The 57671-nt window shown below is 57.0% G+C and carries 52 protein-coding genes and 3 tRNA genes (1 of these 55 running past the window's edge); 12 read left to right on the top strand and 43 right to left on the bottom strand.

Annotation, left to right across the window (positions count from 1 at the left end):
- Nucleotides 1–1068: the 5' portion of a 30S ribosomal protein S1 gene (rpsA, locus tag Q0X47_RS00270; RefSeq protein WP_297721309.1), read on the bottom strand. 405 nt of this gene lie to the left of the window's left edge; 1068 of the gene's 1473 nt are visible here — the first part of the coding sequence; its start codon is at nt 1066–1068; the stop codon falls past the left edge of the window.
- A gap of 285 nt (nt 1069–1353) precedes the next feature.
- Between rpsA and Q0X47_RS00265 the strand changes: the two genes are divergently transcribed.
- Nucleotides 1354–2616 carry a dicarboxylate/amino acid:cation symporter gene (locus Q0X47_RS00265; RefSeq protein ID WP_297721550.1) on the top strand — a complete coding sequence of 421 codons (1263 nt, stop codon included), beginning with the start codon at nt 1354–1356 and terminating at the stop codon, nt 2614–2616.
- Nucleotides 2617–2672: 56 nt separating this feature from the next.
- On the opposite strand, the gene polA is transcribed toward Q0X47_RS00265, so the two are convergent.
- Complete coding sequence (gene polA / locus Q0X47_RS00260) at nt 2673–5468, bottom strand: DNA polymerase I (protein WP_297721306.1); 2796 nt, start codon at nt 5466–5468, stop codon at nt 2673–2675.
- A gap of 33 nt (nt 5469–5501) precedes the next feature.
- On the opposite strand from polA, the gene Q0X47_RS00255 reads away from it, so the two are divergent.
- Nucleotides 5502–5897 (top strand): PaaI family thioesterase, encoded by a 396-nt coding sequence (locus Q0X47_RS00255; RefSeq protein ID WP_297721303.1) that lies wholly within the window; start codon nt 5502–5504, stop codon nt 5895–5897.
- A gap of 39 nt (nt 5898–5936) precedes the next feature.
- Here the strand turns inward: Q0X47_RS00255 and Q0X47_RS00250 are convergent, their stop codons facing one another.
- The gene (locus Q0X47_RS00250) at nt 5937–6545 is read right to left on the bottom strand and encodes an ANTAR domain-containing response regulator (RefSeq protein WP_297721300.1); all 609 of its coding nucleotides are present in this window, start codon (nt 6543–6545) and stop codon (nt 5937–5939) included.
- Between the two features lie 107 nt (nt 6546–6652).
- On the opposite strand from Q0X47_RS00250, the gene Q0X47_RS00245 reads away from it, so the two are divergent.
- A tRNA-Leu gene (locus tag Q0X47_RS00245) sits at nt 6653–6726 on the top strand.
- 108 nt (nt 6727–6834) lie between these two features.
- Here the strand turns inward: Q0X47_RS00245 and Q0X47_RS00240 are convergent.
- Nucleotides 6835–8052 carry a DUF4032 domain-containing protein gene (locus Q0X47_RS00240; RefSeq protein ID WP_297721297.1) on the bottom strand — a complete coding sequence of 406 codons (1218 nt, stop codon included), beginning with the start codon at nt 8050–8052 and terminating at the stop codon, nt 6835–6837.
- 72 nt (nt 8053–8124) lie between these two features.
- Here Q0X47_RS00240 and Q0X47_RS00235 point away from each other — a divergent pair, with 72 nt between their 5' ends.
- Nucleotides 8125–9618 carry a DUF1846 domain-containing protein gene (locus Q0X47_RS00235; protein WP_297721294.1) on the top strand — a complete coding sequence of 498 codons (1494 nt, stop codon included), beginning with the start codon at nt 8125–8127 and terminating at the stop codon, nt 9616–9618.
- A 96-nt stretch (nt 9619–9714) separates the two neighbouring features.
- Here Q0X47_RS00235 and Q0X47_RS00230 read toward each other — a convergent pair whose 3' ends face one another.
- From Q0X47_RS00230 to Q0X47_RS00165, 14 genes are all read right to left on the bottom strand, one after another.
- Nucleotides 9715–10830: a Zn-dependent alcohol dehydrogenase gene (locus tag Q0X47_RS00230; protein ID WP_297721291.1), complete on the bottom strand. Its 1116-nt coding sequence runs from the start codon at nt 10828–10830 to the stop codon at nt 9715–9717.
- 179 nt (nt 10831–11009) lie between these two features.
- Nucleotides 11010–12380 carry a Y-family DNA polymerase gene (locus Q0X47_RS00225; protein WP_297721289.1) on the bottom strand — a complete coding sequence of 457 codons (1371 nt, stop codon included), beginning with the start codon at nt 12378–12380 and terminating at the stop codon, nt 11010–11012.
- Entirely contained in the window at nt 12362–12802 is a 441-nt protein-coding gene (locus Q0X47_RS00220; RefSeq protein ID WP_297721286.1) for a LexA family transcriptional regulator, read from the bottom strand. Before Q0X47_RS00220 ends, Q0X47_RS00225 begins: the two co-directional genes overlap by 19 nt.
- A 99-nt stretch (nt 12803–12901) precedes the next feature.
- Nucleotides 12902–13141, bottom strand: coding sequence for a hypothetical protein (locus Q0X47_RS00215; protein ID WP_297721283.1), 240 nt, complete (start codon nt 13139–13141; stop codon nt 12902–12904).
- A gap of 162 nt (nt 13142–13303) precedes the next feature.
- The gene (gene lgt, locus Q0X47_RS00210; RefSeq protein WP_297721280.1) at nt 13304–14386 is read right to left on the bottom strand and encodes a prolipoprotein diacylglyceryl transferase; all 1083 of its coding nucleotides are present in this window, start codon (nt 14384–14386) and stop codon (nt 13304–13306) included.
- Nucleotides 14386–15234 carry an indole-3-glycerol-phosphate synthase gene (locus tag Q0X47_RS00205; protein WP_297721277.1) on the bottom strand — a complete coding sequence of 283 codons (849 nt, stop codon included), beginning with the start codon at nt 15232–15234 and terminating at the stop codon, nt 14386–14388. The genes lgt and Q0X47_RS00205 overlap by 1 nt, the downstream gene beginning before the upstream one ends.
- Entirely contained in the window at nt 15234–15656 is a 423-nt protein-coding gene (gene hisI / locus Q0X47_RS00200; RefSeq protein ID WP_297721274.1) for a phosphoribosyl-AMP cyclohydrolase, read from the bottom strand. Before hisI ends, Q0X47_RS00205 begins: the two co-directional genes overlap by 1 nt.
- 129 nt (nt 15657–15785) lie before the next feature.
- A complete protein-coding gene (hisF, locus tag Q0X47_RS00195; protein WP_297721271.1) occupies nt 15786–16577 on the bottom strand; it encodes an imidazole glycerol phosphate synthase subunit HisF in 792 nt (263 codons plus the stop codon).
- A 9-nt stretch (nt 16578–16586) separates the two neighbouring features.
- Nucleotides 16587–18245, bottom strand: coding sequence for a hypothetical protein (locus Q0X47_RS00190; RefSeq protein WP_297721267.1), 1659 nt, complete (start codon nt 18243–18245; stop codon nt 16587–16589).
- Nucleotides 18242–19645 carry a proteasome accessory factor PafA2 family protein gene (locus Q0X47_RS00185; protein WP_297721264.1) on the bottom strand — a complete coding sequence of 468 codons (1404 nt, stop codon included), beginning with the start codon at nt 19643–19645 and terminating at the stop codon, nt 18242–18244. The genes Q0X47_RS00190 and Q0X47_RS00185 overlap by 4 nt, the downstream gene beginning before the upstream one ends.
- A gap of 3 nt (nt 19646–19648) precedes the next feature.
- On the bottom strand, nt 19649–19846 hold the full coding sequence (locus Q0X47_RS00180; protein ID WP_297721262.1) for a ubiquitin-like protein Pup: 198 nt from the start codon (nt 19844–19846) through the stop codon (nt 19649–19651).
- Between the two features lie 45 nt (nt 19847–19891).
- On the bottom strand, nt 19892–21472 hold the full coding sequence (locus Q0X47_RS00175; RefSeq protein ID WP_297721259.1) for a proteasome accessory factor PafA2 family protein: 1581 nt from the start codon (nt 21470–21472) through the stop codon (nt 19892–19894).
- Between the two features lie 15 nt (nt 21473–21487).
- Complete coding sequence (gene arc, locus Q0X47_RS00170; RefSeq protein WP_297721256.1) at nt 21488–23071, bottom strand: proteasome ATPase; 1584 nt, start codon at nt 23069–23071, stop codon at nt 21488–21490.
- Nucleotides 23064–24119 (bottom strand): tRNA (adenine-N1)-methyltransferase, encoded by a 1056-nt coding sequence (locus Q0X47_RS00165; protein WP_297721254.1) that lies wholly within the window; start codon nt 24117–24119, stop codon nt 23064–23066. Before Q0X47_RS00165 ends, arc begins: the two co-directional genes overlap by 8 nt.
- A 90-nt stretch (nt 24120–24209) precedes the next feature.
- Between Q0X47_RS00165 and Q0X47_RS00160 the strand changes: the two genes are divergently transcribed.
- Nucleotides 24210–25067 carry a PD-(D/E)XK nuclease family protein gene (locus Q0X47_RS00160; RefSeq protein ID WP_297721251.1) on the top strand — a complete coding sequence of 286 codons (858 nt, stop codon included), beginning with the start codon at nt 24210–24212 and terminating at the stop codon, nt 25065–25067.
- A 36-nt stretch (nt 25068–25103) separates the two neighbouring features.
- Complete coding sequence (locus Q0X47_RS00155; RefSeq protein WP_297721249.1) at nt 25104–26111, top strand: aldo/keto reductase; 1008 nt, start codon at nt 25104–25106, stop codon at nt 26109–26111.
- Between the two features lie 62 nt (nt 26112–26173).
- Here Q0X47_RS00155 and Q0X47_RS00150 read toward each other — a convergent pair whose 3' ends face one another.
- The 7 genes from Q0X47_RS00150 to Q0X47_RS00125 all read right to left on the bottom strand — a co-directional run bounded on the left by Q0X47_RS00150 (nt 26174) and on the right by Q0X47_RS00125 (nt 32759).
- Nucleotides 26174–26512, bottom strand: a complete 339-nt coding sequence (locus Q0X47_RS00150) for a DNA primase (RefSeq protein WP_297721246.1) — start codon at nt 26510–26512, stop codon at nt 26174–26176.
- 157 nt (nt 26513–26669) lie between these two features.
- Nucleotides 26670–27764 (bottom strand): FAD-dependent oxidoreductase, encoded by a 1095-nt coding sequence (locus Q0X47_RS00145; protein WP_297721243.1) that lies wholly within the window; start codon nt 27762–27764, stop codon nt 26670–26672.
- A 126-nt stretch (nt 27765–27890) separates the two neighbouring features.
- On the bottom strand, nt 27891–28379 hold the full coding sequence (locus Q0X47_RS08660; protein ID WP_367178262.1) for a phosphoribosyl-ATP diphosphatase: 489 nt from the start codon (nt 28377–28379) through the stop codon (nt 27891–27893).
- A 16-nt stretch (nt 28380–28395) separates the two neighbouring features.
- Nucleotides 28396–29079, bottom strand: coding sequence for a GNAT family N-acetyltransferase (locus Q0X47_RS08655; RefSeq protein WP_367178261.1), 684 nt, complete (start codon nt 29077–29079; stop codon nt 28396–28398).
- A 49-nt stretch (nt 29080–29128) separates the two neighbouring features.
- Nucleotides 29129–29213 (bottom strand) — tRNA-Leu (locus Q0X47_RS00135).
- 130 nt (nt 29214–29343) lie between these two features.
- A complete protein-coding gene (locus tag Q0X47_RS00130; protein WP_297721240.1) occupies nt 29344–29706 on the bottom strand; it encodes a hypothetical protein in 363 nt (120 codons plus the stop codon).
- A gap of 86 nt (nt 29707–29792) precedes the next feature.
- Entirely contained in the window at nt 29793–32759 is a 2967-nt protein-coding gene (locus Q0X47_RS00125; protein ID WP_297721237.1) for a DEAD/DEAH box helicase, read from the bottom strand.
- A gap of 71 nt (nt 32760–32830) precedes the next feature.
- On the opposite strand from Q0X47_RS00125, the gene Q0X47_RS00120 reads away from it, so the two are divergent.
- From Q0X47_RS00120 to Q0X47_RS00105, 4 genes are all read left to right on the top strand, one after another.
- Complete coding sequence (locus tag Q0X47_RS00120; RefSeq protein ID WP_282921534.1) at nt 32831–33295, top strand: tRNA (cytidine(34)-2'-O)-methyltransferase; 465 nt, start codon at nt 32831–32833, stop codon at nt 33293–33295.
- A gap of 103 nt (nt 33296–33398) precedes the next feature.
- The gene (locus tag Q0X47_RS00115) at nt 33399–34505 is read left to right on the top strand and encodes a DNA adenine methylase (RefSeq protein WP_297721233.1); all 1107 of its coding nucleotides are present in this window, start codon (nt 33399–33401) and stop codon (nt 34503–34505) included.
- Nucleotides 34506–34635: 130 nt separating this feature from the next.
- The gene (locus Q0X47_RS00110; protein WP_297721231.1) at nt 34636–35811 is read left to right on the top strand and encodes an ImmA/IrrE family metallo-endopeptidase; all 1176 of its coding nucleotides are present in this window, start codon (nt 34636–34638) and stop codon (nt 35809–35811) included.
- Nucleotides 35808–36293 (top strand): DUF4411 family protein, encoded by a 486-nt coding sequence (locus tag Q0X47_RS00105; protein ID WP_297721227.1) that lies wholly within the window; start codon nt 35808–35810, stop codon nt 36291–36293. The genes Q0X47_RS00110 and Q0X47_RS00105 overlap by 4 nt, the downstream gene beginning before the upstream one ends.
- A gap of 124 nt (nt 36294–36417) precedes the next feature.
- On the opposite strand, the gene Q0X47_RS00100 is transcribed toward Q0X47_RS00105, so the two are convergent.
- From Q0X47_RS00100 to Q0X47_RS00060, 9 genes are all read right to left on the bottom strand, one after another.
- Nucleotides 36418–37512, bottom strand: coding sequence for a hypothetical protein (locus tag Q0X47_RS00100; protein ID WP_297721224.1), 1095 nt, complete (start codon nt 37510–37512; stop codon nt 36418–36420).
- Complete coding sequence (locus tag Q0X47_RS00095; RefSeq protein WP_297721221.1) at nt 37509–38114, bottom strand: ATP-binding cassette domain-containing protein; 606 nt, start codon at nt 38112–38114, stop codon at nt 37509–37511. The genes Q0X47_RS00100 and Q0X47_RS00095 overlap by 4 nt, the downstream gene beginning before the upstream one ends.
- The gene (locus tag Q0X47_RS00090) at nt 38102–39154 is read right to left on the bottom strand and encodes a hypothetical protein (RefSeq protein ID WP_297721218.1); all 1053 of its coding nucleotides are present in this window, start codon (nt 39152–39154) and stop codon (nt 38102–38104) included. The genes Q0X47_RS00095 and Q0X47_RS00090 overlap by 13 nt, the downstream gene beginning before the upstream one ends.
- Before the next feature lie 63 nt (nt 39155–39217).
- On the bottom strand, nt 39218–39889 hold the full coding sequence (locus tag Q0X47_RS00085; protein WP_297721215.1) for a hypothetical protein: 672 nt from the start codon (nt 39887–39889) through the stop codon (nt 39218–39220).
- A 23-nt stretch (nt 39890–39912) separates the two neighbouring features.
- Nucleotides 39913–40275 carry a hypothetical protein gene (locus Q0X47_RS00080; RefSeq protein ID WP_297721212.1) on the bottom strand — a complete coding sequence of 121 codons (363 nt, stop codon included), beginning with the start codon at nt 40273–40275 and terminating at the stop codon, nt 39913–39915.
- 125 nt (nt 40276–40400) lie between these two features.
- Nucleotides 40401–40892 (bottom strand): ribonuclease E activity regulator RraA, encoded by a 492-nt coding sequence (rraA, locus tag Q0X47_RS00075; RefSeq protein WP_297721209.1) that lies wholly within the window; start codon nt 40890–40892, stop codon nt 40401–40403.
- A 99-nt stretch (nt 40893–40991) separates the two neighbouring features.
- Nucleotides 40992–41759: an ABC transporter ATP-binding protein gene (locus Q0X47_RS00070; RefSeq protein WP_297721206.1), complete on the bottom strand. Its 768-nt coding sequence runs from the start codon at nt 41757–41759 to the stop codon at nt 40992–40994.
- Nucleotides 41760–41763: 4 nt separating this feature from the next.
- Nucleotides 41764–43467: an iron ABC transporter permease gene (locus Q0X47_RS00065; RefSeq protein WP_297721203.1), complete on the bottom strand. Its 1704-nt coding sequence runs from the start codon at nt 43465–43467 to the stop codon at nt 41764–41766.
- 27 nt (nt 43468–43494) lie between these two features.
- Complete coding sequence (locus Q0X47_RS00060; protein WP_297721200.1) at nt 43495–44601, bottom strand: thiamine ABC transporter substrate binding subunit; 1107 nt, start codon at nt 44599–44601, stop codon at nt 43495–43497.
- Nucleotides 44602–44893: 292 nt separating this feature from the next.
- Between Q0X47_RS00060 and glnA the strand changes: the two genes are divergently transcribed.
- Complete coding sequence (gene glnA, locus Q0X47_RS00055; protein WP_297721198.1) at nt 44894–46315, top strand: type I glutamate--ammonia ligase; 1422 nt, start codon at nt 44894–44896, stop codon at nt 46313–46315.
- Nucleotides 46316–46369: 54 nt separating this feature from the next.
- Here glnA and Q0X47_RS00050 read toward each other — a convergent pair whose 3' ends face one another.
- Nucleotides 46370–47785, bottom strand: coding sequence for a hypothetical protein (locus tag Q0X47_RS00050; RefSeq protein WP_297721195.1), 1416 nt, complete (start codon nt 47783–47785; stop codon nt 46370–46372).
- A gap of 198 nt (nt 47786–47983) precedes the next feature.
- Between Q0X47_RS00050 and Q0X47_RS00045 the strand changes: the two genes are divergently transcribed.
- Nucleotides 47984–49792 (top strand): long-chain fatty acid--CoA ligase, encoded by a 1809-nt coding sequence (locus tag Q0X47_RS00045; protein WP_297721192.1) that lies wholly within the window; start codon nt 47984–47986, stop codon nt 49790–49792.
- A gap of 97 nt (nt 49793–49889) precedes the next feature.
- On the opposite strand, the gene Q0X47_RS00040 is transcribed toward Q0X47_RS00045, so the two are convergent.
- The 8 genes from Q0X47_RS00040 to Q0X47_RS00005 all read right to left on the bottom strand — a co-directional run.
- Nucleotides 49890–50849 carry a hypothetical protein gene (locus Q0X47_RS00040; RefSeq protein WP_297721188.1) on the bottom strand — a complete coding sequence of 320 codons (960 nt, stop codon included), beginning with the start codon at nt 50847–50849 and terminating at the stop codon, nt 49890–49892.
- 764 nt (nt 50850–51613) lie between these two features.
- Nucleotides 51614–51687: transfer RNA gene (locus Q0X47_RS00035), tRNA-Pro, on the bottom strand.
- Nucleotides 51688–51798: 111 nt separating this feature from the next.
- Nucleotides 51799–53370 carry a ribosome biogenesis GTPase Der gene (gene der / locus Q0X47_RS00030; protein WP_297721186.1) on the bottom strand — a complete coding sequence of 524 codons (1572 nt, stop codon included), beginning with the start codon at nt 53368–53370 and terminating at the stop codon, nt 51799–51801.
- Nucleotides 53371–53414: 44 nt separating this feature from the next.
- The gene (gene cmk / locus Q0X47_RS00025) at nt 53415–54140 is read right to left on the bottom strand and encodes a (d)CMP kinase (RefSeq protein ID WP_297721183.1); all 726 of its coding nucleotides are present in this window, start codon (nt 54138–54140) and stop codon (nt 53415–53417) included.
- A 149-nt stretch (nt 54141–54289) separates the two neighbouring features.
- Nucleotides 54290–55519, bottom strand: coding sequence for a prephenate dehydrogenase (locus tag Q0X47_RS00020; RefSeq protein WP_297721180.1), 1230 nt, complete (start codon nt 55517–55519; stop codon nt 54290–54292).
- The gene (locus Q0X47_RS00015) at nt 55516–56352 is read right to left on the bottom strand and encodes a pseudouridine synthase (protein ID WP_297721177.1); all 837 of its coding nucleotides are present in this window, start codon (nt 56350–56352) and stop codon (nt 55516–55518) included. The genes Q0X47_RS00020 and Q0X47_RS00015 overlap by 4 nt, the downstream gene beginning before the upstream one ends.
- On the bottom strand, nt 56324–56986 hold the full coding sequence (gene scpB / locus Q0X47_RS00010) for an SMC-Scp complex subunit ScpB (RefSeq protein WP_297721174.1): 663 nt from the start codon (nt 56984–56986) through the stop codon (nt 56324–56326). The genes Q0X47_RS00015 and scpB overlap by 29 nt, the downstream gene beginning before the upstream one ends.
- On the bottom strand, nt 56983–57671 hold a 689-nt coding region (locus Q0X47_RS00005; RefSeq protein ID WP_297721171.1), incomplete at its 5' end, for a ScpA family protein. The genes scpB and Q0X47_RS00005, both read right to left, overlap by 4 nt.

Genomic DNA, 57671 nt, shown 5'->3' with positions numbered 1-57671 from the left:
GAGGTCAATATCGATAACCTTGACAAAGATTTCATCACCAATCTTGGCGACCTGTTCGGGAACCTCCACGTGACGAGTGGCCAACTCGGAGACGTGCACCAAGCCCTCGATACCATCTTCGACCCGGACAAACACACCGAAAGGCACCAACTTGGTGACCTTACCCGGAACGATTTGACCGATCTTGTGAGTACGAGCGAAAGTCTGCCACGGATCTTCCTGAGTAGCCTTCAAGGACAGGGACACGCGTTCACGATCAAAGTCAACGTCGAGAACTTCCACGGTGACTTCCTGGCCGACCTGAACTACCTCGGAGGGGTGATCAATGTGCTTCCAGGACAGCTCGGACACGTGCACCAGGCCGTCCACCCCGCCCAAATCGACGAACGCGCCGAAGTTGACGATGGAGGACACCACGCCCTTGCGAACCTGACCCTTTTGCAAGGTAGACAGGAACGTAGTGCGCACCTCGGACTGAGTCTGTTCCAAGAAAGCACGACGGGACAAAACCACGTTGTTGCGGTTCTTGTCCAGTTCGATAATCTTGGTTTCCAGCTGGCGGCCAATGTAAGGCTGCAGGTCGCGGACACGGCGCATCTCCACCAGGGAGGCCGGCAGGAATCCGCGCAGGCCGATGTCAATAATCAAACCGCCCTTGACAACCTCGATAACGGTGCCGTTGACGACCCCGTCTTCCTGCTTCACCTTTTCGATATCGCCCCAAGCGCGTTCGTACTGAGCGCGCTTCTTGGACAGCAGCAAGCGGCCTTCTTTGTCTTCCTTTTGGAGGACCAGAGCTTCGATTTCGTCACCAACTTTGACTTCCGCGTCGGGGTCCACATCATGCTTAATGGACAGTTCGCGGGAAAGAATAACGCCTTCGGTTTTGTAACCGATATCGAGCAAAACTTCGTCGCGATCAACTTTCACGACGGTTCCGGAGACAAGATCACCATCGTTGAAGTACTTGATGGTCTTGTCGATTTCTTTGATGAGGTCCTCGGTCGAGCCGATGTCGTTAATGGCAACCTGAGGAACAGTAGTAGGGACATTAGTAGTATTGGACATTTAGTTGGTGACTCCAAGGTCAGGTAGTAGGAATAATTACCGATGCTGTCTCGCTCTCAGACGGCTAAAAAGCCACCATAAAGCGATAAAACACCAAGCATCTATCTTACTGGATAGCGCTGGCCTATCCAAATTAAAACCGAAATAGACCCCAGAATTTACTTTCCGAGACTCCCCGGCATGCACTGCGGCTAAAAGCGGGTTTTTCGCGGGGCCAGCCACGGTTAGCAGGCGGGAGGTGATCAGATGAAAAGAGCGTGTAAAAAGTATGGTTTAATGCAGGGCATGGAGTCTATAGTGAATTTTTTCAAAAAGGGTGGCATCTTGCTCTGGGTTGTCATCGCGATTGTCCTGGGCATTATTTTTGGGCTTTTCGTTCCCAAGCCCGTCGTTGTGGGTTTCGCCACTTTCAATTCTTTGTTTGGCCAGTTCCTGAACTTCTGTATCCCACTGATTATTATCGGGCTGGTGACCCCCGCTATTGCTGACCTCGGTTCCGGTTCAGCGAAGTGGCTGGGATTGACCGCTTTGGTCGCCTACATCTCGACGATGTATTCCGGGTTCCTGACCTACGGCATTTCCGAGAGCGTGTTGCCGAACTTCTTGCGCAAGGGTTCCCTGGCTTCCGTTGCAGATCCGTCAGCGTCCAGTATTGCCCCAGCGGTGACTTTGGAGATTCCCGCCCCGATTTCCGTGCTGGGCGCGCTCATTTTGTCGTTCATCATGGGCATCGGCTTGTCCATGGTGTCCCGCGGCACATTGCGGCGTGCTTTCGTAGAGTTCCGCGCCATCATCATCAAGTTGATTGAAAAAGTTATCATTCCTCTGCTGCCGATTCACATCTTCGGCATCTTCCTCAACATGACCAAGACCGGTGAGGTTTACAACGTCATCGCCGTGCTGGCGGTCGTGGTCATCCTGGTCTTGGTGTTGGAGGTCATTATCCTAGTCACCCTGTACCTGGTCGGCGGTTTGGCTTTCGGAGTCAATCCTTTCAAGGCTCTGTTGACGATGCTGCCCGCCTACGCGACCGCTTTGGGGACGTCTTCGTCCGCGGCCACGATTCCGGTGACCTTGCGTCAAGTCAAGAAGATTGGGGTTCCCGACCCGGTCGCTTCGTTCACGGTACCGCTGTGCGCCACGATTCACTTGGCGGGGTCGACCTCGAAGATTACTGCATTCGCGTTGGCTATCATTATGACCTCCGATATTAAGGTCAGTGTCGCCCAGTTCGTCGGGTTCATCTTTATGTTGGGCGTCACCATGGTGGCAGCTCCTGGCGTTCCCGGCGGCGCTATTATGGCGGCGACTGGAATCTTGTCCTCCATGCTGGGATTCAACGATGCACAAGTTGCGTTGATGATTGCTTCTTACATCGCCCTCGATCCGTTTGGGACAGCTACGAACGTGACCGGCGATGGTGCTATCGCTATGCTAATGGCGCGGTTCTCGAGCGGCAAGATTGACGACAACGACAAAGAAATCGCCCAGAGCTTTGCCGGTGAAAACAACTTCGACACCGATAAGTACCTCGAAGATGTAAAGTAACCGATTCCAACTTACCGCGGACCGGTACCGGATCTCCCGGTGCCGGTTCCTGGTTTTTAGTGCGCAGCGGCTCTCCAATTAGGGCCAAGGCCCACCGAAACTTCCAGCGGAACCCGCAGTTTCGCGACACCCGTCATCGCTCCACGTACCAAGGTTTCCAAGCTCTCCTCTTCTCCGGGTGCGACCTCTAAGACGAGTTCGTCATGGACTTGCAGCAACACACGAGACTGCAAATGTTCGCGTTGCAAATCAGCATCAACCTGGAGCATCGCTTCTTTCATAAGGTCGGCCGCACTGCCCTGGATGGGAGCATTTAGTGCCGCGCGCCGGGCATTATCAGCCACGTTCCGATTCGTAGAGCGTAAATCCGGCAGGTACCGACGTCGTCCGCGCATGGTTTCCGTGTAACCAACCTTGGTGGCAGTGGTGACAATGGAATTCAAATAGTCCCGCACCTTTCCGAACCGCTCAAAATAGGTGTCCATCAGTTGCTTGGCGTCCCTCTGAGAGATATTCAGCTGACCGGCCAAACCAAAAGCGCTCAATCCGTACGCCAACCCGTAAGAAGTTGCCTTGACGTGGGAGCGTTGGGTGGCGGTCACTTCATCGGGTGTCACTCCGTAAACCAAAGCCGCCACTGAACGGTGCAGGTCCTCGCCGGAAGCAAACGCCGCCAGCAGCCCCTCGTCGCCGGAGAGATGCGCCATAATCCGCATCTCAATCTGTGAATAATCTGCTGTCATCAATGCGGTATAGGGTTTCTGAGGCACAAAGGCTTCTCGAATTTTTTGCCCGTCCGCAGTGCGTGCCGGAATGTTTTGCAGGTTCGGATCAATGGAGGACAACCGTCCGGTCGCGGCTACGGTTTGCCCAAAAGTGGTATGAATCCTGCCGTCATCGCCCACCCGGTCGCGCAGATTGCGCACAATCTGTAAAAGTTTTATCCGGTCACGATGGTATAAAAGTGCTTCGAGGAAAGGATGCGGATTGTATCGCGCGAGTTCCTCCAAAGCCTTTGCGTCGGTAGTATATCCAGTTTTGGTCTTTTTAGTTTTCGGTAGCTCTAACTGGGTAAACAGAACATCCTGCAGCTGCTTTGGGGAGGATAGATTGACCTCACGGCCAATGGATTCGAAAGCAGATTTCTGAGCCATCTCTACATCAGATTGCAGACTCTGAGCGTAATCATCCAGGCAAATCGTATCAATACCGATGCCGGTATATTCCATTTTTTCTAACATCAGGGAAAGTGGGTTCTCCAATTCCAGTAACCCGTCAACCCGCCGGAAACGCGCCAACTGCTGGAGCATGGGCTGCATCCGCAGCAAAGCGTAAGTATATATGCCTTGATTAATCAGGGTTTGTGGCCACGGTTGAGCCTGGGACTCTCCGTCCGGTTCCAGACCTAAGTCCAAAGTCATTTGTTCACTAATCTTGCTGACGTCGGAGGGTTTCTCATCAATTTCCCAACCCAGCAAGCGCTTCGTCACCCTGGCAAACTTGGTACGGTTCCCGTCGGGATTTACCAGGTAATCGAGCATATTCACGTCCGTGACCGCGCCGTGTAATTCCCAGCCGTGGGCGCGCAGCGCGTGACGCAGCGATTTCGCGTCATACACGGTTTTTTCGCGGTTCCCCATCAAAGCATCGCGCAGCATACGTTCCGTTTCCGGTGTCAGTTCGTCAGGGACAATCAACACAAACTGCCCCTGGGGAGTTTGGTCTGTAGCCAAAAACAGCCAGTCAATCCGCGGATTGGTGACCCCGATGTTGCCCACTGCCCAAATACCTAAACTGTTTTTCTCCGTACTTTGCAGCCATTGGGCAAACTGTGCCGGGGTGAAGTCACTCCCCAGACGGAACCGCTCAGGATTCGGTATCACCCCAAAACCGTCAGCATCCTGTGGTTCAGGTTCCTCTATCTCGCTGGACGCACCACCGGAGGCTACTGCATTGGCGGACGTCATCCCGAGAGTTTGACCGAGTTTCAGTATCTGGGTGCGCAGCTGATTGAACTCCAGCTCATCGCACACGGCTTTTACTGCCTCAGCATCGAAGCCGGTCCAGTGCAAGTCCTCTAAACCGACCCGAAGCTGCAGGTCGGTGCGTAGCCGATTGAGCTGGCGATTCCGCAAGACGTCTTCTATGTGTTGACGCAAATTTTCCCCACGTTTGCCTGTGAGCTCGTCGCGATGCTCCAGCAAAGCGTCCAGGGAACCGTATTCATTAATCCAAGCCGCAGCGACTTTTTCCCCGACCAAAGGAACGCCCGGCAAATTATCGGCGTGCTCGCCCACCAGGGCGGCGATTTCCGGGTACTGCTGGGGCCAGACATCGTATTTGTCTTTTACTGCTTGGGGAGTCATCCGTTTTGTGTCCGCAATACTGCGTCCCGGGTAAAGCACGGTGACGTTGTCGGAAATAAGCTGAAAAGTGTCGCGGTCCCCTGACGAAACCAATACCTCCATGCCGTTTTTAATCCCTTTTGCCGTCAAAGTCGCCAAAATGTCATCGGCCTCAACGTTGGGTTCTGTCAACCACTTAATCCCCATTGCGGTCAGCAGCTTTTGAATATTTTCGACCTGTCCAATGAATTCTTCGGGGGTGTCGCTGCGTCCTCCCTTGTATTCAGGATAAATATCAGTACGGAAAGAATGACGCGACAAATCGAAGGCCGCCCCGATATGGGTCGGCTTTTCGCTGCGAATCATTTTTAGTAACATAGAGCAAAATCCGTGTACTGCATTGGTATAGACACCCGTGGAGGTGCGGAAACTTTCCGGATCCCGCGAAAAGAAAGCGCGGAACGCGAGGGAGTGTCCGTCCAATACCAGTAAACGTTTTTCAGCCATGACTTAAGGCTACCAGTAACCCAGGAGGCGAAAATGGACGAGAACAACATTGGTGCAGCGATTGCGAAAATGGGCATAACTTTCCGTGAGATTACGCCCGAACACGCCGTTGGAATTATGCCGGTGGAAGGCAACACCCAGCCTTTTGGAATTTTGCACGGCGGCGCGGCCGCTTTGCTGGCTGAGACAGTGGCGTCATTTGCAGCCTATAAGTGGGCCCAAAAGTCCGGAAAATCCACTGTGGGGGCACACCTTGACATAACCCACATTAAACCGGGATTGGGCGGAAACATTGTTTGTACCGTAGACGCGGTACATTTGGGGCGACGCACTGCGGTTTACCGTTTTGAGAACGTCAGCGAAGACAGCGGCAAGGTCATTTCCACCGGGCTGATGAGCTGCGCAATCGTCGAACACCTGGAAAAGTGACCTTTTCCAAATGGTGAGGACGCAAACTATTGAACGGAACTAATCCCCCAGCTGGTCAATGACCGCGTCGGCAACCTCCCGCATGGACAAGCGGCGATCCATCGAAGTTTTTTGAATCCAGCGGAACGCTTCTGGCTCGGTCAGCTCCATTTTTTCCATCAAAAGGCCTTTGGCGCGGTCTACCTGTTTGCGGGTGCTGAGCCGGTCTTGCAGATCCGCGATGGAATCTTCCAAGGAGAGCAGCTCCTGGTGGCGCGACAGGGCTACTTCCACCGCGGGCAGTAAATCTTTGGGGTCAAAGGGTTTCACCAAGTACGCCATAGTGCCGGCATCTTTGGCGCGTTCGATGAGTTCCTTATCGGAAAAAGCGGTGAGCATCACGATGGCGCAGGGGGCTTCCTTCATGATTTTTTCGGCTGCCGCGATGCCATCTAGTTTCGGCATTTTTATGTCCATGACAATCAAGTCAGGTTCCAGTTCCAAAGCTAGGGTTACGGCTTCTTCGCCGTCGGCAGCTTCGCCAACCACTTCGAAGTCGTTTTCTTTCATGGTTTCGACAATGTCGAGCCGGATTAAGGCCTCGTCTTCCGCCACTATAACCCGTCTGTGAATTTTGGTGTCCTTTGCTGCAGATGTCGTCTTCGCCATCTCTTTCAGATCTCCCTTGTGAGTGGACTCGATTTGATTTTCTCGTTAGATACTTTAGTATATATGAAGTCTTTGCGACGGTGATTTACTGAACCTTCACAAAGAATGCCCTGGTAGCCCAACTGGTAGAGGCGGTCGGCTCAAACCCGGCTTGTTGTGAGTTCGAATCTCACCCGGGGTACTACACGTTTCGTTGCAGTACCAACAAAAAACAGACATTGTTTCTTTACTAATCGATTTTTGCTGAGGTGTGCTGATACCCAGCGGATAAGCAAAGAGAGCCAGTACCCTACTCACCCATAATGGTAATTTCGTCGGGTTTCTGAGGCAGGACTTTGCGCACGTAGGAGTCAATGGCCTCGTGTAAGCTGACCTGTTCCCCGCGGTTTTCCGAGAGGTACCAACGATGGTCTAGAATCTCGTGAAACACCTGAGCCGGCTCCAGTTTCGACAGTAGCTCCTCCGGGAGGGCCGCCAAAATCGGCTCATAAACTTTGGTCAGCCAGCGGTGCGCCACTACGTCAAGCGGCACGTTTTCGAGATGATTGAGCATTCGGAAAGTCTGCATATCGTTAATCATGCGCCGCCCCTGGTTTTCCTGAACATCGAGGCCGGTCAGGCGCATTACCTGGCGGTGATAATGCCCCGAATCCACGACCTTGGGCTGAATCAGCAGTTGGCGAGCTCCGTCCGCGGTGTCCGTCTTCATCTTTAGCTCCCCCACGTCAAAGCCCAGATTATTCAAACGCCGAATGCGGTCCTCGATACGCCAAGTTTCGTCCGCACTGAACGTTTCCACAGAGGTCAGTTCATCCCACAAGGCGTCGTAGCGGTCTTGGAGCAGATTACCGATTTCAACGGTGTCGGCGGCTTCGTCAAGAGTACCCCCGGCCTGGAGATCCATAAGCTCACCGATGATGTTCACGCGAGCGATTTCGACATCATAGGAACGTTGCCCGTAAGTCAGGCCTTCGGGATGTAGTTCCCCGGTTTCCGCGTCGACCAGGTAAGCGGCAAATGCCCCGGCGTCACGTCGAAATAACGTGTTCGAAAGCGAAACGTCGCCCCAATAAAAACCCAACAAATGCAGTCTGACCAGCAACACCGCTAGAGAATCGATGAGGCGAGTGGCGGTCTCGGGACTCATATTGGCGGTAAACAGAGTTCGGTAAGGCAGGGAAAACGGCAGATGATAGGTCACAAGGGCGCTGTTCAGTTCTTCCCCGGCAGCATCGGTACGGTGGGTGACGTAAGCCAGCGGCTGTACCACCGGCTGTTCCAAACGTACCAGGTCACGCAACAGGGCATACTCGTGACGAGCCTTTTCCTCGGAGATTTCCTTCACCGCTATGATTCGCGGTCCGAGGTTCACAAAACGCACGATGTGGCGTGAAATACCGTGCGGGAAAGACGCGATATAACGCTCCGGCCATTCCTCCAAAGGCAATTCCCAAGGCAAATCCAGTAAAGCGGGTTCCGCGGTGGCCGCGGTCACTGAGAACGTCACTCCCCTAGTGTAAGCTAAGACAATAATTAATTATTGATGCCTTGCTGAAACATTTGGAAAGTGAAGTAATTTATGAGCCGAAAAATTGGGTTTGACCATGACTTATACATTAAGATGCAGTCCGCACACATTGCGGAGCGCCGCCAAGAAATCGGAGGGCGGCTCTACCTGGAGATGGGCGGCAAACTCTACGACGATATGCACGCCTCCAGAGTGCTGCCTGGGTTTACCCCGGACAACAAAATTTCGATGTTGCGCCAGTTAAAGGACGAAATTGAGATTTTGGTTTGTGTCAGCGCTTTGGACTTGCAGCGGCAAAAACGGCGAGCCGATTTGGATATTACGTACGAGGACGACGTGCTGCGACTCATTGACGTGTTCCGCGAAGGCGGTTTCCTGGTGGAAAATGTGGTGATGACCCAGCTCGCGGACGACAATGCCCTGGCTTTTGCATTCAAGGAGCGCCTGGAACGACTGGGATTGAAGGTAGCCAGGCACCGCATTATCGAGGGTTATCCCTCGAACACGAAACTGGTGCTGTCCGAGGACGGTTTTGGCCGAAATGACTATGTAGAAGTGACTCGTGACCTCATCGTCGTGACCGCCCCCGGTCCGGGCTCCGGCAAACTGGCAACCTGCCTCTCTCAGGTCTATCACGATAATAAACGCGGTATCGAAGCTGGCTACGCCAAGTTCGAAACTTTCCCAATTTGGAACCTACCGTTGGAACATCCGGTGAACCTGGCTTACCAAGCTGCCACCGCGGACTTGGATGATATCAACCTCATCGACCCCTACCACTTGGCAGCACATGGAGTACAGGTCACCAGCTACAACCGCGACACCGAAACGTTCCCGCTGCTGAAAACCATGTTGGAAAAGCTCACCGGCAAATCCCCCTATCAAAGCCCTACTGACATGGGGGTAAACATGGCAGGCTACTGCATCAGCGACGACGAGGTTTGTCAGGAGGCCGCGCGTCAAGAAATTATCCGCCGCTACTATAAAGCCTTGGTTGAACAAGCCCGGGACGGCCGGGATTCCGAGGAATCCACTCGTATCTCGGTGTTGATGGCGAAAGCGGGCATCTCGACTTGGGAGCGTCACGTGGTGGGAGCCGCCCTGGAAGTCGAAGCTGCCACCAACCAGCCTGGCAGCGCTATTGAACTGCACGACGGTACGATTATCACCGGCAAGACCTCTGCCCTGCTGGGCTGTTCCGCCGCGATGCTGTTAAACGCGCTAAAATACCTGGCTGACATCGATCCGGAGCTGGACCTGCTGTCACGCGAGTCGATTGAGCCTATTCAAACCTTAAAGACCCAGCATTTGGGTTCGCGTAACCCCCGCCTGCACACCGATGAAGTGCTGATTGCCCTGTCCGTGTCGGCCGGGACTTCCCCCGAAGCACGCGCCGCCCTAGGGATGCTCAAGGAACTGGAGGGCACGAACGTCCACACCACCACCATCTTGGGGTCAGTGGACGAAGGGATTTTCAGAAACCTCGGAATCCAAGTCACTTCGGAACCAAAGTTCCAGCGTAAGCGCCTATACCGCAAACGCTAGATTTTCCCTAAGCACGGCACACGCTAGCACAAAACCGTTTTCCGGGTGAGTCCCCGCAGACCCACCCGGAAAACGGAACTTCACGATTATCTGGGTTTAGAACTCGGTGATCACCGAACGGATAACCTCGCCGCGCATGAGTTGTTCATAGGCTTCGGTAATCTGATCCAATCGGATGCGCTGGGTGACGATGTCGTGCATATTCAGCCGGCCGTCCACCGCCAGGTCCGCATAGTAGGGAATGTCGTGCTTCGGGTTTGTCGCCCCCATCCACACGCCCTTGAAGCCACGCTGCATAAACAGCAGGTTGATGGGGTCAATCTCCAAGGAAACCGTGGCGTCCGGTTTCGCCAAGCCGATGCAGTAGGCGGTGCCGCCCTGGGCCAACATATCCCAGCACTGTTTCATAGTTTCCGCAAATCCGATGGCTTCGAAGGACTTGTCCACCCCGCCGCCGGTGATGCGGCGCACAGCCTCGACCGGATCTTCTTTCTTGGCATTGACCACGTGGGTGGCACCGAACTTCTTGGCGAATTCGAGCTTGTTGTCGAACACGTCAATAGCGATGATGGTGCGCGCGCCGCACACCCGCGCTCCGAAGATTACGTTCAGTCCGATGCCGCCGGTGCCGATGACCGCAACTAAATCCCCTGGCTGCACTTTCGCCGAGTTCTTCGCTGCTCCGAATCCGGTGATGGTGGCGCAGCCGATGCAGGCGGCCTCAGCCATATCTACCTGATTATTCACGACCGCCAACTGATTTTGGTGAATCAAAGACTTGGACGCAAACCCGCCAATTCCCAGCGCTTGGGTAATCGGACGTCCGTCGGGGAACTTGAGACGCGGCGGTTCACCCGGCTGACGCACGCATTCTTCCTGGTGACGGCAGGAATGTGGCTTGCCAGCCATGCACTTGTCGCAATGTCCGCAAATTTGCTCCAGTGTGGCGACCACGTGGTCTCCTGGTTTAATCCCCACAACCTCCGGGCCGACGGCTTCTACCGTGCCGGCGACCTCGTGGCCTAAAACAGCCGGGAATTCAAACATCTTGTCGTCGTCTTCCACCAGGTGCAAATCCGAGTGGCACAGGCCGGAAGCCTCGATATTGACCAGCACTTCGGCTTTGATGGGATCATCGAGGATGAGTTCTTCGGGCTTAGAAAACCCTTTACCAACGCCATACGCGATGGAGGCGCGAATCTTTTGAGGCATGACTTTCTCCTTTGATAGTCCGTTGGGTACTTGATTGGAATCTCCAACCTCATAACTAATTCTTTCGTCTCCTTGTTTTTTCACAAGGGACCGGGGTCCCTTTTTTTGTAAACTATTTCACCTGTTCTTCCGCGAGTAAGGATTTCTTTGCTTAATATTTCCGCTTTTGCGCCGCTGTGTTAGCGCACCAGAGCCAGCTCGGACCAGTGCGTCGTGCCGCGGTTAGACAGCATCTCTCGTTTCATGGTCCAGTCCGGAGCGGCTTTCAGACCCGCCAGCCCCAGCCCTACAGAGCCCTCTCCCACCGCCGCGTTGACCCGGTCAATAATTTTTCCCCGCCGCCGCGTTGCTGGGTCCGGGGCAAACATGGGCAACGGCTCTTGCGGGTCAGGTTTGCCCAAGTCTGTCAGGCAGATGCCCGCCCGCACGTAATCTGCTCGCGGATTGACCTGTCCCAGCAGGACTTTCGCGGCTGCTCTCAGGACTGTCACCGGGTCGTCAGTGCGCGGGTGTAGCGGAGCCATCGCGCTGATACGTGAGAAAGGCTCCTTGTACCAGGCAGTAGATGCAAAAGCCCACAGCGCCCCGGCGGTCATCTGTTGGCGGCGCAGACGGTGCGTCACATTTTGGGAATAAATAGACAGGACCTGATAAACCTGCGTGACCCCGCGCACCGGCGTGGAAAATGAACGCGAATACATGACCTGGGAAGTGCGCACCGCATCCCGTTCAATTATCTCGATGCAGGGCACCCCGTTGAGTTCCAACACCGTTTGCTGCAGATTTACGTTGAAACGGCGGCGAATTTCGCTGGAATCAGCCCTCTGTAGTTGTAGCGCGTTCGTAATCTCCAGAGCTTCCAGGCGGTTTTTCAGGCGTCGCCCCACGCCCCACAAATCACCGATTTCGGTACCTCGTAAAATCCTGTCGTGCTGAGCCGGGGTATAAGCATCCCAGCTGGCCACTCCGCCCAGGGCTGGGGTATGTTTGGCGCCGTGGGAAGCGAGTTTTGCCAAAGTCCGGGTCGGGGCGATTCCGACCGAAACCGGCACCCCCAGGTCGTGCAGGATTCGGGACCGTAAGCCGCGGGCTATGCCTAGGAGCTCCGCGGGTCTGCCGTAGAGCCTCAGGAATGCCTCATCGATGGAATAGACCTCTACCGAGGCGGAAAACTGGCGCAAGATTTCCATGATTCGCGCCGAGATAGAGCCGTAAAGTTCGTAGTTGCTGGATCGGGCTACCACGCCGCAGGCCTCGGCCCACGCTCGGATTTGAAACCACGGCATGCCCATCTTAATGCCCAAAGCTTTCGCCTCCCGCGAGCGTGCCACCACGCAGCCGTCATTGTTAGACAGCACCACTACCGGACGCCCGGAAAGCTCCGGATGAAAAATTCGTTCGCAGCTGGCAAAGCAAGAATCCACGTCCACCAGGGCAAAGCGATGTACCAGCCCGTCCTGGTGGACGTATTCCTCACGAATTATTTCCCTACGGCGAGGGGTGTGCTCAAGTTCGCGGCAGACCCCCGAGCCTAGAGGCGATGCAGACATCGCGTCACCACCCCCCAAATTTCCAGTTCACAGGGGTGCAGTACGGGATAGGTTGGATTAGCGGGATGTAGTTCCGGCCCGCGAGTCCCAAAGTGCAAGCGTTTCACCGTCATTTCACCGTCAATAACGGCAATGACGACGCTGCCTTCCCCCGCTTCTAAGGAACGATCCACGATGAGTTCGTCCCCATCGCTGATGCCCGCGTTGATCATGGAATCCCCCGCGACCCGCACCAGGAAAGTCGCGGGCCGATTACGGATAAGGTGTTCGTTCAGATCAATGTCGCGGTCGAAATAATCCTGAGCGGGCGAAGGCCAGCCAGCCGGCACCAAATCCGGCGCAAAAGGAAGGCCGGAGTGCGGCGCTGGCGGCGTTAACGCATAGGGGCGCCACGATTTTACAGACCGCACAGTATCGAACATGTGTTCGATTTTAGCACGTTTTGTCCCATTTGGTCAGTAAGCCAAAAATTCGCGGCAAGCCTATGGCTTACCGCGAATTTACGTCAAAATGCCTAGCTGTTAGGCAGCTGCCGAAACCAAATCCAATCCCAAGAAATCCAGGGCTCGGACGCGGCGAGCGCCGTCCTCGTTCAAGTCCCGCAGAGCCGACTCAATCATCGGATCATGACGGTAAGCGTCAAACCAAGGACGCGCCACCTCGGACAAAATTGACCGCGGGGACAAGTTAAGAGCTTGACGATCAGAGTTACGGTCAAAAAGCGACCAAGTCAGATGATGTATAGAATCATTCATATTCATTATGTTTACCTTCTTCCTCTTCATCTTCTGAGGGGCTGACGCATAGGTTGCGCCGGTAACCCCCCGCAGTAAAACCCCCTAGGAATTACTGCTTCAATACAACCATTATACCGTAACATCCGTAAAATCGCTGTTTAAACGGGGTAAGAGTCAGGTACAAGTTTATTTTTCGGGGTTTTTTACAGTATCGGCGGTCGTTTTTGCCTCGGGTTCGGACTCGGGGTCACAAGGGGATTTTTCCTGGTTGGGTGCTGCGGGTTGCGTTTCCGAGGAATCCGGAGCTGGCTGGGGGACCTCGGTCAGAACGGCAGGCAGTTTCCGGTAGCGAGCCGCCGCAAACACGACTAACCCTACAACAGCGATGATGCCGGCGACGACTTGGAACCAGCGGACTCCCCCGGCCACCGTGTACTGGTAGTCGATACGCACGAACTCCAGGAAAAACCGTCCCAAACTGTACAGGAACAGGTACAGGCCGCCGATTTCCCAAGAACACAGGCGCCCCCAAGACTGGCCGGTCACGCGGCAAACATTGACTTGTGGGGCGGACTCGGAATCACGGGAACGTTTGCGAATCGTTTCATACAGCAGCAAGAGACTCATGGCCAAAAGGTTCCAGATGATTTCATAGAGAAAAGTCGGGTGGAACAGGGTGCCCGGTGTCGTGTTGGCCGGAGCCATCTGGGGGCTAATCTCTAGCCCCCAAGGCAGGGTCGTAGCTTTACCGTAGACTTCTTGGTTAAAGTAGTTGCCCAGGCGTCCTAAGGCTTGGGCGGCCAGGACCGTGGGGGCCAGCGCGTCGAAGAACACTCCCAGGGGCTGTTTCTTGAAACGCAGAAATCCCACGGCAGCGAGGAATCCGCCGATGAGACCACCGTAGATGGCCAAACCGCCTTGCCAGATGGCAAAAGGCTTCCACCACGGGATGCCCGGACCAAAGTAGTCGCCGGGATAGGAAAACACAGCCATGGCACGCGCCCCGACAATGCCCAGGAGGCAAATCCAGATTCCGATGTCACCCACCAAGCCGGGGTTTCCTCCACGGGCTTGGTAACGCTTGGAGGTCCAGAAAATCGCCAGTGCCATGCCCAAAATAATCCAAAAAGCGTACCAGCGAATCGTGAGCGGACCCAAGCTGAGCAAAATCGGTGAAGGCGGGGAGGGAATACTGGTGCGAACGGCAGAAAGAAGGCTGTGAGAGGAAAATGGCACCGAAAATACGGCGACAAAAGTCAGGGCGGACATCAATCGGTACCTTCGGTCTTGTGACGGTACCGAGAGGCACGGTCGGGACGCAAAGCGGGATGCTGCGCCGCGGAAGTCATCTTGCGCAACAGGTTCACGGGGTCCGAGGAACGCACCAGCGCCTCACCGACCAAGATAGCGTCAGCCCCGACCCGAGCATAGTCAAAAACCTCCTGCGGGCCGTGTACCCCCGATTCAGCCACCACGGTGATGTCGGGTGGAATGACGTCAATAGTTTGCTCGCACATGGACAGGTCCACCGCACCCGTTTCCCGGTCCCGAGCGTTGATCCCGATGAGGCGCGCCCCAGCAGAAATAGCTTGGCGCGCCTCCAAACGAGAATGGCATTCCACCAGGGCACACATTCCCAGCGAATGAGTCCGTTCCACCAACGCCTCCAGCACCATCGGCTCCAGCAAGGCCACCATCAGCAGTACCATATCCGCACCCATAGCCCGAGACTCGTGAATCTGGTAGGGGGTGACCACGTACTCTTTACGCAACATCGGCACGTCCAGCGCGCGGCGAACCTGCACGAAGTCTTCGCTAGTGCCCAAGTAGTTCGGGTAATCGGTCACCACGGACACCGCCACGGCGCCGCCTTCGACGTATTCCCTGGCTAACTCCACCGGATCTTCGATGGGATTGAGAAAACCAGCCGTCGGAGTTTGCCGTTTAATTTCCCCCATGATGGCCACAAAACCGGGTCGGGAGTGCAGCACCGCTAGACCGTCTTTCGGACTGGGAGTGTGGCGGGCGTGCTCTTTCACAAGTTCTAAAGGTACCGTGGCCTCGCGCAGGGCCACCTCGGCTGTGGCTTGGCGATAAAACTCTTCATACGTCAGCATCAGCGTCCCGCCGTCTCTGTCGGCCGGTCGGCGGTTCCGCACAAGGGAGCCGGGGTCGCCATATCGGCGTCCACCCGTGCCGACTCGATGACCCCTCCGGCGTCAAAGCAGGAAAGGGTGCCGGTGTGGCAAGCCGCGCCTATCTGCTTGACCTGCAGCAGCAGCGCGTCTCCATCGCAGTCAATCTCGATGCGGCGCAGGAATTGAAAATGGCCGGAAGTGTCGCCTTTACGCCAGTACTCCTCACGGCTGCGCGACCAAAAGGTCACTCGCCCCTCATGCAGAGTGCGAGCTAAAGCCTCATCGTTCATGTAGCCGACCATCAGCACGCGTTTCGTGTCAAAATCTTGGATGACCGCGGCAAATAGCCCCTGGGCGTCACGTTTCAGACGCCGGGACACATCATTGGGTAATTCGGTCACGGAATTATAATGCCAGCTGACGTGATATTTACCCAAATCGCTCAGAGCAAAATTATCCTCTGGAACTGCGGCGACTGACTGGGGTGTCAAATGGGTAAACCGAGGTTTATCGAAATCGTGCGAAGAAAGCTAACGAACTGGGAAGCCGGCGGCGTCTAAGGCTGCCTTAACTTCAGCTACTGTAATCTCACCGAAGTGAAAGACGGAAGCGCCCAAAACCGCATCCGCCCCGGCTTGTGCGGCCGCCACGAAATGTTCGACAGTCCCCGCCCCACCCGAAGCAATGAGAGGGACGGGACAGACCGGACGCACCGCCTGCAGCATCTCAATGTCGAATCCAGCCTTGGTACCGTCAGCATCCATCGAGTTCAACAGGACTTCCCCGGCTCCGTGTTCACAGGCCTGACCAATCCATTCCAACAGGTCAATCCCGGTCGATTGTTTGCCACCATGCGTGGTGACTTCATAGCCCGAGGGGGTGCGTACCTCTCCTTGAACCCGCCGGGCATCGGCCGACAGCACCAACACTTGTACTCCGAAGCGCGACGCAATCTCAGAAATAAGTTCTGGGCGGGCAATCGCGGCGGTATTAATACTGACCTTATCAGCACCAGATTTCAGCAAACGTTCCACGTCAGCAACGCTGCGCACGCCCCCGCCGACTGTCAGTGGCACAAAAATCTCACGAGCGCACTGCTGCACAACTTCGGCCATCGTCGCCCGGCCTTCCACGGAGGCGGACACGTCCAGGAACGTGATTTCGTCCGCCCCGGCCGCACAGTATCGCGCTGCCAGCTCGACCGGATCCCCCGCATCGCGTAAGTTTTCGAAGTTCACCCCTTTGACTACGCGGCCGGCGTTCACGTCCAAACAAGGAATCACGCGCACCGTCAAAGTGTCGTCGGCATAACGATTCGACATTTAGTCACCTCAAGATTCTTTCGTCATTTTAGGATTATCCCAAGCCGCCAAAATGTCTACCACCAGGATAGTTGCCTGATTGCCGGAGCCTTCGGCGGGCGGCACTTCCAGCAACATCCGTGAACCAATCTTGCGGTCCACAATGCCGCGCGCCACTCCCTGCTGCACTTTATCGTCCAGTTTTAGCTTCACCGGTTCGGACCAGTGGTCTTTCAGCACCGCGGGCGGATTTGAGTAAGAAAATTCCTGATATTTCACCAGTACGGTCTGGCCGGGAGCAACCGTCGCTCCAGAGCCGGTAATCAAGGGGTAGGAACGAAAAGCACCGCTAAAATCCGAGACAATAGCGAGGCGAACCTGGCCCTGGTCTTCACTCACGGTCAGACCAGCATCGGGGGGCAATGCCTCCATCTGAGCGTTCAGAGTGGTGGGGATGATATCGATAACCCCGATTTCCATGGTGGAAGTACCCTGCTGCTCGACAGGCTGTTTCAAGATATAGCGCGAGCCCTCGGTGGCGCCGCGCACCGCGTTGTACAGTTCTGTACCGAAGACTTTTGCCGAAAGGGGTCCGACCAGCACGGATTCATCGCCAGAGGTGGACTGCAGTTTTCCGGTCATTCCTGAAAAAACTGTGACTCGCAGCGCGACGATGGAGCCGTCCTGAATCTTTTGTCCGTCGCCTTTTATCAGACGTTCGGTGGAACTTTTTTCCAGGGGGATGGGTTCGGACAGGGTCAGCACAGGTTGGGCGCCAAGCGCTCCCAAGACTTCAATTTTTGATTTCGCGGGGTCGCTGACCGCCACGGCACTGCGATACCACATAATCAACAGCACCAGAGCCACGCTCAGTGCCAGCAAAATCCCCAAGGTCAGGGCAACGGGTACAACTTTCGTTTTCGCCAGCGGTTTCGGCCTTCGGGGTAAAGATGCGGCGAGACGGAGTTTTGCCGCCCGGCGGGGACTGTGAGTTTTCGGCTTTATCGGTTCCGTTACAGCGACGTTTTGTACGTCTTCACGCCGTAAACTGACCGTGGGCACCATTTCGGGAGGAAGATTCAAGACCGAGTCTGGCGCGGTGGCTTGTGGTGGCGCAGACACCTGAGCTGGGGCGTCAGCGGTATCTATAGACGAGGCTGCTGGCGCCGCCGGGAACGTGTGAGGTGATGCAACATTAGGCACTCCAAGCGCTGGACGCGTGGTGTAATCCGGTTGACTAGGGGCGGTGGGAGTTTGCGTCGTCTGGCGTGTCGCCGAACGAGTGGCTCGGCGTGGCAACACGGCTGGCTTTACCGGTAGTGACGAGGGCGCCGCAAGATTCGTTGCGGCATCAGAAGCGTTCTTGGGTGGTTCCGCAGAACGCGTCAGGGAGGGGGTGGTGCCGGACGGCGGAGTTGGCCGAAGTTGCGATTCGGCTCTCCGGGTCATTTCCTGGAAAGCCTCCAAATCCTCAAAACCGTTAGCTTTCAGCCAAGAGGTCAGCAAGTCTTTGGCACCATCCGTAATCGGCGGGGTGGTCGGGGCGGACTGTTGCTCGGCAACTTGCGCCAGCATTCTGGCGCGCCGACGCGGCGAAAGGTTCGGGTCGACCTCACGCCTAACGTAAGTTCCTCCATCAACCGGGCCCGCGGCCCGGTGTGAGGAGCGCCGAGGGGTTTCTTCGCTCAAACTGCCTCCATACTTTTCATAAGCATATCGACTTCCGTGCTATCAATCGCGAAGGGGTCGCTGAGTGTCACGGTTCCCAATCCCGATTCCGGCAGACGTAAATGGGTCCAGTCAGCTTGCAAATCCGCCCGGTGTTCCTGCGCCGCGGCAATCAACGCGCCGCGCACTTTGGCGCGAGTATTTTGCGGAGGCACAGTTTTCGCAGCCTCAACCGCATCCGGACAGGTCAGCCGCGTTGCCAGGCCGCGTTCATCCAAGCGAAGCCCTCCGGGGGTGATGTCGTGGTAAGCCAAATCTATACGTGCTACCTTCGGGTCAGATAACGCCAAATCATAGCGCTGGCGCAGACTATTGAGTAAAGACAGTTTTGTCGCCCAATCCAGCTGGCCAGTCAAAACCTGTAAATCTTGGGTCCGCAGAGCCTCCAGCCATTGCTCCCATTGGGACAACACCTCGCGGTAATCCGCACCGAGCTCGGCTCCGGAAAACACTGCTGACAAGCGGTCGCGAAAATCCTCTTGCATCTCCAAGGCACTGTAGCGACGACCGTCCGTCAGCTCCACCCGGACTTGCCCCCCGAAACTTGTGACATCGTCGGTAATGTCTCGTAACGCGGCAATGGGCGACACCAGAGACAAATCAGAAAAATCCACCCCGGCCTCCAAAGCAGCCAGCAACAGGTTCATCGTCGCGATTTTGAAACGAGTCGGAGGCTCCAAAACGTTGGAATCACCAACAATGACGTGCAGACGGCGATAACGTTTCGCGTCCGCGTGAGGTTCGTCACGAGTGTTCACCAAAGGTCGGGTGGAGGTGGTGGCCCCAGACACGGCGTCGTCTATCTGGAAAGCGCGCTGCGAAAAGCAAAAACGGGTTTCACCCTGGATCCGCAGCAGGGCGCCGGCCCCGGTAATGACTTGTCGCGTCACCAGGAACGAGACGAGGGAATCGACTAGGGAACGAAACTTCCCGTCCCGGTAGAGCAGATAGTTTTCGTGGCAGCCACACGAGTGACCCGCCGCGTCCAAGTTGTTCTTAAACAGGTGTACCTGGGTTTTTGTACCAGTTTGGGCGCTCAGGCGCTCGCTGGCACCACCTGCCATTTCCGCCAGGATTTCCACCCCCGCCCGGTCCTGGTTCAACACATCGTCCAAGCTCAAGCATTCCGCGGTAGCGTATTCGGGGTGTGACCCGACATCGAGATAGAGCCGCGCCCCGTTGGGGAGAAACGCCGAGGTGCTTTGGCTGCGAGCTAACACGTCATGGAACAACATCCGTCCGGCCGTGTCCGCGTCCGTCACCGGGGCACCGCCCGACACCGCGGCGGCTAAAATACCGTATTCCGTTTCGATGCCGAAAATGCGGCGCGGCAATTGGTCCAGGTGAGGGTTTCGCGCCAAGATTCACTCCCCGCCCTTTTGCACGAACCCTTGCACGAAAGTCCCGGCGTCCTCGGCAACTAGGTCCTCGATTTCGTCAAGCAGGTCGTCGAGTCCAGCCGGTTCTTGAATTTGCCCCTGTCCGACCGGTATCGCGCCCGGTTCAGGAACTTCGGGCGGAGCCGGATAGTTTGTCTGGTCTTGTTTCATAACAGTCTCCATTGTGCCACTTCGTCTAAAACTTTAGGGTATGCGTTATTTGCGCAATCACGAAGTTAACGCCTCATTAGAGAACGGATCGCGCAACTCAATTCGCTGCAGCCGGTCCCACCCGGCACGGACTACCAAAGACGTCCAACTGGCCGCTACCAGGTCTTTTCGGTGGGCTACTGCTTCCCCGCGAGTTTTTGCACGAGTGCCGGCAGGAGGCTGGGTGGCCGCCATAATAATTTCGGTGGCGGGCGCGATGTCCTCAACGTGGCCTTTAGCTCGCAACTTATCGACCGGTGACAAGCCGGGACGCAAATCTGCCCATTGAATGTCCAGTGCCGCGAGTTTGGCGCTGGACCAACCGCCGGGAATCCGTTCGCTCAAGGCCTGGAAAATCGTGCGTTTTGCCACCCATTCGACGCGCCGTGCCGCCGCTACGGGATCTTCGCGCAGTATTCGCACGGTATCTACCCAGGTCAAAACGTCGGTGAGCGCGTCCGCCAGCAAAACGTCCCGGTCTTGGGAATGCAAGAAATCCGCCACCGTATTCGCCGCCGTCCACTGCCATTCCAAAGCGCTGCGCTCTCTCCCATCGGCACACCGCAGTGTCGTCGTAAAGTCGATGTCGTGGGAGACCTGCCACCCGGCCTCCACCGGATCGCATTCCAGGAACAACCCCTCTACCGGCGGGGCGGTGCGACCGGTCTTCCAAGCTGCTTCCAAAGCCGCCAGCCAGGCCCGGCTCGAAGATACTTTAGCCAAAATAGAGCCGGGGAACCGGTTGGCATCACCGTTGATGACGTGTAGGCGGCGCCATTTTGAACCGGCGTGGGATTCGTCACGAGTATTGACGATGGGACGGTTGAAAGTCGTTTGCAAACCAACCAAATCTCCCACGAAATCCGCACGCTGCGACATCTGAAAACCGCAAGTTTCGCTGTTTTTTCCGATACCGACCCGGCCGGCGCCGCAGATAACCGGGCGTGTCACCAAAAACGGCACCAGGTAGTCGCGCAGCAGCGCAAACGGCACCTCGCGCGCCAACAGATAGTTCTCGTGCGAACCGTAGGCCAGCCCTTTGGAATCGGTATTGTTCTTGTACAGTGCAATCGGCGAACCGTAGCTGGCGGCGACTTTCATGGCGCGTCTAGCTACGTGTTCCCCAGCCACGTCCCACACCACCGCGTCGCGGGCAGTCAAAACTTCGGGGGTGGAGTATTCGGGGTGGGCATGGTCCACATAGAACCGGCCCCCATTCGTCATCACCACATTTGTGAGCATGGGAGAAGATTGGCCCACCAGTTCCTGTTCGGAAAACGTGTCGTCCGCGGCGTTGTGCGCCCCGGGTGTGGCCGGGGCAAAACGGTGGGGGTCATCGGTCAGCATGGTCGGGTCGGCACTGGCGCGCTCCAGCCGGGTGCCGCGCAGGTCGTTCAAGGGGTCCTCCCCCTCCCAGTCCCAGCCGATGGCCCGCCCGTCCGGACGCAAACTGGCCTGCCAGGAACGCACGGCTTGTGCCGTGACCACTGACAACCCCTCGGGACTGTGCCGCAGATTGGGATTTGTGCCAACTTCCGTATCCGGGTCAAGCGCTACGCCATACTCGGTTTCGATTCCTACCACACGTTGATTTGTCATCAGCCCGGCCCCTGACTAAGAATATGACGGGTCGCGGACTACCCCGCTGGCGATACAGTTGATTCCCAAATCTCGCGCCAGAGCCTCCGGGGGCAGCAGCGCCGTGAGCGCCGCGGTCTGCGCGATAGTGTCGGAAAGCGCGGCGTTGAGATCCTCCAGGCGAACCCCGCGGCCCTCGCCGTTCAGTTCGCGGCCGATGGCCAGATTTTTGGCTTGGTTCGCAATCGAAACCAGTAAAGCCCCGGAAATCATGTCGTTAAAGAACACTTTGCGCTCTTGCTCTTTGCCCCCCACCTCAACGTAGCGCAGGGTACACAGATACGTGGCTGGTTCCTGGACGAACAGGCGATTGACCGCGGCTTCCACCAGGTTTACGGCAAAAATTGTCGCTCCCCCGGCAGCGTTCATCTGCGCTTCATCGAAAGGGGTCGCCGGACTGAGATGGTGTGACAAAATGCCGCGTGCAGCTGACGCATCGGGACGTCCCACGCGAATTTTAACGTCGAAACGGCCGGGGCGCAGCAGCGCCGGGTCAATCATGTCCTCCCGGTTCGAAGCGCCGATGACAATGACATCGCGCAGTTCGTCCAAACCGTCCATCTCGGTTAACAGCTGAGGTACCAGCATATTTTCCACGTCGGAGGAAATACCGGAACCGCGGGTGCGGAACAGGGCTTCCATCTCATCAAAGAACACCACCACGGGGTGAGTACCTGCCGCCAGTTCCCGGGCGCGGTCAAAAATGGCGCGAATTTGCCGTTCGGTTTCCCCCACGAACTTGCTCAGCAGTTCGGGACCTTTCACGGAAAGGAACACGCTGGGTTGATCGTATTGCACTGCCAGAGACGTGGCTACGGCCTTAGCCAGCATGGTTTTGCCGCAGCCCGGAGGCCCGTACAGTAAAACACCTTTCGGTGCACACAGACCGTAGGAGGCGAACAAATCACGATGGGTGTAAGGCATCTCGACGGCGGCTCGGATATGGGCGATTTCCGTGTCCAGTCCCCCGATATCGTCATAGGTGACCTCCGGCACTTCAGGCTGCAGGGCCTGTTCCACGCCAGCGCTTTCCAGCAGTTCCAGTCCCCAGCCGGACCGGGGATCCATCAGCAGGGTGTCGCCGACTTTCAGGGTTTTCGCGAATCCGGGGCGCAGCCGCACCACAACTTCGGTGCCGCTGGACAGCCGCACGACCGCCCGGTCCATCTTCAGGTCACGAATGACCGCCACGCTGCCGGACAGGGCCCTGGTCGCGCTGCCCACCACCACCGGGGTGGCGTCTATCCACACGGCGTCCCCCGGCTGGAGCTGGTCCACCCCCGCGAATTCCTGTACCGCCAAGCGAACGTGTTTGCCGTCCCAAGCGACCTCGGCGAGCCGGGAGGGCTGGCTCGTGTCCCCGCCGGGGACAGTGTCGGTGGAAAACCCTTCAAAAATGGCTCGTGACAAGGGCGGTTGGCCGATTTGTCGCAGTTGGGAACGTAGGGACTCGAGTTGCGTTTTCGATTCTCGCAGGGCAGTTTTCAGGCGAGTGTTGTGTTCACCAACGGAGATGACCTCGTGTTTCAGCTCTTCGATATTCGTGTCGGAATCATTCATCGTTCTCCTCCTCAAGCCCGGCGCGGCGATTCGCCTGTTCCCGCTGGTAGGCAGACTTTTCGCGGGCGTCTCTGATAACGCGACGCAATTTTTGGTCCGAAATCGGCCGCGGAGCTTCGTAGTCAAGGTCCTCGTTTTCCCACAGGGCGTCGCGGGGGTCGAACTGACCAACCGCCTCTTCGCCGTGCCGAATGGAAGTTTCGCCGTCAGCCAGGCGGCGGGCCGTAAATATGAATCCGGTGTGGGCAATCATGCGGTGATCGGGTCGCACCGCCAAACCGTCAACGTGCCAGGGCCGGACCAGGGACTCCCAGGAGCGCAAAGCCGTAAAACCCCCGAAGTTTCGTAAGTCTTGCACCATTCGCGCCAGCTGCGTACTGGTAGTGAGATAGCAGGTCAGCACCCCGCCAGGCACCAGCACCCGATGAACCTGCTCCAGGTGTTCCCACGGTTTCAACATATCCAGCACCACGCGATCCACCGTCTGGTCCGCCACGCCCTCGTGCAGCCCCTCACTGAGATCGGCCAAGCGTAACTCCCAGTTGTCCACCTCCCCGCAGAACCACATTTCTACGTTGCAGCGCGCTACCTCAGCAAAATCTGGACGCAACTCAAAACTGGTGACGTGGCCGGAGGGCCCTACCGCCCCCAGCAAACTCATAGTCATCGCCCCGCTGCCCACCCCGGCTTCAACAACGTTCGCGCCGGGAAAAATATCGCCTTCCATCACGATTTGCGCGGCGTCTTTCGGATAGAGGATTTGTGCCCCGCGCGGCATGGACAGATGATAATCAACCAGCAGGGGACGCAGCGCGGTAAACCGGTGTTCGCCGCGCTCCGCGGGAACAATTGTGCCCTCCGGTTTCCCGATGATTTCCCGGTGATGCAGGGCTCCTTGATGGCATTGGAAATAGCCGTTTTCGCGCAGCAGGGTCGTATGCACCCGGCCTTTCTCATCGGTCAGTTGGACCCACTCTCCACTGCGAAAAGGGCCGCGGCGGCGCGCTGGACCGCCGGGAACGGATGGTTTTTCTTGAGATTGAGCCATAACCTTTATCTTAACCTATGGTTTTTCAACCCGACACAATCGGTTGGTAAACGGGAGGATTTTTGGAGACCAGGAGATTAGCCTGAAACTATGAGTGAATCGAATCCTGCCCCGACTTTTCGTCCCCCGGCGCTTTCGGCATCTTCGGCGAAACAATTTCAACAATGCCCCCTAAAGTGGCGTTTCAAGTATGTCGACAAACTCCCTGAGCCGCAAAGCCCCGCAGCCCTGCGCGGCAGTTTAGTACATAAGGTGCTGGAGGATATGTTTGATTTGCCGCCCGCCGACCGCCAAGCCCCCACGGTACGCGAAACCGTGGACAGCGCTTGGGAAAAGGTCACGGACGGAGCCTACAAACTTTCTGAAATCTTGGTCCAGACTTCCGAGGACGAATTGAAAGCTGCGGCCCGACAGCTTATTGATGCCTATTTTTCCCTGGAAGATCCGCGTCGCCTGCGTCCCAGCGGTCGGGAGCTGGGGGTGGAAACAGTATTATCCAGCGGTTTAAGGCTGCGCGGTTTCATTGACCGGGTGGAACAGGCAGACAACGGGGACGTGCGCATTATCGATTACAAAACCGGCAAGGCTCCCGATATGCGCTTTACCGGGGAATATGTCTTTCAGATGCGAATGTACGCCCTGCTGTACCGAGAACAATATCAGGTCACCCCCAAACGCACCCAGCTGCTGTTCTTGGGAGGTAACCCCCAGGTGTTAACGTTTGACCCCACCGACGCCGACGTGAGCGAATTTGAAATTGAACTCAACGATTTGTGGTCAAACATAGCCTCTCATCTGCGAGCGAAACGTTTTGAGACCCGGCAATCTCGACTCTGCGACTGGTGCTACTTTCAAAACCTGTGTCCCGCATTTGGCGGCACGCCACCCAACGTTGACCCGGCGATGCTAGAAAAAATTGCGGAAATCGGCCCTGCCGCCGCGGGCTAGTCAGTTCGGGACCCTTCCTCGGTTAGGCTGGAAACCATGGAAATGCGTCGTCTGGGAAATACCGGTATGCGGGTTTCAGCCTTGGGACTGGGAACTCTGACCTGGGGTCGAGATACTTTAGAGTCCGAAGCGGCCGCTCAACTGGAGGCTTTTGTCGAGGCCGGAGGGAACTTGGTTGATACGTCCCCGACTTACGGTGACGGCCAGGCCGAACAGGTGCTGGGGCGTCTGTTGGGGCACTCCACTTCGACCGCAACGGATTCTGCCAGCGCGGACTCGTCTGGTTTTACCCGTGAGGACTTGGTCATTGTGTCAAAAGCGGGGGTTTCGCGGCGTCACGATGAATCTTTCGTAGACGCCTCGCGCCGCAACCTGTTAAGCAGCCTAGACCACACCTTGGCTAACTTGGGCACCGAATATGTGGACTTGTGGCTGATTCAGGTTCCCGATCCGCATACCGACTTTGACTTGGTGCTGGGCGCGTTGTGGTCGGCTTGGTCGAGCGGAAAAGCGCGGTACGTCGGGTTGTCTAATCATGCGGGTTGGCAGTGTGCCTACGCGGCGGCGCGCCTGCGGGAAGGTACCGTCAACGTGCCGGGCTTAGCGGCGGTAGAAAATGAATACTCGTTGTTGAATCGCCAGGCAGAAGCCGAAGTTTTGCCCGCCGCCCAGTCGTTAGGATTCGGATTTTTGGGTTGGTCGGCGCTGGGACGCGGAGTTTTGACCGGTAAATATCGCAACTCGGTGCCGCCGGATTCCCGCGCCGCCTCCCTTCATCTGCAGGGTTTTGTACAGCCCTACCTGCAAGGACGTTACCGCAGCATTGTGGAATCGGTGGCGACCGCGGCCCAGGGCTTGGAAGTTTCCCCGCTGGCGGTTTCGCTTGCTTGGGCTTTGCAAAAGCCCGGTGTGTCCAGCGCTATCGTCGGTGCGCGCAGTGCCGAACAGTTCCACCAAATCTTGGGGGCGCTAGGTACGAAAGTGCCGCGTCAAGTTATGACGGCTCTGGACGAGGTTTCCGACCCGCGATTGCCGGTGGCCTAAGGGTTTGTGCACCCCGCTCCCGCAGTGGGACCTCTCAGATGCGACACCGGGGAAAGACGAAACTAGTCATCGTCGTGCAGGTCGAAGTTCTCTAAATCGCCCTCGTCGAGATAATCGTTATCGTCGTCATCATCGTCATCGTCGTCGAGGTCATCTAGGAAATCGTCGTCGTCATCATCGTCGTAGTCCTCGTCGTCGTCTTCCAGTATGTCAAAAGGCAGTTCGACTCCGGTGGCGGTAAACAGCGCGTCGTCATAGGTAAAGAAAGCATCGCGAAGTTTTTCTTCGGCATCGCTCAGAACCGGCGAATCGTCCAAATCACTATCCGCCGCAGACGCCACTTCCAGATGCCGCTGCAACGCGGCAATCAAATTATCTAACTCCGTACGAGGATCTTTCATAAGCTCAATTCTAATCGGCGTGACCCAAGCTCGCAGGGGAATTTTCACGAAACCAGCAAGCTCACCCCATCAATGCGAGCTAACCGACAACACCGCTGAATCGCCCTGGTGCGAACCCACCAGAAGCATCCGAATCGGTTGGGGGAACCAAAACAAACTAAGGCAGGTGCAGCTGACCTCTGACCATGGTCACCATCAGGTCAGTGCCTTTGATTTCCGAAGTTTCATCGGGACCCACGATTTGTGATTCTCCATTGGGACCGTTCAACTGGGACGCTCCCCCCTCGACACCCAAGGGCAAAACAATCCACATCTTGCCGGGAGTATAGGTGGTGGAGGGAGCTTTCCCGGCGATTTCCGCTTTAATATTTGCCACGACAACCCGCGCGTGCGCCCGAGCGGCGTCAGCCCGTTTAGACTCGTGAACATCGGTAATGTCGCCAACCGCGTAAACGTGATTCTGGCCCTTGACCCGCAGGCACTCATCCACCGTGACTTGTCCCTCACTGTTGAGGGAATCACCGTAGTTCGCCCGCAGATAGCCTGAAGCCGTTTGCGCGCCGTAGCACAAGAACCACATATCCGCGTCTATTCCCACTCCGGCCTGGGTCTCGACGTGGAAAGGCGCCAGCTCACCAATATCGGTCGGCGGCAGGTAAGCCAAAGGAGCACCCAAAACCAACTGCACCCCGGCCTGCTGCAGCTCCGCGGTCAAAACGCTACGCAAGTCTTCCGCATATTCGTTGGACCCCAAAATATGCGGGGAACGGTCCACCATAATAATTTCCATATCGGGGAAGTTCGTGAACAGCTCGCCGGCGAATTCGATAGCGACAGTACCCGCACCGACCAACATAACCCGCTTCGCTTGCGACAAATTATTCCGGGTTTCCTCCAGACGGCGTTTCGCCAACGAGGCCGTCGGGATATTGTGTTTCGCCGGATAAGGGTAGGTCGTGCCGGTGGCCAAAACTAGGTAGTCCGCTTCAATAGGGTCATGATTTGCCAGGTGAACGGTGGTTCCCTCGACGCGGGTCGCTTCCCCGTGCACGACCCTGCCGTGCTTTAAAAGGCGCGAATAGGGCATGAAAATGGTGTGGGTCCAAATATCATCTACCGCGGCACGCAAAGCCGCCGCGTGATGCACGAACTGGTCTTTTTGTTCCACCAAAGTCACTTCGGCGACATCGTCCAAACCGCCGGCCACGGTGATTCCCCCGTATCCGCCGCCGACTACAGTAACTCGAACCACACTACCTCCCGCTTCGGCTCCCCAAGGATAAAGAAATTTCAAACAAAACGTCTTAATCCTAACCTAATAGCCCGCTAGTGCACCGGTTTCGCGTCAGCTATTTCTGCCCGCCAGGCTTGGGCGTGTTTATAGTTCCGCGGCCAGCGGGACCCGCAAGGCTCGGGCGATATTCGGGGGGAAAAATCCCTCACCTTTCAAAACTTTTCCGTCTTCGCGATAAATTGGTTTCCCGTCCGGACCCAGCTTCGACATATTGGATGCCTGAACTTCCTGCAACACTGCCGGCAGGTTGATGCCCGCCTCCAGGGCCATGCCGTAAACAACATAGGTCAAATCCGCCAAAGCGTCAGCAACCTCGACCGTATCGCGCTCTCCTTCATCCAGCTCGCTGATTCCGTCCATGACCCCGCGCAGCGCCGCATAAGCTTTCTGACCGTACAAGGCGCGCACCAACTCGGAAGTTTCTTCTAAAATCAGCGACAAGCGCATATGCATCCGCTCATTTTCAATGTTCGGCCCGGTAGTCACCACCGGCAGACCGTACACCTGATGAAATTGTCGCACCAGGGCTTCGGGGTCGCGCGGGTCGGGGGCTGGCAGTGTTGTTTCACTCATTTAATGTGCTTCTTTCCTAGTCCGAGGCGTTTCCCCGGTTACCTTGCTGTAACAGTTTCATAAGGGCGCTCCACGAGGTCGCCGGTTCCAGCGGGTCCCCCGGCAACAGCGTCGCCACGGCACGGTCTTCGCGCTGCCCATGGTGCAAGCCAAGGCCGCGCAAGATGCCGCCAAAACGGAATCCACAACGCCAGGCGACGCGAATAGAGGCCAGGTTATCCGGGTGCGCTTCCAAGGTCACGCATTGGAAACCCAACAAGTTGAACGCGGTGGTGACCGCCAACTGCAAGGCCTCACGCATCAGCCCGCGCCCCCGCCACTCGGGCGCCATCCAGTACCCGACATTGGCGGTCTTTTCCAACCCGACCCGCAAAGAAATCGTGCCCGCCACGTGGGGAGCTTGGGATTCAAAAGCGCGGATAATCCAGCTGGCTCCCCCCTCGTCCCACAACTGAGGGCAAAGTTCGTTTAAAAAGTTATCCGCGTGTTCCGGGCCGAAAGGCACCGGAACCGTCGTAAATCGCTGGATCTCGGGATCTTGGCAAGCGGCCGCAACTTCGGGGGCGTCCGCAGCCCGCGGCACGTCCAAGGTCAGGTTGGTACCATGCACCGGAAAGGGCCGATGGGCCCCAATTCCCCCCTCGATGGCACTGGTGGAAACAGATTTTGCGATTCCGTGAACGAAAGGTGTTTCAGACATGAATCCTCCCGAACGAAAATACGACAAAGACCCGGAGTTCCGGGTCTTGTGCGAGGAAAGGGACTTGAACCCTCACGACCGCAATTGGTCACAAGCACCTCAAGCTTGCGCGTCTACCATTCCGCCACCCTCGCTGGTGCTAAAGGCAAATCAAATTTAGCGGGTTTAGGCGATATTCTCAAAACGAAGTCCGTAACGAAAACGTACCTGTGCGAAACTTGGCGAAAAACCCGAGGATTGCCGGCCCGCAAAACGAAACGAACCTCAATCAGCTTCGGCGAACTGCCAAATCTCGACCATGGAAGCGGTCGGGGTCAGGAAAAAGGCATTTTCATCCACATCGTCTTTGCCAGTCGCGCTGGCTTTCACCAGGACGTAACCGCTGGCCAGCTTGATACCAATCTGAGCCGGATCAGTGGCCGCTTCGGCAGAAAGAGTGCCGTCGGGACGCATGAACCGAACAGTTTTAGCCGAACCGCGCATGACTTCTGAGACCTCGGCGTTGCCCGAGTACACGCCAATCACAATCAGGCCCGAACCGACCAGTGGATCACCGCGTACCAGGGATTTAGCCCGCACGGCGGCGCGTTTGAAATAATTACGCCCTTCAACAATGTCATCGTTCACGGTATCATTCTTTCACGCCCGCATAGACAGCGCCTGAATTTGGGGAAAATTTACGCCGCACCGCCCTCGGAAATGTTGACCAATCCTCAGCTCAAAAGGCTGCGCAGCTGGTCAAGGCTGATTCCCGCGGATACTTCCCGGTTCTCTTGACCGGAGAGTACCGCCCCGATGAGGTCGCGTTTCTTTTCTTGCAGCTCCAAAACGCGCTGTTCGATAGTGTCGGCGGCGACCAGCCGATAGACATTCACGAACCGTTTTTGACCCAGCCGGTGCGCCCGGTCGACAGCTTGGGCCTCCGCCGCCGGATTCCACCACGGGTCGGTGAGAAACACGTAATCCGCCTCAGTGAGGTTCAAACCAAACCCACCGGCCTTCAACGAAATCAGGAACACGTCGACTTCCCCGTTTTGGAATCGTGCCACTTGCCGGTCGCGGTCGCGACTGGTGCCGTCCAGGTAGGCGTACTCAATCCCCGCCTGATCCAGCCTTTCCCGCAGTATCGCCAGGAAGGAAGTGAACTGAGAAAACACCAGCGCCTTGTGGCGCTGCCGTGCCGTCACGCTGCTATCGTCGCGCAGGCCCTCCAACGTTTGCAGCAGATACGTGACTTTCGCACCGTCCTCGTGCGCGTGATGGTCGATGAGCCGAGCGCTCAAAGCGAGTTGCCGCAGGCGGGTCAGCGCCGTAAGTATGTTGATGCGAGGAGAGTTAGCGTCCGCCGCCTGGGCTCGGGCCGCCGTCAAATACTTGGCGTACCAGGTTCGCTGCACCGGCTCCAGGTCGATAGAGACTATCTGTTCGATTTTTTCGGGCAGTTCCTGGGCAACGCTGTCTTTGGTGCGTCGCAGCAGGAACGGTGCCACCCGATCCGAAAGCTCAGCAGCCGCCTCGCTGCGATCGCTGAGCGTCTCGGCGGCAAAACGGCGCGTAAATACCGGCAAGCTGGGCAGCACCGTAGGAACTGTCAGGGACATAATTGACCACAAGTCGGTGGCGGTATTCTCGATAGGTGTGCCTGTCAGGGCAAAAGCCCACTTCGCGCGCAGACGCACCAAGGCTTTATGGGTGGCGGTGGAAGGGTTTTTCACGAACTGGGCTTCATCGAAAACTAGACCCGAGAAACTCTGGGTTTGCCAAAATTCTATGTCCATTCGCGCCAGCGTATAGGTGGTCAGCACCAGGTCGGCTTGCTGAACCTCGCGGGCGACCTGATCCCAGTCCGCGGCGGCTTTGCCCACGCTCGTCCTTTGGGTATATACCCGCAAGTCCGGGAACCACCGCGAGGCTTGCTCCTCCCAAGTTCCCATCAAACTGGCCGGGACCACCACGAACACTGCCGCTGCGGCGTCCGCGGGACTACCCGCCAACTGCAGCTTTTGCCCAGTAATGACCGCCAGCATCTGCATAGTCTTGCCCAAGCCCATGTCGTCAGCCAAGATGCCGCCCAAACCGGCCTCGGCCCGAGCCGTCATCCAACGGAAGCCATCCTCTTGATACCCACGCCAAGTGCCTTGTGCCAACGCGGGAGTCGATACTTCGGGCGGATTCACCAGCAGATTGACGGCGTGTTCCCAATCGCCGGAAAACTGGCGCGTTGCGGCCATCGCATCCAATGCCGAAATCAGCCCGAAATTAGAAATCCCGACCGTAAAATCAGCGCTGCCGGAAAAATCGTTGAGCCCCAAATCGGTGAACTCGCGAATCAAGCGTTTCAGCTGTTGATTTTTCGCTGCATACAAATCCACCCAGTTACCCTCGGGAGTTTGCCACCAGCGCTCCACCCGCCCCAGAGCCGCCAGAAACTCTTTCGTGTCCAAATCCTCTTGACCCAGGCGCAACCCCAGGTTCAGCCCGTAGCGCAGCCCCCAGCCACGCGGCTCACCCTCGGGAGGTTCGCCTAAATCCGACTCGAAGTCCAGGGCTGTGTCGTCAGACCGAAGCGTCCTTTGAATGGGAGAAACCGCCTGGTCAATCCGCAAGTCGAGCACGGGACCGTCAGAGAAAATCTGAATGTGTTGCAGTTCGGGGGAAATGTTGACTTCAGCGCGTTCGGAAACGTTGATGGTGTTGATAAACTCGCGAATCCGGTCCAACTCAAAAATGGGAAATTTTTTCGTAAAGAACGTCTGAATTTCGGATTCATTCCAGCCCCCCAGGGAGCCGACGCCCCGCATAGTTTCCTGAATTTCCAAATCGGGGGTGTCGGGGTCCAAAACCACTTCTACCGCTGCGGCAGCCGAGCGGCGGCGCACGGTCCAGCGGATTTCGACCAGTTTGGGGTTCATTTCGTTCAGTCGCAGCAATCCGCACAATCGGGGAGGACCAAAAACGTGTTCGTGGGTCAGATGCATCGAGTCGCGGGACAGCACTCCCAGCTCCCCCAGACGTTTGGCGTAGTTGGCCCAAAATTCGTTGGCTTGCGCAGCCGGGATCTCCCATCGAGCCTGAGCCGCAGCCAACGCGTTCAGTTCCTCGTTCACACCAGCTTTTAAGCCGGCGCATGCCACGAAACGCCCGTGCAAGGCGTCCAGTCGCGGCCCGAGAGTCTGGCAGACGGCCTCTGTGTTCTCGGGCGCTTCTGAGGGCTCGCCAGCACTAGCAGTTTCGGTGCCGGCCGCCACCGTCACCGAGCCACCCTCGTGCTGGGTAATGACCAAGACAGTTTGAGGGTCGGGAGCCACGGGACGCAACACGGTGGTGCGAGTAGTGTCAGAAAACACGCTAACTCCGCTGGTGATGCACTTTTCCAGGAGGTCCATCCCGGTGGAGTCCAGGTTGCTCAACTTTACGAGCTGGGCTCGGGCACTGTGTTCAAAAAGATGGCGCATCGCGGCGAGTTGCGTCGCGTTCAGTCCCTTGGTGACCGAGGCCCAGCGCGAGGTCAGATCACGCCAAGTGGCACGCTTTTCTGACCAGTCTCCGGACGGGTTGATACGCAGGGGAACCAAGGTTTCTCCCTCTATCTGGATTGCCAGAGGCTGGTTCGTAGCATCAACCTCGCCAGCGTTGAGCAAGCTGCCGAGCCCCCCGCGCCAATCCATTTCGTAAGCCATTCTGTCTATTTTACAGGTTTCAGCGCCGGATTTTCCGCTGCAGCGAAAAACCTCCCTAGAATAGGGACGTTATGTTGCACGTCATTTTCTTTCAACCTCGCATTGCCGGGAATACCGGTGCCGCTATTCGTTTGGCCGCCTGCACCGGCGCTACCCTACACGTGGTCGAGCCGACCGTGTTTGACCTGGATAACGACACCAAGCTGAAACGGGCGGGACTGGACTATCACGACCTGGCACACTTGGAGCGTCACCCCGATTTGGACGACTGCTTAGCGCACGTGCCCGGAAAACTTTATGCCTTTACCGGCCACACTGACATCCTGCTGCCCCAGATTCAGTTCCAGGACGGGGACGGTCTCATGTTTGGCCCCGAAGATACCGGGCTGCCGGTTGAAGTCATGGATGACCCGCGTGTCACCAGTCGGGTTCGGATTCCCATGCTGGAGGGGCGCCGCTCCTTGAACCTCTCTATTTCAGCGGCCATTGGGCTGTATTACGCCTGGGGTCAGCTCGGCTACACCGGCGGTATGTAGTTTCATTTTTCCTGGTCGCAAGTCTCGATTTCCCGTTTTTCCGTGTGCCTGCGCGGTTTTTCCCGTTTCCTCATGTTAATCTCGAGGAAAAGAGGGAGCACGTGTGATTAAGTACCTGGGTTCAAAACGCACTTTGGTGCCGGCATTGGCACAGATTGCGGACCTGTCGGGCGCACGCACCGCCCTTGACGCCTTTACCGGGACGACCCGGGTCGCACAGGCTTTCAAGGCCCTCGGAATTACCACGTCAGCCAACGATGTGGCCAGCTATTCGAGGGTACTCGCGGATTGCTATATCGCCACCGACAAACGTCAGATAAACGACCGCGAGCTACGAACTCTCTTGTGCGATCTAGAAGCCACCCCCGGCAACCCGGGATACTTTACGGAAACGTTTTGCGAAAAGTCTCGGTTCTTCCAACCGCGGAACGGAGCGCGTATTGACGCTATCCGCGATCGTATTGAGGCGGAGTTTGCCACCGACCCCCACTACCCTATCCTGCTGACCTCCCTGATGGAGGCGGCGGACCGGGTAGACTCCACGACCGGACTGCAGATGGCGTACCTGAAACAGTGGGCTCCGCGCTCGTACAATGACCTGGAACTGCGGGTGCCCGAGCTTTTGGACGGTACGGGCACCACCTACCAGCGCGACACGAACGCACTCATCGCCGACCCCGCGACCCCGCGTTTTGACCTGGTTTACCTCGATCCGCCCTATAACCAGCATCGTTACTTTACGAACTATCACATTTGGGAGACGCTGATTCGCTGGGATTGCCCCGAGGCTTACGGCGTGGCGCAAAAGCGGGTGGACGCCCGGGATTCTGCCACACATTCGGCGTATAACCGGAAACGCGAGATGCCCCAGGCTCTGCAAAGCCTGATTGCGCAGGTCGACACGGACACGCTGGTGCTGTCCTATAACAATGAATCTTGGATTGATTTTGACACCCTGTTTGACGCGGTGGCGGCTGGTTTTGAGGACTGCGTGGCGCTGGCTTTTGACTATAAACGCTACGTGGGTGCCCAAATCGGTATCTATAACCCGGAGGGAACCAAGGTCGGTAAAGTCACCCACCTGCGGAATCTGGAATACCTGTTCGTCGGCTGCAGCGCGCAGGTTGGCGCGCGTATCCGCGCCGCTTTCCACGTTCCCGATACCCCGGAAGCGCCCTCAGAACCGCGCCTGCTCGCCCAAGTTGGCTAGCTCCGGCGGGGTTTCTGTCAGTCTGCGTAATCGGGTGGAAACCCTGTACGCTGCGAAACGTTTTCTTATAAACTGTAGCAGTAAATGGGCATTAGTCTGCGGACGGTTCTAGGCAACAGGGGGGTGCGTCGTGAGTGTGCGGGTGAGTGTGCGGGTGAGTGTTTCCCCAGAATTGCTATTGTGGGCGGTAGAACGCAGTGGTAAATCCCTGCTCGACCTGACCGAGAGCATTCCCGGTCTGGGGAACTGGATTAGCAAAAAAACCAGCCCGACTCTCAAGCAATTACAGTCTTTTGCGGATAAAACCCACACGCCTGTTGGGATGCTGTTCTTGGACACTCCTCCGGCAGAAGTTCTGCCTATCCCGGATATGCGAACAGTGAAGAACCGGGATCTTACGCACTTAACAGCAGACTTGCTGGATACGATCTATGATTCCCAAGCTAAACAAGACTGGTACCGTGACTATGCGCTGGAAAACGGTGCAGAACCTCTCGATTTCGTCGCTTCCTGTAGTACAGGAACTCCTGTACAAGAAGCCGCAAAAAATGCTATAACGCTGTTGAAACTGCCCTTAACCCACCAAGAAGCCAGAAAATACGATGAGGCTTTTCGGGTCTTATGCCAAAGGGTTGAAGAGACCGGGATACTCGTCATAGTGAACGGGATAGTTCAACACAACACACACCGAATTCTAGACGTTGACGAATTCAGAGGATTCGCCCTGACAGATGCAATCACACCGCTAATATTCATCAACGGTCAAGATACCCGTGCTGGGAAAATTTTCACCCTCCTACACGAGTTTGGGCACATACTTCTGGGGCAAAGCGCACTAGACAACCCCACGCTTACCGATACGGGAAAATCCGATAAGAACGATACAGAACTGTGGTGTAACGAATTCGCGGCACACACCCTGATTCCCGATTCTCTCATCACAAACATAACCACAAGAGAACTCAACCAACAATTAGTCGATAACCTGGCTCGACAAACCTACACCAGCACGCTAACAGTACTGAACCGGCTTTACGGAGCGGGGCTATTATCCTGGGACAAATACACCACCTGGTATAAAAAAGAAGAAGAACAAGCATTAGAATACCTGCATAACTCGACCCCGGGCAGTGCAGGGGGAAACTTTTATAACATGCTCCCCTTGCGTGCCAGTAAAACCCTGACTCGCGCAATAATCACCAGCACTCTCGAAGGGCAAACCCTGTACACCGAAGCGTTAAGCATCCTCGGTATCAAAAATCCGGAAGCTATAGATCACCTCGCAAAACACTTGGAGGTGGCGTGAAATACCTGTTAGACACAAACATTTTTATCGAGTCCAAAAACCGCTATTATGGTTTCGACATAGCTCCCGGGTTCTGGGAGTGGCTAAATAGAGCCATGACCAACGGTGATATTAACAGTATTAAAAATGTTTATGACGAGCTGATGAACGGTAACGACAAAGATCTCCTTACCTGGATAAAATTCAGGAAAGGGTTTTTCCTGGACATTGACGAAAACACCTTGAAATATGTGAAAGACTTGAGTACCTGGGCTGGAGACCAACACTACAAGCAACATGCGATTAACACCTTCCGGCAAAGCGCTGACCTGTTCCTAGTTGCTTACGCTAAAGCGCATGGCTTTGTTGTAGTAACACTGGAAAAACCAGAACCAAACCGGAAAAGCCGCATAAAGATACCCGAAGCCTGCCAACACCTTAAAGTAGAATACTGCAACACTTTTGACATGATGCGTTCACTAAATGCCAAGCTGAAACTTTGACCTTTAGTCCTACGCCCTTAATGGCGCACTTTACATATTTTACGCGCGAAAAGGGTGTTAGGGTGTACAAATCACCAGGCCGCTGGCTTACTCTTTGGGGAGCAAAACGATTCCGTCTCATTGGTCAACGGTTCTTGAAGTAACGGAACAGGTGTGTTTCCTTGACTCTGTTAACCCCCAGCACCATGCCGAAAACGAAACCTGCGCTTCCCGCTAGGAAAGTCCTTAGCCCTGCCCCAAAACTGACCAAAGTGTCTGGGGCTGCGCCGAAAGCAGCGGCAAACCAGCCAAACGGCAGCCAGGTGATAAGGGAAAAAATCAGAACAATGCTAGTTTCGGCGAGACTTATTAGCAGCAATGTTAACCGGTCTAGTCCACAATGCAGGTTGGAAGACAACACTAAGCGGCGCGAAAATATCCAGACAAAACCAATCACGAAACCGGCAATAGCAGACAGACCAACCGCGAGTCTCAACAACGTGTCCCATGAATTCGCTGCGTTGAACTCCCGTCCAAGACTTGTGTTGAGTTGCTGTGGCGTAGGAATCTCGCCTCCTGCCCCGGTGGATTGGTTTATTTTTAGCGATGACAACAGCAAACTCGCGTCCTCAGGGCTTGCCGGCCAGGTCTCGATGAGGCACTGGCTAAAATCTTGTACGACCGCTACGGGCATAACGACCGCATATCCCAGATCACGGTTACGACCATCATCGGGGTAGGCAAATACCCCGGCTATAGAGAGTTTCTGCCCGTCGCGCAAAACCGTTTTTTCGCCGGGGCGCACCCCCAAAGTTTGTGCCAGAGTGTCAGTAATCCACACGCCGGGCTGATTCAGGAAAACCGCTCCGGGGGTGTTCGCCGACAACACGCGCCAAAAATCTGGGGTGGCTTCAAAAGTGGAAACTGCCCGCGATGGCATGGCTGCGAAATAAATGTCTTTACTCTCCCGCAAGGCACCCGCTGCCTGCACAGAACCAACGCCTTGGAGATTAACGCACCTCTGAGAATCCACCATCTCGTTCGCACGTATCACATAGGTAGAGGCTCCCGACTCACGAAACTGTGTCCCTGCTCGGGCCAACCCAGAGCCATAGCTACTGACAAAAACGGATCCCAATCCCACAATCGCTAAGAGTGCCAATGCGCTCAACAGTATGCTGCCTGCCCCTGTGCTGAAGTTGCGCCAGGCTTCGCGCCAGATTTCTGAGCCGCGCATCATTTTGCGAATTCCTTTAAGTTAATAACACGCTGTGCACTGCTGGCCGTATCCGGGTCGTGAGTGGCAATCACCACAATGGTGTTAGTTGAGGCAAGTGCCCCTAAGACAGCATTCACAGAGGCGGCTGTGTGAGTATCAAGTTGTGCGGTCGGCTCGTCCACTAGCAAAAGCGCTGGCTGAGAGGCGAAAGCACGAGCCAGCATCAGCCGGGTTGCTTGCCCGCCCGAGAGCGTTGCGTAGGGCTGAGTGGCTTGCTGGGACAGGTCGAAACGTTCCAATAGCTGGTAAGACAGCTTTTCCGCCTCTCGTCTTGACGCGCCGCCCGCCAATATCGGCAAGGACACGTGGTCAATAACGCTGCGCTTAGGTGAACCCAGCGGGTTTTGGAAAACCCACGAAATTTTCCCCTCTCCGTCCCGGGTAATTTCACCCTCCGTGGGTGATTCCCACCCGGCCAGTAGCGACAAGAGAGTCGATTTACCACATCCTGAAGGTCCGGTGATAGCAACCATTTCACCCGATTCGAGGGTGAAACTAAGGTTTTCAAAGAGATTCTCGGTGCCCTGGAAACGATGTGCCAAACCGGAAGCTACGAGGCGCATGGCGGCGCGTCCTTTCCCGGATTCACCCGCACCGTTTTCGGCAAGGTAGAGTCGCCAGAGCTTTTGCCTTGAGCCACCACAATGGTCTGACCGAGTTCAGAAGAAACAATCCGCACCCGGTAGGCTTTCTTTCCTGAAAGTACGCAGGCCGTGTCAGCATCTATACCGTAAAGAGCGGCGGCTGGAACCGAGATAGCCGAAAGCGGATCTTTTAACTCAGCCGTCACGTTGAGCTGCTGGCTCTCAGGGTTTTCTGACCAGGCTAGATAGCTAGAGGTAGCAGCAAAAGCTGCTAAGAAAGCACTATCTGTGATTTTCCCGTCAGGAGGAATTTCAACTTTTGCTTTACCCGCTACCGCCATGCGCACGGTGTCAGGAACGGGGTCCACCTTGAGCGCGGAGATCACATCACTAATGGCTGCCACCGAAGTTCCCGCCCCAATCTCAGTTCCGAGTTTAGACGGGCAGGCTTTCACCCCGACTTCCACGGCTGGAATCCAGATAAGACGCATTTTGGGCAATGATTGCGTATCACGCACACCGAGCTTGCTCCATAGTTGTTTCAGCGCCAAGCTCGTAGCTTGATTCCATTTTCCGCTCGGGGTGACTGGATAACCGAGTCTTTGCAGCTCAGCTTGGAGGGCATTGACATCAACGCCGTTGGTATCCGGTTGGAGGTCACGCCACAACGGCACCTCGGTGTGCAAAGCCAGCAATGGTTGTCCATCAAGCGAAATGAAACTGGTTCCAGACTTGATAGTGTCTCCAGGCGTGCAGGTATATGCCGTGATAGTGCCTGAACCATTGGCCGCCAGTTCGCCTCCTGATAGGAGCGTGGCCGTAACCGGCAGACGCTTGGGGTCAAGGAACTTAATTGTTGGTGTGGAAATCTCTTTAGAATCATCACTAACCAGACTCAGTCCGGGTGTTTTCACGGGTGCCAAAACGAAACCCAAACACGCCCCCAAGGCAAGAGCCAGCGTAACCGCCACTACAACCAGCCGCCAGGACACTTGACTTTTGTTATTACCCGTTTCCAACAGTTCTCCGCTCCTAGATTTATTCACCAATTGTGACACTCGAGGGCTGTTTATTGTGCAATTTCACCACTGCGGGTCAGCCTGGCAATGCGAAATCTCCGGGTCGTCACCGTTGAACTCACGCCCGCCAGGAAGAACAATAGTGGGCACCTCCGAGTTTGCAATCTTCTCGTTGATTTTCGCGTTTTGAGCTTCAAGACACTGATAATAATCCTGCGCATTCTTATCGCATTGATAACCTGTAGAATAAGTCGGTAAATCAGCCTGCAGGGTTTTCAAGTCTTTGCCGGTGAAATCTTTGGGAACCAAATCATGGCGCACAAAACAAGCCGCCAACACATCATCCAGGTCCTCGTTCTGCGGGTTTTCACGCATCCGATCATACAAACTCAATACGTCTCGAGTGTCCACGGAGCATTTATCTTCCACCTGCAGCGGAACGTCACCAACAGTGGCTACCTGCTTAATTCCGTACTGGTCTGTACTTACCTGCGCCTCATAACCGTTTTCACTAAGACAACTTATATATTTACTGCGGGCTTCCTCGGCTTCCTCATCACTGATGTTTCCGTCCGCCAGAACATTCTTTACAAAAGTCGAGGAATTCCCGTCAAGTAGTTGAGCAATTTCAGCTGAGTAGGCGCCCTCTGTCTCATTATCGTGACTGGCACAACCCGCGAGGAGGACACAGGCGGAAAACAAAACGAGGATACTTGTCTCAAGTTTCCGCACCATCGCAGTTACACCTCTAGAGCTGACTAATTGAATTGTAAAATACCAGAACCACCATCGAGAGTTCCCTGGGGTCGTACGGCAATACTCACCGCCCCTGGGCTTCCAACCCAGTTGCCATTCACATAGTAGAGACGAGGGTTATTGTCATTTAAATAGTACGGTTTCTTAGCTTTCAGCATCTTACCTGAGCTACAGCTGTTTACCTTCACTCCAAAACCCATACTGTCGTTCCTGATTACCGTAAAGGTACATCCCGCCGATTGTGTAGAGTTGCCGAGGAATTCGTCATTGGAAAAGTCTGTTTCCGATGCATAGCCCAACTGGGCGGGCAACGAAATGGTTAGAGCCAGCATTGCCATTGGAATGAGTTTTGCTACGTGTGACATCTTCGTCTCCTTTCACGAATTTACCCTATCATACATCTGAGTCTACCCCGTGTCAACGAACCGGCGTACCTTAGGTATTTTGAGCGCGATAGGGGGTTTGGGCTACAGATCACCAGGGCGCTGGCTTACTCTTTGGGTAGCAAAACGATTCCGTCCATGTCGGCGTGCAAGATGTCTCCGGGGCGCCACGTGATGCCCCCGAAGTTTAGCTCCACATCGGTTTCACCCACGCTGTCTTTGGCGGATTTGCGAGGAGTAGTGCCCAGCGCTTTCATGCCCAGGGCCAGACCGCGAATCGTTGCCGAGTCACGAATCGCCCCGTTGATGACGACCCCAGCCCAACCGTTCTTTACCGCGGCACCCGCAATCATGTCGCCGCACAAGGCCGTGTGCAGGTCGCCCTCTCCGTCAACGACCAGGACCCGACCCTCCCCCGGTGAGTTCAGCGTGGCTTTCACCAGGCCGTTATCCAGGTGGCAGTGGATTGTTGTAATCTGGCCGGCGAAAGCCTTGTGCCCGCCAAAGTTAGCCATCTGAATATCGCAAACCCGCAGCTTGTCACCGTATTCGTCATACAAATCCGTGGTTGCGAGGGGGGCTATCATGTTTTGTTTCATTATCGTTTCCTTTCCGAAACACCACTGCATACCGCAAGAATGGTACGAATACACCGGTCTCGGGGCGCTGGCGTCACCAGTCTAACGAATTTCTCGAACTTACCGAGGGGGAAAGTCTACCCCCAGGAATTTGGCGACTTCACGGGTCTCCGGGTGGGCTTTTAGCTCCTCCAACGTGCCGGTCTGACGCACCACCCCATCGAGCATGATCCCCACCCGATCCGCCACCAGGGCGGCCTCCGCCTGATCGTGGGTCACGTAAACGGCGGTGATGTGGCTGCGTTTCACAATGTCGCGGATTTCGGCGGCTAACTCGTACTTCAACTGTTCGTCAAGGGCGGAAAGCGGCTCATCGAGTAGCAGCAGTTTTGGCCTGGCCGCCAAGGCGCGAGCGAGAGCGACACGCCCGGCCTGCCCTCCCGAAAGCGTGTCAACACGGCGCTTTTCCATGCCCTCTAACCGCACCAGCTGCAGCATCTCGGCGACCGTGGCGGCTATTTCAGTTTTGCTAAGGCGCGGTCGGCGCAGTTCCAGGGCGTAGCCGACGTTGCGTTCCACGTTGCGGTTGGCAAACAGCTGGCCGTCTTGGAACAGCATCGCGAATCCGCGCCGATGGGTGGGAATGGGCTCCTGGTTGACGCCGTCCCAGGTCAGGGTGCCAGAATCCGCCGGCAGCAATCCCGCCACAACCTGTAGCAGGGTTGATTTCCCGCACCCCGACGGACCCAGCAGCACCATAATTTCGCCCTTACCCACGTCCAGGTTCACGTCCTGCAAGATGGGTACGGGAGCCTCACCGCGTCGGTTTGGCGGGTAGGAAAAGGTCACTTGCCGCAGGCACAAGCCCGGGTGGGCAGTATCGTTCACGTGTTTATTCTCCCTTCGAGGACAGTTTAAGTCGCCGCCGCGGGTCTCGCGTCAACAGGGTAAAACCGTTTTCTGCCACGAACATGACTAACGCACAAGTTAGCGCCAGCACCACGCTCGCGGCGGCGCTCGCCCCTTGTGCCTGAGCGGACGGACGGGAACTCAAAGCAAAAATCGCCACCGGCAGTGTCGGCTCCAGCGGCCTGGCCAGGAAGCTGGTCGCCCCGAACTCCCCCAGAGAAATCGCGAAAGCGAAACCAGCCCCGACCCCGCTGACCCGCGCCAAAACGGGCAGCTCCACCGTGACGAAAGACTGCAGACGATTGGCCCCCAAAGTCGCGGCCGCCTCCCGCAGGTGCGGATTGATGGCCCGCAAGGTCGGCAGGACCGAACGCAACACCAGCGGCACCGCCACCACCGCTTGTGCGGCCGCCAGAAACGCCGCGTTAGCGGGCAGAGAAAGCGGCGGAGCCTGCAAAGTTATCAGCATTCCGAAACCCACCGTAACCGCGCTAACGCCTTGGGGAGAGGAAAATAGCATATCGAACAGTTCCTGCGCCCCGCGCCACCGCGAGTTCGGCGGCACTCGGCGGGACACGACCAGCGCCACTGACAACCCCATGACCAGGGAAATCACACAGGAGAGCAACGCCACCTGCAGGGAATATCCCCACGCTGCCCAGGCTGTGCCCGGCAGCTGCGCCACGATTCCCGGCTGGCCCAACGCCCGATAGTTCGCCAGCGTCCAGCGACCCGCCAAACGCAGCGAAGCCACCACCATGAAAATCAGCGGCACCGCCACCAACAAAATCCCAAAACCGGTCAAGACCAGCGCGAAAGCGTCCTCGCGGCGCACCCGCCGGGGAGGGACTGTGCGCAACGCCCCCGCACGTTCAAAACGCGCCCGCGCCACACCATTAATACCTAGAGCCGCCAACACGATGAGGATCTGCAGGATAGACAAAACCGCGGCTCCTGAAAGATTGAGGTAACTGGCGGTTTCGAGGTAAATCTCGACTTCCAAAGTCGTGATTTTTACCCCACCCAGCACCCGAATCAGGCCGTAAGACGTGATGCAATACAGGAACACCAGGGAAGCCGCGGCAAAAATCGCCGGACCCAGCCGGGGCAGGGTCACGCTCAAAAACGCCCGAGCCGGACTGGCCCCGAGCGCCCGCGCGGCTTGTGCGGGACGCGGATCCAAACGCATCCAGGCGTTACCAACAATCCTCGCGACCAGGGAAAAGTTAAAAAACACCATCGCCAAGATAATCGCGGCACGGCTCTCGGACAGACCCAGGAAACCCAAAGGGGCACCCGGCCCCAATAAATTCTGGAACGCCACCCCGACCACTACCGATGGCAACACGAAAGGCACCCCGGTGAGGGTGCGCCACACTCGACGTCCCGGAATCCGTAGCCCGTAAAGCACCCAAGCCCCGGCCACACCCAGGAAAACTGAGAATATGGTCCCCAGCAACCCCATCTCCAGGGTCCAAAACAGGGTCGTCCAGGTCCGGGTTCGACCGAGCATTTCGCGCAAAGCCCCGCCGAAGCCGGCACTCCCGCCGGAACTCAAACCAGTCGCCGTACCGCTCAGCCCCAGGCCGATAATCCGCAGGGTCGGCCACAGAAAAAACAGCCCCAGGAAGGCCAGCGGCAGGAAAACCATCACCGCTAGAGCCACCCTGGGGGCTGTCTTTTCCATTTATCGCCTTTCGAACGCTCGGGACGACTAGCCCATAATCGAGGCCCAGGAACGCACCCAGGCTTCGCGGTTCTTAATCACGTCGGAAACTTTCAGCATGGCCGCCTGGCCCGACGGAGCGCCAAACTTGGCCAACGGTTCGGGCAGCTGCACCGAATCCAGCACCGGGTACATGTAGTTGTTCTCGGTCAGGTCCTTTTGCGCCGTTTCCTCGGTCAGGAACTGGACCAACGCCGCGGCACCCGCCGGATTCTTGGCGCCCTTCAGCACCCCGGCGTATTCAATCTGCTGATAGCAAGTTGCCGGCACATTACCAATGGTGGAAACGCTCCCGTCATCGCTGACCGCCCAAGCCGGGGAGGAAGCGTATGACACCATGATGGGGTAAGCCGCACTGCCGTTGTCATTAGAACCCGCCGTAAAGTCAACGTTGAATGCATCATCCCATGAGCTCACGGCCTTGACCCCGTTCTCTTTCAGGGACTTCCAGTAGTCCATCCACCCGTTTTCGCCCTTGGCGTTGATAGTGGACAGCAGGAAAGCCAGGCCCGGCGTGGACGTGCGGGGATCCTCTACCACGGTGAGGTTTTTGTATTCAGGTTTCGCCAGGTCGTCGAAGGTCGCCGGAGGCTGCTGGCCCTTCTTTTGGAAGTAGGCGACATCGTAGTTCACGCAAACCTCGCCGCGGTCCACGGGTACTAATTGCTTCGAATCCCCGCGCAGTTTTTGCACGCTAGGAGCGAGTTTCCCGGTGAAGTCAGCCAAGGCTCCGGCATCAACGGCGGCCTGAGCGGTGTTGTTATCAAACCCGAACACGGCATCGCCCAACGGCGCATCCTTAGTCAAAATCAGCTTATTGGTCAGTTCTACCCCATCGCCGTTCTTAACCACCTTTAACTGGTAACCCGTTTTGTCGGTAAAGGCGGCGGCGGTTTCATCGCTCAGGGGAAATGAATCATAGGTCACAAGGGTTACCGTGCCGCTGGACGTGTCTTTGTCAGTTCCCGGGGTGCTGGTGGCGCTGTCGGCCGGACGCGAATCGCTACAGCCCGCCAGCAAAGCCGCGCACAGTCCTGCTGCGGCCAACGCAGCCAAAGTCCGGGACGAGGCTGGTCCACGAGTAATAGAAAACATAACTGCCCTTTCTAAAATCAGTAAGAGCAGGGGAAAAGTCCACGTCCTGGGCGACGCAAACCGAGATTTACTCGACTTCCTCGGCAACATTACTTGCCTGGTGCGAGGGTCTGCCCGCTTCATGCAACACAAAAAGCCACGGCACTCTCAGCGAATTTCGCTCCCCTGTCGTGCCTCTAAGTATATGCCATCGCCAGACAAAATCTGTGGGCGCGCCGATTTGGCGGACACCTGGGCGAAAGGTAAAAATAGAAAGGTAAAAATGTATAAATTTTTTGCAGGAGGTTCCGGCATGTTTAATGATTCGCAGTCAGTAATTAATTTTGTGAAAGAAAAAAACATTCGTTTTATCGACGTGCGCTTTTCCGACCTTTACGGAACTATGCAGCACCTCACCATCCCCACAAATATGTTGGAGGAAACACTCACTGACGGGATGATGTTTGACGGGTCGTCCATCAATGGTTTCACCGCGATTCATGAATCCGATATGAAGCTGATTCCCGACCCCACCGCGGCTTTCGTCGATCCGTTCCGCCGGGAACCGACCCTGGTGCTGTATTCCTCCATCGTGGATCCCTTTACGAACGAACCATTTTCCCGCGATCCGCGCGGCGTGACCCAAAAGGCGGAAGCCTACCTGAAGTCCACCGGCATCGCCGACACAGCATACCTGGCTCCCGAACCGGAGTTTTACCTTTTCGATTCCATCCAGTTCCGCACCGATCCGCACGACACTTTCGTAAAAATTGGTTCGCAGGAATCGCCGGTGACCTCGGGCGATTGGGAGGACGGTCACAACTTGGGCAACAAAATGCCATTCCAAGCCGGCTACGTCCCCGTCCCCCCGATGGATGCCACGGCCGACGACCGGGACGCCATTGTGCGTGCCTTGCAAGAGACTGGTTTTGAAATCGAACGGGCTCATCATGAAGTCGGGGCGTCGGGTCAACAGGAAATCAACTACACCTATTCCACGCTACTGCACGCCGCGGACAATCTCACGGTGTTCAAATACATCGTGAAGAACAAGGCTATCGAACTGGGCAAGACCGTAACTTTCATGCCAAAACCCCTGTGGGGTCAGGCCGGTTCGGGAATGCACTGTCACGTGTCTCTGTGGAAAGACGGCAATCCCCTGTTCTACGGTGAAAACGGCTATGGCGGCCTGTCTGACCTGGCACGTTGGTTTATCGGCGGGTTGCTGCGCCACGCGGCCGCGATTCTGCCGTTTACGAACCCGTCCATTAACTCTTTCCGCCGCCTGGTGCCGGGCTTTGAAGCCCCGGTGAACCTGGTGTATTCGGCGCGTAACCGGTCGGCTTGCATTCGCATTCCGGTCACCGGAACTTCCCCGAAAGCAAAGCGTGTCGAGTACCGCGTGCCCGATCCCTCGGCGAACCCCTATCTGGCTTTCCCCGCCATTCTGATGGCGGGTCTGGACGGGATTCGCAATCGTATCGAGCCGGCCGAGCCTATCGACAAAGACCTTTACGAACTTCCTCCTGAGGAGTACCGCGACATCGACAAGCTGCCGCCGTCGTTGGATTTGGCGTTGCGTGCCCTGGAGGACGACTACGAGTTCCTCACCGAGGGCGACGTGTTCACGACTGACCTGTTAGAGACGTGGATTCGGCTGAAGCGCGAGAATGAAGTGCAGAAGTTGTTCGTGCATCCTCATCCGCTGGAGTTTGAACTGTACTACAACTGCTGATAGTTGCCGTTTTCCGCGGGTTCACAAGGGACCTGCCGCATCTTCGCGTTGCCGTCACCTTTTTCTGGGTGGCGGCAACGCGTTTTTATCCCTGGGCTTTTCCCGCATTAGCCACGGCCCAATCATCAGCATAATCCCGATAATGGCGGCGAAACTCAGCGCGACAATTTCCTCTGGAACCACGCCGTCAACAAACACTCGCATGATGACCAGGGTTACCACCAACACGCCGCAAAAACTGATGAGGTTGCCGGCCGTGAGGTTGGCGATACCCAGATTCAGGTTCAGGCTCTGCTGCAGCTTCGCCCCAAAACCGCTGGCTGCCGCGACTTGGCTCATATACATCGGGTCCTCCGACACTCCGGTGACGCTGGTGCCTAGCTGGCCGGCTTTCGGGGCTGGGTCCTGAGGTGTCATCGGGGCCGGCAATGCGGGTGCCGGATTGCCGTCGGGCCCTACGGCGGCGTTACGCGCCTGGTTCTGGGAGTGCGCCGCCGTGGTTTTTCCCTCACTGGCCGACGCCGCCGCCTGCGCGACGGCCTGCTGAGCGTTGGCCTGGGCCACGTTGGCTTGACGTACCGCCGCTTCGGGCATGGCGGCCGGAACCGCCGGCCCGCCAGGGGCGCTTGCGGGGGTGCCGGCCGGGTTCGCGGGGGCAGGAGCAGTCTGGGTCTGAGCTCCTTCCGCCCGCAGGGTTGCCGCTCCGGCAGCGGTCTGCGTGGCCGTTTGGGCACTGGCCAGCTGTGTGGCGGCCGGTTGGCCTGAAGTGGCGGGAGCAGTATTTGCGCCGGCTGCAGCGTTTGCCGGGGTAGGCAGGGCGGATGGGGCGGCAGTACCCGCTGCAGCTGTACCCGGATTAGCAGCTCCCGCGGCAGAGGCGGAGTTCGCGGTAGCTGCGGCCCCGCTATTCTGGGCCGCGGCGTAAAGATTTGCTCCCTGTCCGGGAGGAATCATCTGCGCACGTCCCAAAGAGGTTTGTACCGTTCCGGGAGACACCGTGGATTGGGAAAATGACTGCAGCATTCGTGCCAAAGAATCCGGATTCGCCCCACTCTTTTGGGTGGCGGCCTGACCGGCGGCGTTCTGCCAGGCGCTGCGGGAGTTTTGCAGCGCGGAGTCAAGGTTGGTGCCGGAGGTTCCGGTGTTGGGCAGCAACTGAGTGGCCGGGGAGGCGTTAGATTGGGCGGACGCCGGATTGGGCTTTCCGGTAGCTGCCTCGGAAGTGTTTTGCGCCGAAGCTAGCCCCGCCACAATGTTGGCGATGGCGGCGGAGTTTTGTGGCACCGGCAAGCCGGTAGCGCTCAAGTTCCCCTGGGCGGCCGCACCCATATTGGCCGCGGCGTTGTTGACCGCAGCTTGCGCATTTTGAGCGGCGGTGGCAGCATTTTGGGCGGCATTAGCCGCATTGGCAGCATTAGCAACCCCCGGATTCCCTAGCGGAAAGGAGGGGCCGACCGCAGGTATGCTCATGGACGCTCCCCCTTTCAATCAGATTTCCCTAGGAAAGTATGCCCGCCGATTTGATAAACCATACATCGGCTCTGCTGGTTTCATTATGAGGCTCCACAATCGCAAAGTCCACTATTTCGGCGCAGTTGAGCCAAATACTATGTTCTATCTTTCGACCTATTTTGCGGTATGTTAAACCTATTGATTCAGGAGGCTCTGTTGACCACAAATTATTACGCCACCCCCGCCCAAATCAGCCTAGAACCCAACGATTCCATACCCGCGCTGTTTTTCACCCGCGCGCGGCGCACTCCCCAGGCTGTCGTGATGATGCGACCGCAGCCTTTCGGAGATGGCTGGGAAGAGATTACCGCCTCCACTATGGCTAACCAGATCATCGATGTGGCGCGCGGATTTATCGGTATGGGGCTAGAGGCCGGGGACTGCATCGGCATCATGGCCGGGACCTCCTACGATTGGATATTGTTGGATTACGCCGCCCAGTCGGCTGGTCTGACTGTGGTTCCTATCTATGAAACTGATTCAGCAGCCCAGGTGGACTGGATTTTGGAGGATACTGGGGCGCGTTTTGTCATTACCGAAACCGCGACTCAAACTCGCTTGGTTGAGTCCACCGGACGGATTGTGGATTGCGGGGTGGCCGCTCTCCAGGACGGGGCGCTAGACCAGATTCGCCTCAAAGGAACCAACATTCGCAAACAGGAAGTTCGGGAACGTTTGTCCGCAGTCAATCTCGATTCGCTGCTTTCCATCGTCTATACCTCCGGAACGACCGGCAAACCGAAAGGCGTGGAGCTGACCCAGCGCAACTTCGTCTATATGGCTTTGATGATTGGGGACAGCCTGCCCGAAGTCATCGACAACAAAAAGACCCGTATGCTGCTGTTTTTACCGCTGGCTCACGTGTTTGCCCGTTTCAGTTCCTACACTGTACTCTCCGGGCGGGGCATGCTGGGCTGCGTCCCCAACGTAAAAAACCTGCTGAACGACCTACAATCCTTCCGTCCCACCAGCATGATTGTGGTGCCTCGAGTTTTGGAAAAAATTTATACCGCTGCCCAGGTCAAGGCCGGTCGCGGCCTGAAACACACGATTTTCAGCTGGGCGGTGGCGCAGGCCATTCACTATTCGGAAGCTTTAGAGGATCCAAACCGCAAATTTGTGGGATTCCGTTTACATCGTTCCCACGCGATTGCGGACAAGTTGCTGTTTTCTAAACTCCTGGAACTGATGGGCGGGGACTGCCGCTGGGTCATCAGCGGTGGTGCTCCCCTAGGCGCGCGTCTGGGGCATTTTTTCCGCGGAGTGGGCTTGACTGTCATCGAGGGCTGGGGTCTGACAGAAACCGCTGGTCCGGTTACCGGCAACCTTCCCGGCGATATCCGAATCGGTAGCGTGGGGCGCCCGCTGCCCGGAGTGGAAATAAAACTTGACAGTAGCGGGGAAATTTTTGTCCGGTCCGACCTGGTGATGCGCGGCTACCGCAACAACCCCGAGGCAACTCGCGAGGCTTTGGACCCCGACGGATGGTTCTCCAGTGGAGACTTGGGGGAAATCGACGACAACGGTTTCCTCAGCATTACCGGCCGTAAGAAAGAACTTATCGTGACGGCCTCAGGAAAGAACGTCTCTCCGGCTCCGTTGGAGGACTCGTTCCGCGGTCACCCCTTGGTTTCCAACGTGGTCGTCATCGGAGACAAAAGGCCGTTTGTGTCGGCTCTGGTGACTTTGGACCGGGCGATGCTGCCCACGTGGTTGGCTAACCACAAACTTCCGCCTATGGATCCGGCGACTGCCGCCCTTCACCCCGCTGTTCAAGAATCCCTGATGAAAGGCGCCCAGCGGGCCTCCGCCAGCGTGTCCAGGGCCGAATCTATCCGCAAAGTGCGGGTTATTATTGGTGACTTTACCGTGGACAACGGCCTGTTGACGCCGTCCTTAAAGGTCCGCCGAGAACTGGTCATTAAAAAATACGCCAAAGAAATCGAAGCTATCTACGCGAAATAGGCTCTGCGCGGGATGGCGCATTGAGGGCTTAAATCAAGTTGGACCCGCACGCGGCGGATCCAACCAGTGGAGGTTTTAGTTATTCAGATTGAACGAGTTACCTTTCAACCTTGCTAGCGCGGCGACGCGTGGTGGCGACTGCGCCAGCCAGCAATCCGACGCCGGCAATCAAGGCAGCGACAGAGAGCAAAGCAGCATACTGAGCAACGGAGCCGGTGCGAGCCAGGGAGCGGCTCAAGGAACCAGCTTCGGAGACGGTCTGAGCCCGATTGACTTGGGCCTGCTGAGCAGGAGCCGCCTGCACGGCGGAAGTCTGGACAGCGGTGGCGGGAACCACGTTGGCGTTGACTGCCGGGGCCTCAGAAACAGCCGCATTCAGCAACGGGGTGGTCTGACCAGGAACCAAAGCCGGACCGGCAGGTTCCGGAAGCTCAAACCACACAACCTGGGATTGACCGTTAGGGTCAGCCGGAGGAGTGTTTTCGGTCTTTGCCATGGTCAGCAACGGGGCGGGAGCCTGGGGGTCAGGAGCCGCGACCGGAGTGGAAACGGGAGCCATGGCGCTGTAGTGAGGCACTACATAAGTAACAGGAACGACCTGCGTCGGGGCAGGTTCAGCAGCTTCTGCCGGCTCAGCGGCGGTAGCAGCCTCCTCGGCCTGAGGTTCAGCCGGAGCGGCTTCCTCGGCGGGCTCAGCCTGGGCAGCAATGCCCTCTTCGGCGGGAGCGGCAGTCTGTTCCTCTGCGGATTCAGAGACTTCCGTTTCGGTGGTTTCGGGGGCTGGCGTGGTTTCCTGCGCGGCGGGTTCCGCACCCGGGGCAGGTTCCTCGGTGGCTTCCTCAGAAGCAGCCGGTTCACCCTGAGTCGCCTGCGTAGCTTCCTCAGTACCAGCGACAGTAATGTCATTTTCCGCAGCAGTAGCGCCCGCCACCTCTATGGCGGGATCCGCTCCTAATGCGGCCTGCGTGCCATCGTCCGCGAAAGACGGAGCGAAGCCCATCACCGCAGCTATAAGTAAGCCGCCTCCTGCGGCGTAAAGCTTATGTGAATTTTTCATGATCGGAGACCTCCATGCTCCAGCGATACCCTGTATATCGCTCTTCGGTTGCTGTCTTCCGGTTACCCTTCTTACAGCCAACCCGTACTTATAAGTATAGTCGATTTTGGCTCAATGACGCCGATTGATTACTCCTCCCGGTCGCCCAATTTGAAGTCAAATTTTTCATCTCAGTAAGTTTTAAGCTGGGTGACAGGAAAAATCGCTGAATTATCAACATTTAAAACGTTTCCAGACGGTAAGGAATCTTTCATTTATGTGAGGAATATCACATTTTAGAGATGCGAACAGTGGTGTCATTTGACCTGACATTAAAATCAATTTTGTATTCACATTTGAACTTAGACACAGCCCTGTTTTGCAACAAAATCCCACGTGAGAGGGCATTTATCGGGATTAGGCGTCTCTGGTGAGCGCGACACGCCAGATTCACCGAAAATTGCCGTGCTCCTCACCACCAGATTCCTAAGAGATTTACTAAAAAAACTCAGACATTCAGGAACGCTTGGCGAATTTAAGCATTTTCTCAGCTAACCCTCAGATTTGAGCTGAGTTTCGGGACAATTGCCTCTCGCCGTGATAGCCGACCGGGTGGTGGTATTTTGCATTCATTCCGTGAACATAGTTCAAAAATCTAGAGACTGTTTAGATTATTTATTGAAGGCGAAATTGAAGCCAAAATTTCGTTCTCAGCGAACCAGAAGCCAGGACCGTCAGTGCCAATCCGCCTCTGCTCAAAAAGGAGCCACCCGTTAAACAAACTGTCGGGCTGACAGGATTTGAACCTGCGACCCCTTGACCCCCAGTCAAGTGCGCTACCAAACTGCGCCACAGCCCGATTGCCCAAAAAGCAACATAGATACTTTACCCTATTGGCAACCGAAGGGAAAAACGCTGCCGCCCGGGACGCTTGAAAAATGAATAAATCGTTGGAAAATCGCGGAAAATCCTAGCGGCCTTTCCGCTTTTCACGCACCCGTACCCCGATGCGCACCGGGGTACCTACGAAACCAAAGGTGTCCCGCAGACGGTGTTCGATGAAACGCCGGTACTGCGGGTCAAGGAAACCGGTGGTGAACAGGACAAAACGAGGCGGACACACCCCCGCCTGGGTGGCGTAGAGGATACGCGGCTGTTTGCCGCCGCGTAGCGGATGGGGGTGAGCCGCTACCAGCTCGCCCAAAAATGCGTTCAAACGCGAAGTCGGGATCCGAATGGTCCAACCCTCCAAGGCCGCTCGCAATGCCCGGGCAATCCGGTTCGTGTGCCAGCCGGTCTTCGCCGAGACGTTAATCTTCGGCGCCCAAGACACGTGCGCCAAATCCGCCTCTTGTTCGTATTTCAACTCGCCCTGGCGGTATTCGTCCACCAGATCCCACTTGTTGTTCACCAGCACTAAGGCACGGCCTGCCTCGACGACTTGGTTCACGACCCGCACGTCTTGTTCCGTGAGAGGTTCTCCACCGTCCAACAAGACCAGCGCCACATCAGCGTTTTCGATGGCGGCTTGGGTGCGCAACACCGAGTAGTAATCCGCTCCCACGCTGCGTTTGACCCGCCGACGCACCCCCGCGGTGTCTACAAAAACCCACTGCTGCCCGTCCAGCTCCAAGACCTCGTCTACCGGATCGCGAGTGGTGCCGGGTACTTCTGAAACCACGGCTCGTCCCGCCCCGGACAGGGCGTTGAGCAGCGAGGACTTACCCACGTTGGGTCGGCCCACAAGGGCGACCCGCGGCGTAGAGTCTTCGGCACGAGTCACCGGTGTGGCTCCGGCCTGGGGTAACACCTGCAAAATGGCGTCCAGCAAGTCTCCGGTCCCGCGCCCGTGCAGGGCAGAAATCGGGTAGGGCTGACCCATGCCGAGGTTCCATAAGGCAGCGGCATCGGCCTCTTGCCGCTCCGAGTCGACTTTGTTGGCCACCAGCAGCACCGGTTTGCCGGAACGGCGCAGCAGCTTCATCAAACGCTCATCGGTAGCGGTCGCCCCCACGTTCGCGTCCACCACGAACAATGCGGCGTCCGCCAGGTCAATCGCGATTTCGGCCTGGTCTGCAACCGCTCGGTCAAGCCCGGAAACCCCCACGTCCCAGCCGCCAGTATCAACCAGGTGAAAATTGCGCCCGTTCCAGTGGGCATCATAAGTGACCCGGTCTCGCGTCACTCCCGGTTCGTCCAGCACCACGGCTTCGCGGCGCCCCAAAATGCGGTTCACCAGGGTGGATTTGCCGACGTTAGGGCGCCCCACCACGGCAAGGGTGGGCCAGTTTGGCGCGGCGGATAGTCCGGCGGAGTCCAGAGTCACGTCTCCGGACAGAAGATCCAAATCCTCCGGCTCCAAGTCGTAATCTTGCAGCCCCTCGCGCAGCATCGCTTCCCGCGCTGCGTCCGCGGGGTCTAACGTGCCATCATCGACAAAGTTTTCGTATTCCACGTCAGGGAGTTCATCGCTGGACGCAATCTGATTGGGCTGTTGAGACAGCGTCACGTCTCCGGTGTCTCCGGTGGTTTCTTCGGTCATTATTCCCCCGTGCGTTATTGCCTGGCCAAAGTCCGGGCCAAGCCTCAATTCGTCGCCTGATCAATCAGACGCATAACCGTATCTAAAGTTTGCGACACGCTCAAATCGGTGGAGTCCACCGTGGTCACCCCATCGGCGGCCGCGTGGAAAGAAGTGACTTTGGCATCGCGGGCATCGCGATCCAACACCAAGGCGCGTTCTCGGTCCAGGGTTTCGCTCTGAACGTCACCTTGATCGGCCAAAGCCCGCCGACTAACCCGCGTCGCCGCACTGGCAGTCAAGAGAATCCGCACTTGTGCATCCGGAGCCACCACGGTGGTGATGTCCCGACCTTCCACCACGATACCGCGGGTGGATTCGCGGGCCTGGGCGATGATGTCGCGCTGCAGCGCAATCAGCGTGGTACGCACCTCCGGTACGCTCGAGACAGCGGACACGATGGTGTTGATGTGATCCGTACGAATCACGTGCATGACATCGATATCGTCCACAAAAATCCTGGGCGCGTGGGGAACCGCGTTGACGGTGAACTTCATGGTCTGCACCGCTGCCGCGATGGCTACGGGATCGTTGAGGTCCGCCCCGCGGTGCTCCACCCCCCAAGCCGCGGCGCGATACATCGCTCCCGTATCGAGGTAGCCCAAATCGAGGGCTGCCGCCACGTTGCGCGAAATGGTGGATTTACCCGAACCACTGGGGCCGTCGATGGCGACCACCACCCCGCGCCCCAAAATCTTTTCGCGCAATGCCTCATAGTTCGCGTATTCCATGACTCCCCTACACTTTCCAGGTATTTAGCAAGGCTCCAGTATTCCACATTGAAACCGGTAACGCCCTAAGCAAGCCTATTTTACAGGCAAAAGGGCTTGTAATGACCCGTTTTGCCGAAAAAATCTGGCGCTATAAGCGTTCTGCCGGTTCAGACCTCCGCTAGGGACCAGCCCCGTTGCGACAGGTATGCCATCAGCGGCTCTACCGAAGCCGGTGTCACATACAGGTAGGCCAGCCCGCGCGCTTGTCCCAACGAGTGTTCCAGGCGAAAATCCTCCACATTCATGCCGGCTGACCCCACATCGTTGAACAAACGTCCCAGGAAACCCGGCTCGTCCGGGACCAGCACTGCCACCACCCCGTACTTCGAGGCGGCATCACCGTGCTTGCCGGGAATCCGCCCCACGCCCTCGTTTCCGCGCACTAACACGGTATTAATGGCGCCCACCGCGGGAGAGTTCCAGGCGGTGCGCGCGCTATTCTCAGAGGGGTCACAAGGCCGGGTGGGCGGGATTGTTTCGGTCGGACTACCGTCCGGGTCGCCGGTGTCGCAGGGAATATCCGGGCTCAGTCCGGCGATGAGAGCCTGCAGGTTACCTTGCAATTCCACCAGGATTTCGCGCACCGCGGTTTCGTTGCCCGCCAAGATAGCGTTCCACAGCCGCGGATCCGAGGCCGCAATGCGGGTTACGTCGCGCAAGCCGCCACCAGACAGTTCCAAAGCAGCCGGAGGCGCCGTCACCAGCAGCCCCGCCATCAGGGAGGACACCAGCTGAGGCACGTGCGAAACCAACGCTACTGCCCGGTCGTGCTCGTCAGCATCCAAAGTCAACAAGAACGCGCCCAGGTCTGTCCCTAAAGTCCGCGCCGCCAACACCACGTCAGGGCGGGTCGTCTCATGCGCCACCACCACCCAGGGTCGACCCGCGAATAAGTCCGCGGTGGCAGCTCCCACTCCGTTCACTTCCTTGCCAGCCATGGGGTGTACCGAGCAATAGCGCGGCGCCGCGGCACAATCCCCCGCCACGACCTCGTGCACCACCGCGTCTTTCACGGAACTGACGTCAAATACGAAAGCCGCGGGAAACTCCCGCAAAGCCGCCAACACGACACCGGCAGTCACATCGGGAGGGGTCGCGACCAACACTAGAGAAGGCGCGGGAAGACCCTCGCGCCAGACCCGTCCGGCTCCCAGGCTCTCGCCCAAAGCCATCGCTGTCGGGGACGCATCTCGCAGGTAAACGTCCACTCCCGCGCGGCACAGCGCCAGACCGACAGAACCTCCGATTAAACCCGCGCCGATAATTAACACCGGACCCCGCGTGCCAACCACGGTGGCACAGGGCTGCGGGGCAGATTGCGGCAAGGTCTCGCTCATAGTCCCACCATTTCTTGTAGGGCGGCCAGTTCGTTGCCGTGCAGCAGCCGGAACTGGCCCTCTTTCAGGCCGTCCAAAGTCAGGTTGGCGATTCCCGTGCGGGTCAAGGCAGACACCGGGTGTCCGACTGCGGAGAGCAGGCGACGCACCACGCGGTTCTTGCCCGAATGTAGGGTCAGCTGCACAATCGATGAGCCCTTGCGCACTTCGATGAGTTTGAATTTATCGACTTTCACCGTGCCGTCCTCCAGCTCGACCCCACGGCGCAACACCTTACCCAAACCCATCTTGACCTGGCCTTGCACCACCGCGACATAGGTTTTCGGGACTTCGTAGGACGGGTGCATGATTCGGTTAGCCAGCTCGCCGTTGTTGGTCAACAGCAGCAGTCCCGCCGTGGCGGCGTCCAAGCGGCCCACGTTATAGACCCGCTCTGGCAGTTTCGTCACCCAGTCCCCGATGCAGGGCCGATCGTCCTCGGGCTGCATCGAAGAAACCGTGCCAACGGGCTTGTGAAAAGCCCAGACCTGCAGGACCGTATCGGTGTGTATCCGCTGTCCGTCCACCGTAATCCGGTCCGTGGGCTGGACTTTTACCCCCATTTCGCGCACCGTTTCGCCGTTTATCTGGACGCGGCCCTGCGCAATCAAGTCCTCGCTGGCCCGCCGCGAGGCGACCCCAGCGCGGGATAGTACCTTTTGGAGGCGCTCGGGTTCGCTGGGTGCTGCGGGGCGGGGGTGGGGTGCAGTTTTCGACTCGGGCAAGGGCGGATTGTCACTGTTCACAGTGTTTTCGGTTTCTATCTCAGTCATCGTTACTGCTTTCTGTTTCATTCATATCGTCGTCGTCCGCGCTGCGTTGGGTTTGCGCATCCCACAGGACATCGGCCGTTTCCGACGCCAAAACCTCGGATAGGTCAGGATTGGCAGGCATATAGGGCGCTAGGGGCGGCAACTGTTCCAGGCTGTCCAACCCGGTCTGTTCCAGGAAAGCCGCGGTGGTGCGGTACAGCAAAGCTCCGAGGTTCGTCTGGCCGCATTCCTCGATGAGCCCGCGCGCTGCTAGGTTACGCATTACTGAATCCACGTTGACCCCGCGAATGGCGGCGACTTGGGCGCGGGTACAGGGCTGTTTGTAAGCGACCACCGCCAACGTTTCCAACGCCGCTTGTGAAAGCCGACCGGTGGAACCCAGAGTGACGAAACGCTGCACCAAGGTCTGAAACTGCGGTGCCACGTAGATGCGCCACCCGCCGCCGACTTCCCGCAGCTCAAACCCGCGTGGCCGGCTGAACAGGGCTCCGTCCCCACCCTCGCCGCGATACTCGGCCGCTAACCCCTGCAGGGCCGCGAGCACCTCCGTTTCGGGGGTTTGCAGTGCTTCGGACAACACGTCCGCACCCACCGGCGCTTCGGTAATCATCAAAATAGCTTCCAGGGAAGCCCACAAGTCTTGGTTGTCGCTCATTCCCATTCGTCCTCATTGCGGGGTGCGGGCTCGCTGTCGCTGGAGCCGACCCAGATAATAACTAACTTACCCAATGGATTTTCCTGGGTAAAACTCAATACCCCGGAGCGATACATATCCAGCAGCGCCAAGAACCGAGAAATGACCACCGGCAGGGTTTTGGCGTCCGCCACGAGCTCTTTAAACGTGAGGGTGCGGGCACGTTGCAGGCGCTCGGTCAGCACCGCGGTCTGCTCAGAGACCGAAACGAGCGGATCATGCAGGTGAGCGACCAGAACTTGGGGAGGAACCGCGTAGAGAGTTCCGGCGGCGCGTCGCGCTAACTCCTCTGGATCTATCTGGGTTTTCAGTTCCGCCAACACGTGTTTCAAAGCCGGCTCATCGCCCGGTACCCGGCCCGTCACCAGTTGAAATGTCTGGAGCTGCGCCTCTACAAAGTTCGAGGCTTCTTTGTAGGTTTGATACTGGATGAGCCGGGAAATCAGCAGGTCCTGGGCTTCCAGCAGCTCCAGGTCCTCCTCGCTGTCAGCCATGCCCGGCAAGAGCCGCGCCGCTTTGATGTCCAACAGAGTTGCCGCGATGACCAGAAATTCGGTCGCTTCGGCTAGGTTGGGCCATTTGTCCAGGTAGGCGAGGAAATCCGCGGTCACTTCGGCGAGGGCAAAAGCGGTGATGTCCAGTTTGC

This window comes from uncultured Mobiluncus sp. (genome assembly GCF_947254095.1).
Classification (GTDB): domain Bacteria; phylum Actinomycetota; class Actinomycetes; order Actinomycetales; family Actinomycetaceae; genus Mobiluncus.
Note: the sequence above shows the minus strand (reverse complement) of the source record. Positions and strands in the feature narration are given on the sequence as shown.

Coding starts and splice junctions, on each gene's coding strand:
- rraA (WP_297721209.1), bottom strand. CDS start 40,892: ATGAAACAAAACATGATAGCCCCCCTCGCAACCACGGATTTGTATGAC.
- Q0X47_RS00255 (WP_297721303.1), top strand. CDS start 5,502: ATGGACGAGAACAACATTGGTGCAGCGATTGCGAAAATGGGCATAACT.
- Q0X47_RS00095 (WP_297721221.1), bottom strand. CDS start 38,114: ATGCGCCTCGTAGCTTCCGGTTTGGCACATCGTTTCCAGGGCACCGAG.
- Q0X47_RS00250 (WP_297721300.1), bottom strand. CDS start 6,545: ATGGCGAAGACGACATCTGCAGCAAAGGACACCAAAATTCACAGACGG.
- Q0X47_RS00120 (WP_282921534.1), top strand. CDS start 32,831: ATGTTGCACGTCATTTTCTTTCAACCTCGCATTGCCGGGAATACCGGT.
- glnA (WP_297721198.1), top strand. CDS start 44,894: ATGTTTAATGATTCGCAGTCAGTAATTAATTTTGTGAAAGAAAAAAAC.
- Q0X47_RS00205 (WP_297721277.1), bottom strand. CDS start 15,234: ATGCTGACGTATGAAGAGTTTTATCGCCAAGCCACAGCCGAGGTGGCC.
- lgt (WP_297721280.1), bottom strand. CDS start 14,386: ATGTCCGCCCTGACTTTTGTCGCCGTATTTTCGGTGCCATTTTCCTCT.
- cmk (WP_297721183.1), bottom strand. CDS start 54,140: ATGGAATACGCGAACTATGAGGCATTGCGCGAAAAGATTTTGGGGCGC.
- Q0X47_RS00225 (WP_297721289.1), bottom strand. CDS start 12,380: ATGTCTGCATCGCCTCTAGGCTCGGGGGTCTGCCGCGAACTTGAGCAC.
- Q0X47_RS00065 (WP_297721203.1), bottom strand. CDS start 43,467: ATGGAAAAGACAGCCCCCAGGGTGGCTCTAGCGGTGATGGTTTTCCTG.
- Q0X47_RS00220 (WP_297721286.1), bottom strand. CDS start 12,802: ATGTTCGATACTGTGCGGTCTGTAAAATCGTGGCGCCCCTATGCGTTA.
- der (WP_297721186.1), bottom strand. CDS start 53,370: ATGACCGAAGAAACCACCGGAGACACCGGAGACGTGACGCTGTCTCAA.
- polA (WP_297721306.1), bottom strand. CDS start 5,468: ATGGCTGAAAAACGTTTACTGGTATTGGACGGACACTCCCTCGCGTTC.
- Q0X47_RS00160 (WP_297721251.1), top strand. CDS start 24,210: ATGAGTGAATCGAATCCTGCCCCGACTTTTCGTCCCCCGGCGCTTTCG.
- Q0X47_RS00100 (WP_297721224.1), bottom strand. CDS start 37,512: ATGATGCGCGGCTCAGAAATCTGGCGCGAAGCCTGGCGCAACTTCAGC.
- Q0X47_RS08655 (WP_367178261.1), bottom strand. CDS start 29,079: ATGTCTGAAACACCTTTCGTTCACGGAATCGCAAAATCTGTTTCCACC.
- Q0X47_RS00215 (WP_297721283.1), bottom strand. CDS start 13,141: ATGAATATGAATGATTCTATACATCATCTGACTTGGTCGCTTTTTGAC.
- Q0X47_RS00180 (WP_297721262.1), bottom strand. CDS start 19,846: ATGGAGACTGTTATGAAACAAGACCAGACAAACTATCCGGCTCCGCCC.
- hisF (WP_297721271.1), bottom strand. CDS start 16,577: ATGTCGAATCGTTATGCCGACGACACTTTGACGGTGCGCGTGATTCCT.
- Q0X47_RS00230 (WP_297721291.1), bottom strand. CDS start 10,830: ATGCCTCAAAAGATTCGCGCCTCCATCGCGTATGGCGTTGGTAAAGGG.
- Q0X47_RS00175 (WP_297721259.1), bottom strand. CDS start 21,472: ATGACAAATCAACGTGTGGTAGGAATCGAAACCGAGTATGGCGTAGCG.
- Q0X47_RS00235 (WP_297721294.1), top strand. CDS start 8,125: ATGAGCCGAAAAATTGGGTTTGACCATGACTTATACATTAAGATGCAG.
- scpB (WP_297721174.1), bottom strand. CDS start 56,986: ATGAGCGACAACCAAGACTTGTGGGCTTCCCTGGAAGCTATTTTGATG.
- Q0X47_RS08660 (WP_367178262.1), bottom strand. CDS start 28,379: ATGAGTGAAACAACACTGCCAGCCCCCGACCCGCGCGACCCCGAAGCC.
- Q0X47_RS00080 (WP_297721212.1), bottom strand. CDS start 40,275: ATGTCACACGTAGCAAAACTCATTCCAATGGCAATGCTGGCTCTAACC.
- Q0X47_RS00125 (WP_297721237.1), bottom strand. CDS start 32,759: ATGGCTTACGAAATGGATTGGCGCGGGGGGCTCGGCAGCTTGCTCAAC.
- Q0X47_RS00150 (WP_297721246.1), bottom strand. CDS start 26,512: ATGAAAGATCCTCGTACGGAGTTAGATAATTTGATTGCCGCGTTGCAG.
- Q0X47_RS00155 (WP_297721249.1), top strand. CDS start 25,104: ATGGAAATGCGTCGTCTGGGAAATACCGGTATGCGGGTTTCAGCCTTG.
- Q0X47_RS00165 (WP_297721254.1), bottom strand. CDS start 24,119: ATGGCTCAATCTCAAGAAAAACCATCCGTTCCCGGCGGTCCAGCGCGC.
- Q0X47_RS00015 (WP_297721177.1), bottom strand. CDS start 56,352: ATGAAACAGAAAGCAGTAACGATGACTGAGATAGAAACCGAAAACACT.
- Q0X47_RS00020 (WP_297721180.1), bottom strand. CDS start 55,519: ATGAGCGAGACCTTGCCGCAATCTGCCCCGCAGCCCTGTGCCACCGTG.
- Q0X47_RS00040 (WP_297721188.1), bottom strand. CDS start 50,849: ATGAAAAATTCACATAAGCTTTACGCCGCAGGAGGCGGCTTACTTATA.
- Q0X47_RS00265 (WP_297721550.1), top strand. CDS start 1,354: ATGGAGTCTATAGTGAATTTTTTCAAAAAGGGTGGCATCTTGCTCTGG.
- Q0X47_RS00050 (WP_297721195.1), bottom strand. CDS start 47,785: ATGAGCATACCTGCGGTCGGCCCCTCCTTTCCGCTAGGGAATCCGGGG.
- Q0X47_RS00060 (WP_297721200.1), bottom strand. CDS start 44,601: ATGTTTTCTATTACTCGTGGACCAGCCTCGTCCCGGACTTTGGCTGCG.
- arc (WP_297721256.1), bottom strand. CDS start 23,071: ATGAATGATTCCGACACGAATATCGAAGAGCTGAAACACGAGGTCATC.
- Q0X47_RS00085 (WP_297721215.1), bottom strand. CDS start 39,889: ATGGTGCGGAAACTTGAGACAAGTATCCTCGTTTTGTTTTCCGCCTGT.